This window comes from Paenibacillus silvae (assembly GCF_014639235.1).
GTDB classification, from domain to species: Bacteria; Bacillota; Bacilli; order Paenibacillales; family Paenibacillaceae; genus Paenibacillus; species Paenibacillus silvae.
This window is the reverse complement of the sequence record NZ_BMFU01000010.1, coordinates 115,344-156,440: the sequence shown is the minus strand read 5'-3', so window position 1 is coordinate 156,440 and position 41,097 is coordinate 115,344. Positions and strand designations below refer to the sequence as shown.

Annotated in this window: 40 protein-coding genes (1 of these 40 cut by a window edge); 32 read left to right on the top strand and 8 right to left on the bottom strand. The window is 48.0% G+C overall.

Annotated elements, in window-relative coordinates:
• Positions 1–258: 258 nt before the first annotated feature.
• From IEW26_RS24500 to IEW26_RS24490, 3 genes are all read left to right on the top strand, one after another.
• Positions 259–1,314, top strand: a complete 1,056-nt coding sequence (locus tag IEW26_RS24500) for a serine hydrolase domain-containing protein (protein ID WP_188594259.1) — start codon at positions 259–261, stop codon at positions 1,312–1,314.
• 296 nt (positions 1,315–1,610) lie between these two features.
• Positions 1,611–1,925 carry a hypothetical protein gene (locus IEW26_RS24495; protein ID WP_188594258.1) on the top strand — a complete coding sequence of 105 codons (315 nt, stop codon included), beginning with the start codon at positions 1,611–1,613 and terminating at the stop codon, positions 1,923–1,925.
• A gap of 196 nt (positions 1,926–2,121) precedes the next feature.
• Positions 2,122–2,625: an SMI1/KNR4 family protein gene (locus IEW26_RS24490; RefSeq protein WP_111273600.1), complete on the top strand. Its 504-nt coding sequence runs from the start codon at positions 2,122–2,124 to the stop codon at positions 2,623–2,625.
• A 288-nt stretch (positions 2,626–2,913) separates the two neighbouring features.
• On the opposite strand, the gene IEW26_RS24485 is transcribed toward IEW26_RS24490, so the two are convergent.
• From IEW26_RS24485 to IEW26_RS24470, 4 genes are all read right to left on the bottom strand, one after another.
• Complete coding sequence (locus IEW26_RS24485; RefSeq protein WP_188594257.1) at positions 2,914–3,591, bottom strand: succinylglutamate desuccinylase/aspartoacylase family protein; 678 nt, start codon at positions 3,589–3,591, stop codon at positions 2,914–2,916.
• A 102-nt stretch (positions 3,592–3,693) separates the two neighbouring features.
• Positions 3,694–4,662 (bottom strand): ABC transporter ATP-binding protein, encoded by a 969-nt coding sequence (locus IEW26_RS24480; protein WP_188594271.1) that lies wholly within the window; start codon positions 4,660–4,662, stop codon positions 3,694–3,696.
• A gap of 34 nt (positions 4,663–4,696) precedes the next feature.
• Positions 4,697–5,497: an ABC transporter permease gene (locus tag IEW26_RS24475; RefSeq protein WP_188594256.1), complete on the bottom strand. Its 801-nt coding sequence runs from the start codon at positions 5,495–5,497 to the stop codon at positions 4,697–4,699.
• Positions 5,494–6,270, bottom strand: a complete 777-nt coding sequence (locus tag IEW26_RS24470; protein WP_188594255.1) for an ABC transporter permease — start codon at positions 6,268–6,270, stop codon at positions 5,494–5,496. Before IEW26_RS24470 ends, IEW26_RS24475 begins: the two co-directional genes overlap by 4 nt.
• Positions 6,271–6,574: 304 nt before the next feature.
• Between IEW26_RS24470 and fakB the strand changes: the two genes are divergently transcribed.
• From fakB to IEW26_RS24420, 10 genes are all read left to right on the top strand, one after another.
• Positions 6,575–7,423 (top strand): DegV family protein, encoded by an 849-nt coding sequence (gene fakB / locus IEW26_RS24465; RefSeq protein ID WP_188594254.1) that lies wholly within the window; start codon positions 6,575–6,577, stop codon positions 7,421–7,423.
• A gap of 151 nt (positions 7,424–7,574) precedes the next feature.
• Positions 7,575–8,294, top strand: coding sequence for a response regulator transcription factor (locus IEW26_RS24460; RefSeq protein ID WP_308423567.1), 720 nt, complete (start codon positions 7,575–7,577; stop codon positions 8,292–8,294).
• Positions 8,294–9,229, top strand: coding sequence for a sensor histidine kinase (locus IEW26_RS24455; RefSeq protein ID WP_188594269.1), 936 nt, complete (start codon positions 8,294–8,296; stop codon positions 9,227–9,229). Before IEW26_RS24460 ends, IEW26_RS24455 begins: the two co-directional genes overlap by 1 nt.
• A gap of 116 nt (positions 9,230–9,345) precedes the next feature.
• Positions 9,346–10,269: an ABC transporter ATP-binding protein gene (locus tag IEW26_RS24450; protein ID WP_188594253.1), complete on the top strand. Its 924-nt coding sequence runs from the start codon at positions 9,346–9,348 to the stop codon at positions 10,267–10,269.
• Positions 10,262–10,960, top strand: a complete 699-nt coding sequence (locus tag IEW26_RS24445) for an ABC transporter permease (RefSeq protein WP_188594252.1) — start codon at positions 10,262–10,264, stop codon at positions 10,958–10,960. Before IEW26_RS24450 ends, IEW26_RS24445 begins: the two co-directional genes overlap by 8 nt.
• Before the next feature lie 129 nt (positions 10,961–11,089).
• On the top strand, positions 11,090–11,902 hold the full coding sequence (thiD, locus tag IEW26_RS24440; protein WP_111273400.1) for a bifunctional hydroxymethylpyrimidine kinase/phosphomethylpyrimidine kinase: 813 nt from the start codon (positions 11,090–11,092) through the stop codon (positions 11,900–11,902).
• Positions 11,903–12,143: 241 nt separating this feature from the next.
• Positions 12,144–12,824 (top strand): response regulator transcription factor, encoded by a 681-nt coding sequence (locus IEW26_RS24435; RefSeq protein ID WP_188594251.1) that lies wholly within the window; start codon positions 12,144–12,146, stop codon positions 12,822–12,824.
• Positions 12,821–14,584, top strand: a complete 1,764-nt coding sequence (locus IEW26_RS24430) for a sensor histidine kinase (RefSeq protein WP_188594250.1) — start codon at positions 12,821–12,823, stop codon at positions 14,582–14,584. The genes IEW26_RS24435 and IEW26_RS24430 overlap by 4 nt, the downstream gene beginning before the upstream one ends.
• Before the next feature lie 21 nt (positions 14,585–14,605).
• A complete protein-coding gene (pssA, locus tag IEW26_RS24425; protein ID WP_111273403.1) occupies positions 14,606–15,151 on the top strand; it encodes a CDP-diacylglycerol--serine O-phosphatidyltransferase in 546 nt (181 codons plus the stop codon).
• Between the two features lie 15 nt (positions 15,152–15,166).
• Entirely contained in the window at positions 15,167–15,652 is a 486-nt protein-coding gene (locus IEW26_RS24420; RefSeq protein WP_184183354.1) for a DedA family protein, read from the top strand.
• A gap of 1,582 nt (positions 15,653–17,234) precedes the next feature.
• Here IEW26_RS24420 and IEW26_RS24415 read toward each other — a convergent pair.
• Together IEW26_RS24415 and IEW26_RS24410 are read right to left on the bottom strand one after the other, a co-directional pair.
• On the bottom strand, positions 17,235–17,888 hold the full coding sequence (locus IEW26_RS24415; RefSeq protein WP_188594268.1) for a transcriptional regulator: 654 nt from the start codon (positions 17,886–17,888) through the stop codon (positions 17,235–17,237).
• A gap of 396 nt (positions 17,889–18,284) precedes the next feature.
• The gene (locus IEW26_RS24410) at positions 18,285–19,475 is read right to left on the bottom strand and encodes a cation:proton antiporter (protein ID WP_188594249.1); all 1,191 of its coding nucleotides are present in this window, start codon (positions 19,473–19,475) and stop codon (positions 18,285–18,287) included.
• A 411-nt stretch (positions 19,476–19,886) separates the two neighbouring features.
• Here IEW26_RS24410 and IEW26_RS24405 point away from each other — a divergent pair, with 411 nt between their 5' ends.
• From IEW26_RS24405 to IEW26_RS24380, 6 genes are all read left to right on the top strand, one after another.
• Positions 19,887–20,441: a DUF420 domain-containing protein gene (locus IEW26_RS24405; RefSeq protein WP_145406063.1), complete on the top strand. Its 555-nt coding sequence runs from the start codon at positions 19,887–19,889 to the stop codon at positions 20,439–20,441.
• A 75-nt stretch (positions 20,442–20,516) separates the two neighbouring features.
• Positions 20,517–21,260: a 2,3-diphosphoglycerate-dependent phosphoglycerate mutase gene (gene gpmA, locus IEW26_RS24400; protein ID WP_145405983.1), complete on the top strand. Its 744-nt coding sequence runs from the start codon at positions 20,517–20,519 to the stop codon at positions 21,258–21,260.
• Positions 21,261–21,490: 230 nt separating this feature from the next.
• On the top strand, positions 21,491–21,637 hold the full coding sequence (locus IEW26_RS24395) for a hypothetical protein (RefSeq protein ID WP_188594248.1): 147 nt from the start codon (positions 21,491–21,493) through the stop codon (positions 21,635–21,637).
• Positions 21,624–21,812 (top strand): hypothetical protein, encoded by a 189-nt coding sequence (locus tag IEW26_RS24390; protein WP_111273603.1) that lies wholly within the window; start codon positions 21,624–21,626, stop codon positions 21,810–21,812. Before IEW26_RS24395 ends, IEW26_RS24390 begins: the two co-directional genes overlap by 14 nt.
• Positions 21,813–21,990: 178 nt before the next feature.
• Positions 21,991–22,899 carry an aldo/keto reductase gene (locus IEW26_RS24385; RefSeq protein WP_145406064.1) on the top strand — a complete coding sequence of 303 codons (909 nt, stop codon included), beginning with the start codon at positions 21,991–21,993 and terminating at the stop codon, positions 22,897–22,899.
• 106 nt (positions 22,900–23,005) lie between these two features.
• Entirely contained in the window at positions 23,006–23,332 is a 327-nt protein-coding gene (locus tag IEW26_RS24380; protein ID WP_110899450.1) for a thioredoxin family protein, read from the top strand.
• 107 nt (positions 23,333–23,439) lie between these two features.
• Here the strand turns inward: IEW26_RS24380 and IEW26_RS24375 are convergent, their stop codons facing one another.
• Positions 23,440–24,330 carry a DMT family transporter gene (locus IEW26_RS24375; RefSeq protein WP_268237075.1) on the bottom strand — a complete coding sequence of 297 codons (891 nt, stop codon included), beginning with the start codon at positions 24,328–24,330 and terminating at the stop codon, positions 23,440–23,442.
• Positions 24,331–24,530: 200 nt separating this feature from the next.
• Here IEW26_RS24375 and IEW26_RS24370 point away from each other — a divergent pair, with 200 nt between their 5' ends.
• Positions 24,531–25,421 carry a LysR family transcriptional regulator gene (locus IEW26_RS24370; RefSeq protein ID WP_188594247.1) on the top strand — a complete coding sequence of 297 codons (891 nt, stop codon included), beginning with the start codon at positions 24,531–24,533 and terminating at the stop codon, positions 25,419–25,421.
• A 78-nt stretch (positions 25,422–25,499) separates the two neighbouring features.
• A complete protein-coding gene (locus tag IEW26_RS24365) occupies positions 25,500–25,682 on the top strand; it encodes a hypothetical protein (RefSeq protein ID WP_188594246.1) in 183 nt (60 codons plus the stop codon).
• A gap of 139 nt (positions 25,683–25,821) precedes the next feature.
• Here IEW26_RS24365 and bacA read toward each other — a convergent pair whose 3' ends face one another.
• The gene (bacA, locus tag IEW26_RS24360; protein ID WP_111268349.1) at positions 25,822–26,634 is read right to left on the bottom strand and encodes an undecaprenyl-diphosphate phosphatase; all 813 of its coding nucleotides are present in this window, start codon (positions 26,632–26,634) and stop codon (positions 25,822–25,824) included.
• Between the two features lie 221 nt (positions 26,635–26,855).
• Between bacA and IEW26_RS24355 the strand changes: the two genes are divergently transcribed.
• The 11 genes from IEW26_RS24355 to IEW26_RS24305 form a co-directional block, all read left to right on the top strand.
• The gene (locus IEW26_RS24355; RefSeq protein WP_188594245.1) at positions 26,856–27,488 is read left to right on the top strand and encodes a TetR/AcrR family transcriptional regulator; all 633 of its coding nucleotides are present in this window, start codon (positions 26,856–26,858) and stop codon (positions 27,486–27,488) included.
• Positions 27,489–27,628: 140 nt separating this feature from the next.
• On the top strand, positions 27,629–28,501 hold the full coding sequence (locus IEW26_RS24350) for a substrate-binding periplasmic protein (RefSeq protein ID WP_145405986.1): 873 nt from the start codon (positions 27,629–27,631) through the stop codon (positions 28,499–28,501).
• A gap of 31 nt (positions 28,502–28,532) precedes the next feature.
• Entirely contained in the window at positions 28,533–29,177 is a 645-nt protein-coding gene (locus IEW26_RS24345) for an amino acid ABC transporter permease (RefSeq protein WP_017692207.1), read from the top strand.
• A 15-nt stretch (positions 29,178–29,192) separates the two neighbouring features.
• Positions 29,193–29,939 (top strand): amino acid ABC transporter ATP-binding protein, encoded by a 747-nt coding sequence (locus IEW26_RS24340; protein ID WP_145405987.1) that lies wholly within the window; start codon positions 29,193–29,195, stop codon positions 29,937–29,939.
• A 202-nt stretch (positions 29,940–30,141) separates the two neighbouring features.
• Positions 30,142–30,564 carry an OsmC family protein gene (locus IEW26_RS24335; RefSeq protein ID WP_090924948.1) on the top strand — a complete coding sequence of 141 codons (423 nt, stop codon included), beginning with the start codon at positions 30,142–30,144 and terminating at the stop codon, positions 30,562–30,564.
• 230 nt (positions 30,565–30,794) lie between these two features.
• Entirely contained in the window at positions 30,795–32,585 is a 1,791-nt protein-coding gene (locus IEW26_RS24330) for a sensor histidine kinase (protein ID WP_188594244.1), read from the top strand.
• Positions 32,578–34,146, top strand: a complete 1,569-nt coding sequence (locus IEW26_RS24325) for a response regulator transcription factor (RefSeq protein WP_188594243.1) — start codon at positions 32,578–32,580, stop codon at positions 34,144–34,146. Before IEW26_RS24330 ends, IEW26_RS24325 begins: the two co-directional genes overlap by 8 nt.
• A gap of 160 nt (positions 34,147–34,306) precedes the next feature.
• Positions 34,307–37,285 (top strand): glycoside hydrolase family 2 protein, encoded by a 2,979-nt coding sequence (locus IEW26_RS24320; protein WP_188594242.1) that lies wholly within the window; start codon positions 34,307–34,309, stop codon positions 37,283–37,285.
• A 293-nt stretch (positions 37,286–37,578) separates the two neighbouring features.
• Positions 37,579–38,562 carry an ABC transporter permease gene (locus IEW26_RS24315; RefSeq protein ID WP_188594241.1) on the top strand — a complete coding sequence of 328 codons (984 nt, stop codon included), beginning with the start codon at positions 37,579–37,581 and terminating at the stop codon, positions 38,560–38,562.
• A 14-nt stretch (positions 38,563–38,576) separates the two neighbouring features.
• Complete coding sequence (locus IEW26_RS24310; protein WP_110898418.1) at positions 38,577–39,479, top strand: carbohydrate ABC transporter permease; 903 nt, start codon at positions 38,577–38,579, stop codon at positions 39,477–39,479.
• Between the two features lie 202 nt (positions 39,480–39,681).
• On the top strand, positions 39,682–41,097 hold the 5' portion of the coding sequence (locus tag IEW26_RS24305; protein ID WP_188594240.1) for an ABC transporter substrate-binding protein. 270 nt of this gene lie beyond the right edge of the window; only the first 1,416 of its 1,686 coding nucleotides appear in the window; it begins with the start codon at positions 39,682–39,684; its stop codon lies off the right edge, out of view.

Genomic DNA, 41,097 nt, shown 5'->3' with positions numbered 1-41,097 from the left:
TTGCATGCTCATGAATGACGAACATCGGAAAGCCGTATGAGGGAAAACCTCACGTACGGTTTGATGAGGAGGGGCTGGGTTTTGCCCAGCCTTTTACTCTAGAGAGCGGACAAGCCTTATGTAACGAGCAGGAAATGGTGAAGGAGAAACGAATATAACGAATATAACGAACATAGCGTTTCATTTTTCATCATAGGTTGGTTAGCGTGAACTTAATATGGAGTAATCGATGTACACCGGAGAGGAGCACTATAGTTCATGAGGGATATACAAGATTTTGTTTCTGATTACATCAAAGGAAAAAAACATCTTCATCTTGAGATTGGCATGGTTACTAAAGGAGATATCGAATATCATTCATTCGGCAATCCTCCTAAAGCAGGTGGAGCTGCTCCTGAGCACAGGTTGTTTGAAATCGGCTCTCTGACCAAATTATTCACAAGTATGCTTCTACTAGAATTGCAGCATCAACAACGACTTTCCATCGATGACACAGTCAGCAAGTACATACACCAGGGCAAGAACGATTATTTAAAGAAAATTACGCTCAAACATCTGGCTACGCACACCTCTGGATTACCCAGATTAGCACCAAACCTGTCCTCGAAAAAAAATAGATACAATCCGTATGTAGACTATACAGAGCAAGATTTGCTTGCCTTTTTAGCTGATGCGGACTACACAGATCAGATCGGTTCCTTTGAGTATTCAAATACAGGCATGGGCTTACTGGGCTACATTCTATGCAAAGTGACAGACAGTACATATGACGCTCTGCTGAAAAAATATATTACAAATCCATTAAACATGATGGAGACTGCAGCTGTACTGAATACAGAACAGAACAGCCGACTGGTAAACGGACATACGTCAACCGGTAAAGTCATGCCTCACTGGGATCTGGGTGGAGTACACGATGGAGCGGGAGCAATCAAGTCATCTGTTTACGATATGAGTTTATTTGTACAAGCCAATCTCAAAGAAGATCATCCTCTAGCCTCTGCCATGCAACAAAGTCATGTGCCTGTAAAGATCGGAGATTCAGACCTCTATCTTGGGTGGCAAGAAGATACGGCGTTAGATCAGGCTATTCTGTGGCATAACGGCGGCACTTTTGGTTTTACCAGCTATTTAGCTATAAACAAGGAGCAGGGCGTAGGTGTTGTATTATTATCCAATTACTGTTTTGGATCAGCCGCTCGTGTGGATGAGTACCTCGATGCAATTTACAAGTTTTTCACGAAAAAAGATCTGTATCCGCTCACGTTCCTGGAGCCTGTAGGCAAGAACATACTGGAATCCATGATGAAATAATAAAACCACCTTGCAAGTGAACCCCGATGTCGATTCTCGGATGTGCTCTTGTGGAGGTGGTTTTTCATTCGCGTCTCTAAAAATCATTAATATCCGGAGCCGTGGTTATATGTGGTGTAAGTCGTTGTTGTGCTTGTACCTGTAAAGGAGATAAGTGCAAAGCTACACATGACAGTTAATATAAGCATAATTTTTTTCATTATCGAATTGACGTTAACTACACACTCTTTAAAGGTATCCAGCGTGGAACCACAGGTACTAGTGTTGGAGGGTGCTCTACTATCATCCAAGGGGTATTGAACGTAAAAGAAGGAAAAACCGTTAATTGTAACAAAAAAATAAGTGGTACAGGCTATTATTTTGGTGAGGTTAAGATAAATATTAAAAATGCTCTAGGAGTTAGCATGGGCACAGACAGTTCTCAAACAAGACAAATTCTGACGAATAAGCATGCAACCGTTTATCCTTATCATTATGATCCATACTCCAACAAGGTCATGGCAGAACCTGCCAGACCGGACTGGGCAAGAACTACATCTGTGAAGTGGGATTCTAATGATAGATATGAATATATAAAGAAATACAGTGAATTATATCCGAACAATGGATAGAATTGGTCTGGAAATGTGACACATACTCATCATGTAAGACCTCGTAACCTTGGTGGCACTAATGCTTTTGACAATATCATACCAATTCCCGCAAGAGTTCATGAGTCTATTGTAAGTCCTTGGTTCGTGGGATATTAATGTGATAAGCTAGCCTTATATTACATTTGTAGAAGTTGACTAATAAGGGGTCGTATGAATGGAGTTATTCAAAGAGTTTAAAGATTGGTCCGATCAAAATGATGGACGGATTGTAATACTCACTTCTGCTGGGAAAATGACTGCCGTAAATAGGCTAAAGCCTGGGGCATCGCAGGAGAAAATGGACGTTCTTTCACATTTCTTTTCTGTCCCGTTACCTCCAGACTACATAGATTTTTTGCTGGTATGTAACGGAGCCTCATTGTTTGAACATCCTGAGTATGGGGGAGAAAACTTTTTATACTCTGTTGAAGACGTCTTTCACTATAACGAACCGACTGCTCGCAGAATTGTCGTTGCCAATATTCTTGATGACCGAATTATCATTGATCTGGAACGTTGGCAATCTGGCGACGAAGAATATTTATTGCTTTGTGAAAGCATGAATCCTGTGGAATGCTCAGGCCCTTTTAATTCAAATTTCAAAACATGGCTAGAACGATTCTTAATCTCTCAAGGGTCAAAATTCTGGTACTGGAAGACAGATCGGTATACTTTCTAAGAAAATTGCTGTATTTCACTGAGATAGCAGACATGATTATAATTGTTACCTCAGTGATGTCTTTTAATTTTACTTCTATCAAAGTTAAGATATATAAGTTGAACTATTTTTTACACATTAACGGAGAGGACAGAAAAGACCTGAAAAAGCGGAGCGGTCGCCTTTATCACCGGATTTTAACCTTTGTTAAAAGGAAATCAAAAAAATCTGGGGATAACAGCGATTGGAAGGTTATTCTGTCATCGGAGTGGACTGTGTAAAATCCTTAGTTCAACTTATATAGTTCATTCATGACATACCCGCTTCACGCAGAAAATGATGCACAATCTCCGTCTGATACCGGATGCGTACAGCGCGTTTCAGGCTCCAGCACGTTTCAACGGTGACAGACTTCGCAGACAGCAACCTTGCAGCGGCTGTACGGGCGGAACCCGGCAGCTCATGCCGCTTCAGATTAAAATGATGCTTGTGAACCGGGATGGATCGGTTCATACGTTCAATGATTTTTCGGCAAATCGCCACACTGGAGCTGCCCGGATTGGTGATCAGCGTTTGTCCAAGCACGCGTGGACTGAGCTGTGAGAGGCCGTTGGCTTCATGCAGATCAAGCCACCAGTCGGGCTGATGCGCACGCGCAAGCCGGAACACGGCGGCAGCCAGTGGATGCTTGGCTTTACCGGATTTACGGCGGGGAAACGTACGATTCAGGTCGGGCTTGCCTCTTATTTCTCTCGCATACGCCTGCTGGTTGACTCTGGGTACAATAATTAAAGTTCCGCGATGAATCACATAGCGCCCTGCTATACAATCATCAGCAAGCTTCTGCGCAGCGGCCATGCTCGCCGTTTCATTGCCATGAACCCCGGAAGTAATCATCATGACAGGTCCGGGGTTCGTTCCGCGTACGATGTAATAGGGCGCAGCATAGGGACTCGAAGCAGCAAGAACATGTCTGGTCACAAGCATGACCCTCACCTCCGTTACTACAGTACGTCATGTCCCTCTTTCCTGTAACGGCATTCGAACAGCCTGGTCACCCGTTTCATCTTAAAATAGGCCAATCCATATTCAATATACGTTGTGAATCACATCCTCAAAGTCTGGTTCCTTCATTTCGATATCGTCAATCTCTCCCCACTGCTCCAGCTCCTTCAGAATGTCCATCGTACGCCACTCCTTCCGATTCACCAGTGCAGTCAGCACCTGATCGTGCATGCTTGTAACCTGAATGGCAGAAGGCAGCGTGTTGGGCAGCTGAACCTGTCCACGGAAGGCAACACGAATCATGGTAGGCAGGCCGATGGTATCCCGCAGGGAGGAGATCGTACCGTCATAGGTCAGCTGCCCATGGTTGATGACCATAACGCGGCTGCATAACTGTTCGATATCATCCATATCGTGGGTGGTGAGCAGAATGGTTTTGCCAAACTCTTCATTTAATGTGCGCAGAAACTGGCGAATGTTCCGCTTGGCGTTTACATCCAGCCCAATCGTGGGTTCGTCAAGGAAAAGCAGCTCCGGATCATGCAGCATGGACGCTGCCAGATCCGCTCGCATACGCTGCCCAAGGGAGAGCTTGCGAACGGGGGTAGCCCAGAACGATTCGAGGTCCAGCAGTTCAGCGAACTGGGACAGCCGTTTTCTTTTGACCTCAGCACTTACGCCGTACATTTCTGCCAAAATATCATACGAATCCTTCACGGGTAAGTCCCACCAGAGCTGGCTGCGCTGTCCAAAAACGACCCCGAGCTTTCGCACTGTCCTGCGCCGTTCCTCATGTGGATTCATGCCGCCCAGCCGCACCTCACCCGCAGTGGGGTGAAGAATGCCTGTCAGCATTTTGATCGTGGTTGATTTACCAGCCCCATTCGGCCCGATGTAACCGACAAATTCACCTTGCCGGATATCAAAGCTGATATCTCGTACCGCTTCTTTGGTTACATACTGGCGTGAAAACAAGGTGCGCACCCCTGAGAAGCGTCCTTCCCGCACGACAGGGGTTTTGAACTCTTTTTGCAGATGGCGTGCCGTAATCATATTCATGTGTGTTTTGACTCCTTTATTAACTTCTCTAACTGCCTGTACTTTGATATTTGGTCATGCCGAAGGCCCAGAAACGTAAACTTGCGGCCAAACATAACAGGGCTATTGCAGCAATAAGAGCCAGTACCCACACGCCACCTTCACCGCGCAGCAGGTAGAGGGCCGGAACGTAGTTCACGAATCCCACGGGAATGACGGTCAGCAGCAGGCTTGACATCCATTTGGGATAAAGTGTGAGGGGGTATTGAGCCGCTGTACGGGCGGCGTCCTCTGTAATGACCTGCAGCTCCTCGATGCGTGTTGTCCAGAAACCGAGAGTTGCTGTAGCGAGTCCGATGGAAAAGAGAATGATCGCCCCGGTTACGATGACAAGCAGAGAGAGCGGAATGACCGTCCAGCCGATCTGCCCGCTGTTCATCATTCCTGACAGCGACCAGCAGAGAATAAATCCGCCCTGAAGCACTTCACCAACCATCAGGCGGAAATTTTGCGGCAGTAGTGCGAGCAGCACGGGCATGGGCCGTGTCAGCAATTGATCCAGTTCACCGCCAACCAGATATTTTTCCAGATGATGCACCTCGTTGCCGAATGTTCGGTACAGCGTTTTGGATAAAGTCATAATGGCGAAGAGATAACCGATCTCATATAACGACCAGCCCTTGATCGCACCGAATTTGTGCAGCACCAGTGCAACCATCAGAAACTCGGAAATTTGAATGAGTGCGGCAAGGATAGCTCCCAGCACAAAATTGAATTTGTACTGCATCCGGCTGCGGATGCTTGTGCGAATGAGTATTTTATATAAATGGAACCAGGATATTGGCTTCATCCGCCTTGCACCTCCACTTTACGACGTAACACTTGGGTGATGCCCAGGCAGAGCAGTGTCATAAACACACACCAAAGCAAGGTTCCCCAGAGTAAGGAGCCATCTTCAAAGCCCAGGTAAATTCGCGTAGGAACGTAGAGCAGAAACGGATAAGGAGACAGCCAGGCCAATTGCTCCAGCCACTTCGGCAGCCATTCCAGCGGGATGAAGAAACCGGCCATCAGGTTCATCAGGGCATGATTAGCCCAGTGTAACCAGGATGACTCCGTAGTCCACATGGATGTGACACCGATAATGTAATTCATACAGATGGACAAGTATGCTGCGCCGGCAAGGGCAAGTGCGGCATATGCGAATGTCCAGGTCTCCGAAGGCCATTTTAGGGAAAAAACGATGGAGTAGAGAAGGTAGATGGGAAGGCTTTTGTACACGAACTGGTAGGCGATCTGCCCCCATTCCCGTGCCATTAAATGGCTGAAAAGATGTACCGGACGCATGAGGTCCAGTGCAATCTGCCCCGTCCTGACACTGAGCGGAATACCTAGTCCGTTGGTCAGGAAGCCTGAGATCCAGAGTGACGATTGCGTGAACGCAATGTAGCTGATCATTCCCTGTACCCCGTATTCTCCGAGCTGATGGTCGGCCCCGATGCCGATCCAGAGACAAGCGTACATGTACCCAAACATGGCGCTTGCCAGGTTATGTACCATGTGTGCCCCGCGATATTGCAGGTTTCGGGCGTAGGCCTTGGAAGCCAACGTAAAATAAAGCATATAACACCTCCGATAAGTGGATTGAACGGCGGACCCGTTCACTTCAGTCAAGGCGAAAAAGAGAGAAGGACAACAGCATACCAATATATTCCTTCACATGCAATACATTTTTTTAGCGAATATTGGAATCAAAGGGATTGTTCATGAATGCGCCACAAGACAGAGCGGAAGGATTGGCTTTATAATGAAGAGGTATAGTCGCAAGCGTTTACAATTGCGTTTATTCAAATTTAAAATAACCGCCGGGCATGTGCCTGACGTGTAGAATACCAGCACGAACAATCCGGCAAGAGAGAAGGATGTCATGAAGAAAATTGCATGGGTCACCGACAGCACCAGTACACTGGATTCCGCGTTTGCGGAGCAAAATCATATCTACATCGTGCCGCTGCGCATCGTATTTGGCGAGGAATGTTACCGGGAAACCGAAGACATCTCGCCGGATACGTTCTATGAGAAACTGGAGGTTTCTTCGCGCGCGAGCAGCTCGCAGCCGCCAATTGGCGAGTTTATAGAACTGTATGAGTCGCTTAAAGGCCGATACGATGAGATCATTACGATTCATTGCTCCACTGCACTTAGCGGAACACTCCATACCTCGATGCAGGCTGCAGAAATGGCAGACGTGAAGGTGACCGCAATTGATTCAAGAGCAGGAGCCTATCCTCTTCGCGAGATGATTATGCAAGGGCTGGAATGGCAGAAGCAGGGCTGTTCAGCGGGCGAGATCAAATCCCGTATTGAACAGATGATTGATAACATGGCTTTTTATCTGATCCCTGCAAGTCTTCAAAATCTTCACCGCAGCGGGCGTGTGACCGGGACACAGCTGATCATAAGCCAACTGCTCAAGATTCATCTACTGCTTCGGTTCGAAGAGGGCAAAGTGGTTGTGAACGAGAAAATCCGCACGTTTAAACGCACGAAAGAGCGTATGATCGATATGCTGAAGAAGGACATGGAGAAGGTCAAACATGTGTGTATCATGCATGCAAACAACCATGAGGAAGCTCACACCATCAAACAGCAGATTACGGAGCTGCTCCCCCGCTTGAAGACGGAGATCATGCCGTTTATTCCCGTGGTGAGCATTCATGCCGGGGCCGGCACCATCGGGTTGTGCTGGATTCGCAGCGATAAAGCCCAGGCTTAGACAGATTCAAGGGTAGAGACGACAGCCTGATCGGGCATACTTGAACGTTCCTTCAAGTACCTGCCTGGTCAGGTTTTTTGGTCATCTGATTGCCAAGTTCATCAAATTGTGAGGTAATGAAGGAAATGTTAACTACCGGGAGGGAAGGTTCATGTCACGTCAACGCCTGCTGCTTGTAGAGGATGATCGTTCGATCAGTGAGATGGTTGGACCATATTTGGAAAAAGAGGGCTTCGACCTCACATATGCGTATGACGGTCTGGAGGCAGAGCGTCTGTTCACCGAGGCTGGGCCCGGGTTTGACCTGATTATACTTGATCTGATGCTGCCGCATCGCAGCGGGATGGATGTGCTGCAGACCATTCGGGCGAGAAGTCTGGTGCCAGTGCTCATTCTGTCTGCCAAGGACGGGGATGTAGATAAGGCGCTCGGCCTCGGCTTTGGCGCTGATGATTATCTGAGCAAACCGTTCTCGCTGATCGAGCTGACCGCCCGCATCAAAGCAGCGATTCGCCGTGCCAATTATATCAGTCATCCTGTGGAAAAAGAAGCGGTAGAAGACCACCGAATAAAGCTTGGCGGACTTGTGGTAGATATGGAAACGTACGAGGTTCAGCGTGATGGGGAAGCGGTGAAGTTAACGTCCAAAGAGTTCGGTATTTTAAAATTGTTTGTTACTCATCCCGGCAAAGTATTCACCAAAGCTCAGATTTACGCGTCAGTCTGGAACGATCATTATTATGGTGATGAAAATATCATTAATGTACATATGCGTCGTCTGCGGGAGAAGCTGGAAGTCGACCCTTCTGCGCCTCGTTATATCAAGACGTTATGGGGGATTGGATACAAGCTGGAGGCAGAGCCGGTATGATGCTGATCTGGCTGCTTTCAGTTACCCTGTTGGTGCTTGGAATTACCGCTGCTGTGCTCGGGGTGAGACTTCGTAAACGCAGTAAACATCTGAATTACATTCATGAAAAAGTATTGGATATTCTCGACCAAGGAACGTATGAGCGTCTGCTCGTATTTGATAGTGATGCAGAGATGAGTCGGCTGTTAAACGATATGAACCGGCTGCTTGAACATGCCCATCTGGCCAAGGCCAATTACGCGAACCAGGAGAAAGAGATGCGTAATATGCTCTCCAACATTTCGCATGATTTGAAGACTCCGCTTACCGTTGTACTCGGGTACAGTGAAACGCTGCTGCACAGCTCATCCCTGACGGATGCAGAACGGAGGGTGATGACAGAAAAGATACAGGACAAGGCGCAGGAGGTGCTGCGTTTGATGCATTCCTTTTTTGATCTCGCCAAGCTTGAATCGGGGGACCGTGAGTTGGAACTTAGGCGGGTGAACATTAGTGAATTATGCCGGGTGAAGATGCTGTCCTTTTACGAATTGCTTACGAAGCTGGGGGTGCATGTGGAGCTGGATATCCCGGAGCAGGATGTGTTCGGCAGGGCCAATGAAGAAGCACTGGATCGGGTGCTCGATAATCTGATTACCAATGCCATGAAATATGGAGCGGACGGCAAAGTGCTCGGAATATCTGTACTGAAACGTGAAGGAGAGTGCGTGACCATACAGGTATGGGACCGTGGGAAGGGCATTCCCGAGAAGGAGCACACCCGTGTCTTTGAACGGATGTATACGCTGGAGGATTCGCGCAATCGGATGTATCAGGGCAGCGGCCTGGGTCTGACCATTACGAAGCGTCTGGTGGAACGTATGGGTGGGCGTATTGATGTACACAGCGTGCCCTATGAGCGAACTGTATTTTCCTTTACTTTGGAGGCGCTGTAGACATATAGAGAGCGAACTTAAGGTTTTTGTAAGATTTGATTAATAAAAAAGCAGACTTTTTTCTTTACAATACAGATATAAGCACCCCAGCAGGGGATGTAAAGGAGAATGACCAGATGAGTTATATTGCACGGACCATAGATTTAACCAAGGTTTATGAAGGAACAGAGGCGGTATCCAGTGTTAATCTGAATATCAGGCAAGGCGAGATTTACGGCTTCCTGGGGCCGAACGGGGCTGGCAAAACGACAGTGATGAAGATGTTAACCAACCTGGTTAAACCTACAGCGGGTGAGATCGAGCTTTTCGGGGAAAAGCTTAATCCGAACTCGTACGAGGTGCTGAAACGAATGGGCAGCATTATCGAATATCCCTTTTTCTATGACAAGTTGTCTGCTTGGGAGAATCTCGACCTGCACTGTGAGTATATGGGGTTTCCGAACAAACAGATGATTGGTAAACATATGGAGATGGTCGGTCTGAAGGATGCAGGTAAAAAGCCTGTAAAAGACTTCTCTCTCGGTATGAAGCAGCGCCTTGGGCTGGCAAGGGCGCTGATCACAACGCCTGAACTTTTAATTCTGGATGAACCGATTAACGGGCTTGACCCCGTGGGCATCAAGGAGATGCGTGATCTGTTCAAACGACTAAGCACCGAATATCGAATGACTCTGTTAATCTCCAGCCACATTCTTGGCGAGGTGGAGCAGATTGCAGACACCATTGGAGTCATTCGCAACGGCAGACTAATTGAAGAAGTGTCCATGGAGAGCATCCGGGGCGGTCATACGGATTATATTGAAATCCAAGCCACAGATATTCGCAAGGCCGCTTACGTTGTGGAGCATTTTCTGCAGATAAAAAATTACAAGCTCTCAGACGAGCAGACGCTGCGTGTTTATGATTCTGGCATTATGCCGTCCGATCTCAACAGTAAGCTGATGCAGCACGGTGTTGCCGTAGAGTCGATATCCAAACGCTCGCACTCCTTGGAAGAACACTTTATGAGTCTGGTGAAGGAGGGTGAGCACATTGCTTAAACTGATTCGATTGGAATGGCGCAAGCATCGCTTTGCCCGGAATTTGACAGGTTCAGGTATCGCAATGCTCAGCATTCTTCTATTTCTCATTATGATTGGTGTGACCGACCTGGGGGCTGAAGATTATGCTTTTGCCAGTTATGAGGATTCGTTTATTCTGATTGATACGTTTGCCCGTGCAGTCTTTATCATATTTTCAGGAGCTCTGATATCCAAACTGATTATTAGCGAGTATCGGGACAAAACGATGAATGTGATGTTCACGTATCCGATCAAACGGCATAAAATCATCGCTGCGAAGCTGATGCTGATTTTTCTGTTTACTTTTGCGATGATCATGTTGACGGATGCGGTGATGGGTGTGCTTTTGCTGACGGCCAATCACTTGTACGACTTCATTACTGAACCTCTGAGTACAGCTGTATTATGGAAAATGATTGTTAAATATATAATCAGCGCGTTCTCTGCTTCTGCGATGGCTCTGATTCCTCTATTCTTCGGCATGCGCAAGCATTCAGTAACTGCTACAATGGTTGCATCCATTTTACTTGTGTTTGTTGTGTGCTCCGGTTTCAATGGCCCTACATTTTCGGTGAATAGTATTATTGTGATTCCATTGACCTTGGGAGCCATTGGATTATGGATCGCTGCACTTTCGATGATACGGCTGGAGACAAAAGACATGAGCTGAGACCCGGTTCAAGGGATTCGTTATTCTCCGCAGAAAACCATGCGGGGTATGGCTTGACATGCCATTGACATACGCTCGTACAAGGGATAGGATAGTGTCAACTGAAACACGAAGGAGATTAGAACGACCATGACTATTCCTAAAACGTTGACCATCGCGGGTTCAGATACGAGCGGCGGTGCAGGTATTCAAGCGGATTTGAAGACTTTCCAGGAGCTGGGAGTATACGGTATGACCGTGTTAACTACAGTTGTTGCGATGGAGCCTGAAACATGGGACCACCAGGTTTTTCCTGTAGAATTGAATGTAGTCGAGGCTCAGCTTCGTACCGTTCTGGACGGAATTGGTTTTGATGCAATGAAGACAGGCATGCTTGGTTCTGTTGATATTATTGAGCTTGTCGCCAAGCATATTCGCCGCAGTGGCCTGCCGCAGATCGTTATTGATCCGGTTATGGTCTGCAAAGGTACAGATGAGGTGCTGCAGCCGGAGAACACGGAAGCGATGATTGAATTTTTGCTGCCAGGTGCGGACCTTGTTACACCAAATCTGTTCGAAGCTTCTCAACTGGCGAAGAGTGGACCTATTCGCTCCAAAGAGCAGATGGAGGCTGCAGCAGCAACTATTCATGCACATGGTGCGAAGCATGTTCTGATCAAAGACCGTGGTGTGATTAACCCGGGTAAGGCGATGGACTTGCTCTATGACGGGACCAGCTACGAGTGGTTTGAAGCAGATGTTGTTGGCTCCGGGTACACTCACGGCGCAGGCTGCACTACCTCTGCTGCGATTACGGCAGGTCTGGCCCGTGGCTTATCTGTAAAAGAGGCTGTACGTGAAGGTAAAGCCTTTATAACCAAAGCAATCGCCGGCGGATTCCCGTTGAACCGCTTCGTTGGCCCTACGCTGCATGCTGCACATCGTCTGGAGCATCAACGTTAATTATCACGATAAAACCAATTCAAATCTCATCTAAGGAGCGGTCAACAAACAGTTTATTGCCTGTTGGCTGCTTCTTTTTTTATGCTCATTTTGATAAAAAATAGTAACTTTTGGTATATATTAATCGTATATATGGTGAAGCTGAACGCTGTATAACTGGATGGATATGGCCACTTCTGGACACATGAACGACACATGAAGCAGGTATGTTAAGGTAAGAAATTGAGAAGGAGAGTCGGTCATGGTCAGAACCGTGCTTCTGGTAGAAGACGAAAGCCGCATTCGAGAGATTGTGGCCGATTATTTTATAAAAGAAAAATGGAATGTCATTGAAGCTGAAGATGGGGTGCAGGCACTGGAACAGCTGACCCAGCATCAAGTTGATCTGGTCATACTGGATGTATTGATGCCAGAAATGGACGGATGGACATTATGCGGTCATATTCGTGCCACTTCCACCGTACCTATTATCATGCTGACTGCAAGATCAGAGGATGATGATAAAATCCATGGATTCCAGTTAGGTGTTGACGATTACGTTACCAAACCGTTCAGTCCCCGTGTTCTGGTAGCGCGGGCAGAAACGCTGATGAAACGGGTCGAAGGTGCCATCGGGAGAGAGCAGGGCGTAATTCGTTTTGGCGAGGTTACCCTTGATCCCTGGGCCAGACGTTTGGAGGTCGGCGGGGTTGAGGTGGAGCTTGCACCTAAAGAGTATGATCTGCTTCTGTATCTTGCCCGAAATGCCGGCATCGTTCTATCCCGCGAGGCGATATTGAATCGGGTGTGGGGATTTGACTTTGAAGGTGATTCCCGTGTCGTGGACACTCACATCAAGAAGCTGCGCAGCAAACTGGGCGATGAAGCGAAGTGTATTCGTACCGTCATTGGTACAGGGTACCGTTTTGAGGCAGAGGCATGAGGAAAAACGGCGTAACGATGAAGCTGTTTCTGGTCATGGCCGGATTTCTGCTTTTATTATATGGAACAACGGTGCTTGCTCAATTGATCTGGTTCCCTGATTTTTACCAGCATCAGAAGATTAGCAGTATGAAAAAAAAGCTTTCCAGGTTTGAACAGCAGTATTCGGCCAGCCGCTGGAGTGATCTGCAGCTCGCCAAAGAAACGGGCAAATTCATGCGTCAAAATCAGTCCCACCTTGTCATTCTGACAAGCACAGGTAAGCTGGTGAATGACCCTTTTCATATTACACTGCTGCAGGAAGACGGCAAACGTGTGAAGGTATCGCTGTCTCTGTTTATTAATAGCGAGAATGCGGGCTGGATCAGATCCCATCTGAAATTTGGGCAAAAGCTGATTGTGAAGGGACCTTCCAGTGACCAGAATGACCCAGAGCCTATGGTATATCCTTTCAAAATTCAGGATGGGGCTTCTGCCGCATGGGGAACCGAAAGCTTTCAGGAATCACTACTGCCTGTACAGGAGTGGACCGGGGTATTAACGGAGGTTGTACTCCCGGATCTCGCCACCTGGAGTCAGAGACAAGGCCTGCTCGTGCAGGCGCTCGAGAGCCGATTTCCATTGTCTCCAGACGATCAGAAGGTGTTGTCCAGTGGAAAGATGCTCAATGAAGAATGGATGGACAGTTGGAGCGGTGTTCGCAACGTGATCACCATTGCTCCGGTACAGCGTGCAGGAGCAGAGCAGCAGCTGATTTTCTCCCTGACCTCGCTGCAGGAGATGCGGGAGGCGAATGAAGCGACCAGGTTATTTTACGGATATTTCGGTATCGGAGCATTTGTCCTGATTTTATTGCTGGCACTGCTTTTGTCACGCTTCATAACGAAGCCGCTGTTAGCTTTGAACCATGTAGCCAAAAAGATGTCCACGCTGGACTTCACAGTGAAATCACCTATCCGGCGTAAGGATGAGATTGGCAGTCTTTCCGACAGTCTGAACGCCTTGTCAAGTACACTTGGCCAGACGCTGGAGGAACTGAAGCAGGCCAATGATCAGATGCGTACCGATATGGAACTGAAGCAGCAGATTGAACAGCGTCAACGTAAGTTTTTTGCCGATGCTTCTCATGAGCTCAAGACGCCGATCAGTATCATTAAAGGTTACTCGGAAGGTCTGAAAGACGGGGTAAGTGAGGGCAAGCGAGAGCACTATATAGAGATTATTGCTGACGAAGCCATCAAAATGGAAAAGATGGTGGAAGAGATGCTTGATCTGGTAAGGCTTGAATCCGCCGCGATTCAGCTGAACACGGAAGCGATTGCTCTGGATGATATGATCGAAGACATTGCGGGGCGTCTTGGGCCTCAGCTGAAGGATAAAGGGCTCGAGGTGGTGCTGGTGTCCACGACAGAGCAGAGTATTGAAGGCGATCGAAGCAAGCTGGAGCAAGTATTCTACAATATCTTAATGAACGCTATACGTCACGCGATTCCACATACCGATATAATGATTGAGATTAGCAGGCATGAGGGCTGTGTACACGTGACGATTGAAAATAAAGGTGAACACATTGCGGAAGAGGAACGGCAATATATATGGGAGAGGTTCTACCGGGTAGAGCGCTCACGCAACCGTAAAATGGGGGGGACGGGACTGGGTCTGGCGATTTCGAAGCAGATTCTGGATCTGCACGGATGCGGGTATGGCGTGGAGAATACACCGGATGGCGTACGTTTTTATATTACATTTCCTAAAGCCTAGTATGAAAGGAAGTTAAATCTTATGAAGTCTTTACCATCCATTTTAACCTTGGGTAACTTAAGTTCAGGAATGCTGGCGGTTATTATGGCCATTCATGGCGAGTTTGCCTTGGCTGTGACAATGATATGGGTAGCGATGTTCTTTGATCTGTTCGATGGATATGCAGCGCGCAAGCTGCATTGTGAAGGGGAGTTTGGCAAAGCGCTGGATTCACTGGCTGATGTCGTTTCATTCGGAACGGCTCCTGTGCTCATTCTGTACCTTAATTCAATGACTGAAGTAGGTATGCTGGGCATGGCATTAACGGCATTGTTCCCGGTGTGCGGTGCGCTTCGCCTTGCTCGTTACAACTGCCAAAAAACACCGATTAGCGGTTTTGTAGGAATGCCGATTACTTTTGCAGGAGGGCTGATGTCCTTCTTCGCACTCTGGAGTCCTTATTTTACAACGGGCGTGGCGTATCTTGTTATTGTTGTGCTGTCTGGTCTCATGGTTAGCCAAATCCGTTTCCCTTCTTTGAAGCAAATACTGCCCTCACATGAGAAGGATATTGTGGAACCGAAATAAGGAGCGAGTCAACGTATGGAATTTGCTAAAGAAATTATTGGTCAGTACGGATATTTTGCAATTTATGGCTTACTCGCTCTTGGCGTCATTGGGATGCCGATTCCGGATGAGGTGCTGATGACCTTTGTGGGTTATCTCGCCTCCATCTCGGTTCTGGATTATTCGGTATCCATTGCTGTCTGCTTTGGAGGAGCGTTTACAGGCGGGCTGCTTAGTTATACGATTGGCAGAAAAGCGGGCAGGCCTCTGTTTCACAAATATGGGAAATGGATCGGAGTTAATGCCAAGCGGTTCAACAGGGTGGAAACGTGGTTTCTCAAATATGGGTCCTGGTCTGTGATTCTCGGTTACTTTATCCCGGGTGTACGTAATCTGATGTGCTGCTTCTCCGGCATGAGCCGTATGGCGATGAGCAGATACGTTCTTGTATCCGGCATTGGGGCGTTTGTCTGGTGTGTAGTGTTTATCTCCATTGGCTTCTATGTAGGCGTATTAACCTAGATTGGACAAACTCTTTGCCGCTTGGTGAACGTGCTGAACTATGGACAATTCAAGTATGAATCCCTAAACTATTTCACTGTTGCCAGTGAAGGTTCGGGATGTGGCCGCTTTAGTAGCAATCCTGGTAGCAGTATGCAGTCAAATACACCCTGGAACTAGAATGAAGACCTCTTGTGTGCAAGGTGGTCTTTTTTTATTGAGTTTTATGGATGGACGATTGCATCAGCAGCAACTAATGAGCAACACTTGCTGGCACAACAGCAAACATAAGGCATACAAGTACCCGCAGTAGCACTTGAGTAGCACCATAGAGCACATCAGTAGCACTGTAGAGCCCAAGGAGCACATTAGTAACATTATAGAGCATTGGGTAGGACCAAGAAGCACATCAGTAACATTATAGAGCATTGGGTAGGACCAAGGAGCACATCAGTAGCATTGTAGAGCATTCGGTAGGACCAAGGAGCACATTAGTAACATTGTAGGGCATCGGGTAGCATCAAGGAGCACATCAGTAGCATTGTAGAGCATTCGGTAGGACCAAGGAGCACATTAGTAACATTGTAGAGCATCGGGTAGCATCAAGGAGCACATCAGTAGCATTGTAGAGCATTCGGTAGCGCCAAGGAGCACATCAGTAACATTATAGAGTATTCGGTAGCGCCAAGGAGCACTTTAGTAACATTATAGAGTATTGAGTAGGACCAAGGAGCACATTAGTAGCATTGTAGAGCATTGGGTAGGCCCAAGGAGCACATTAGTAGCATTATAGAGCGTTCGGTAGCGCCAAGGAGCACTCATTAACATTATAGAGCATTGGGTAGGGCCAAGGAGCACATCAGTAACATTATAGAGCATTCGGTAGGGCCAAGGAGCACATCAGTAACATTATAGAGCATTCGGTAGGGCCAAGGAGCACATTAGTAACATTGTAGAGCATTCGGTAGCGCCAAAGAGCACTCAGTAACACCCGTACACCACTACAGCAGCATACCTGAGCAAGTCAAAGTGCGACTGAGGAAGAGGAAGCTTAGCGAGATCGAGCGCGGGATAGCTAATGTGTGGCAATGCCCTCCAAATTTCTAACGATCTCAGATGACCTTATTTGGGTGATTTTAAGCTTTTTGAAATTCTAACGAATCACAGAAAGCTTATTTTGCTCAAAATCGAAGAAAATGGCCGACTTTCATAGCTAATGAATGAAATAGCGTCTCCTGAAATCGTTAGAATTTTCAAAGGTGTGATTTACCCCAAATAGCGTTTCTGGGAATCGTTAAAAGGTAAGGTGATTATCACAATTACTGCAAAGCTCCATTTGATGCCTATGATTGCTCAATATTTTCTGGTTTTTACCAATTAGAAATCGCACTACCCCTACGTAACTGCGTAACTCACGACCACCAGCACTCTCCCCCACGTAACCGTATTACTCAGTGCCCCCAGCTCTGCTCCCACATACCACACTACTCACGACCAGCAGCACTGCCCCCAAGTAACTACATTACTCACATTACCAGCACTCTCTCCCACGTAACCGCTTCACCCCACTATCAACAGTGTCACCTCAAGAGTATCTGCCAGCTTACATTCGCAATGCATATGTCCGATATCGCTGGGTGCCACTTGCAACATATACGATGTGCTGGTCCAGCAAACTGCGAAGGACCTTTCTGGCGTGTGTATCCGAGATTCGCAGATGTGCTGCGAGCTCTGAAGGTGCAAAAGGGCGGACGATACGTCTTGCATATCGGACAGTCTCTGCATCCAGCCAATTCAGGGATGCAGGCACATCCGCAGCCATAAATTTGCCCATAAACGCCAGCACCAGCTGCTGACATTGTTTCGGTTCATCTTTGATGGAGAGATAGGCAATCGGCAGGAAAATCCAGTCATCCAGCGTCAGCAGACAATGGCGCCAGCACAGGTCCTTGAAACGTCTCACATCCAGATCACGGGCATGCGGCCCGTAACCTTGAATTTCAATGCCGCCTTTTACACCGTTGCCCGGTAAATACGCCAAGTCCAGATAACGGTAACCGTTGTGAAAATCCCGTACCTCCCATTCCGGGTGCAAATGATTGAAATTTTTCATCACCGGGAACCAGACTAAACGCAGAAACTCCATTGTCGCATGCTCAAGCCCTTGTTCAATTCGGGAACGCACACGAGGATTGGTTTCCCGTTCCAGTAGTATGTTCATCCACTCTTCGTATGCCTCGTTAAACTCAAGATTCATTGTACTCAAGACCTGTTTCCTCCTTAATCACAATTGATTAGTGTAAAAAAACAAAAAAACCGCTCTGCCATTTCCCAGCCTTCACAACGGAAGGGGAGAAGAAAAGGACAAAGCGGCGTGTGCTTCACGACCGGCAATCATATTTCATTTTGTAGTATTACACAGTTCTCTTCATAACGATTATAACTTACACCATGTACAGATGCTACTCCCAGCGCACACCGTGAGGAGGCAACATCAATTATTTTGTAATCATCGTCTTACACGTAAACGATTCACACGAAAGCAGTAATTACGTTCCTCATCCTCATCCTCACCCTCACGATAACCGTGATTCCGGCCCTATAACAAACACCCTAACACCCCGCACATCTACGCGCCATCATCAAGTCTGCCTCATCCGTTAAGATGAGATTCTTCAATTCCGCGTTCGACACGTTGTTCTCCTTTTTTGCGGGCAAACGTGATTTTGAGCAGGGGTGGGGTGACCAGTGTGGTGATAATGACCATGATCACAACGCTGGTAAAATACTCAGCATCGAGCAAGCCTGAGGCAAGCCCAGTGGAGGCAATAATCAGTGCAACTTCACCTCTGGAGATCATGCCTGCACCAATCGCGATTGAAGAAGACCGGTCAAATCCGGTCAAACGCGCACCGGCACCGCCGCCAAGCAGCTTGGTTATAATAGCCACGAAGCTAATAACAATGATCAGCCAAATTTGAGAGCCAACACCTTCGAAGGTCACGTTAAGTCCGATGCTAACAAAGAATACAGGAACAAAAATACTGTAGGCAATCGGCTCTACTTTTTGCTCGACTTCATGTTTGAAGCCGGTTTGAGAAATAGCAATGCCTGCTGCAAATGCTCCGATAATGCCTGCAACACCCATCCACTCGGCGAAGTAAGAGAAGCCAAAACAGATAATCAAACCCGCGGTAATGACCGTTTCTGTTACCCGCAACGGGGCCATCCATTTCATAATACGCGGAACAACGAGCCAGCTGGCTGCAATGATGATCACGAAGAACAGCAGCTTTTTGCCAATGAGCAAGCCGATGGAAACATCTCCGCCGCCGGTTCCGAGCAGACTCATCATAACCGCAAGCAGCACAACGACAAGCACATCATCGACAACGGCGGCCCCCAGAATGGTCGTGCCTTCGCGTGAGCCGAGCTGATCCATATCCTTCAATGTTTGGACGGAAATGCTGACTGAGGTGGCGCAGAACAACAATCCGAAAAATAGTGCATGAGTCTGCGACATGCCGAAAGCAATAGCCGATCCATACCCCCCGATAAAAGGTAAAATAACTCCACCTACCGCCACAGCGAATGCAGCCTTCCAGTTTTTCTTCAATTGGTCCAGATCGGTCTCCAGACCTGCAATAAACATCAGCAGCAGTACCCCGATTTCGGCCATGTAATGAACAAAATCAGTTTTTTCAACCCAGCCCAGCAGGGCGGGTCCAAGCACAACACCTACAATAAGTTTTCCCAGCACCGACGGCTGACCTAATCGGACCGACAGATCACCCGCAAGTTTGGTAAAGATCAGGATAAGGGCAAGAACAAATATAAATTCCACAGACGGTTTCTCCTCTCTGTTCGCAGCATACTTAGAATAACCCTTCCAAGGTAAAATAACCCCGTCTAACCCTTTAACAAAACAAAAAGGCATAGAACAACGATAACCCTTTACCGTCCCATGCCTAAAAAAGACAAAGAGGGGCCCTTGGTGACAGGCTCCTCCGTATCCGTGCGTATGTGATTAAGTACATTAATTATAACACATTTGGAGCTCTAGGTAAAATAGTGCTTGGGCCAAGTGGGATGAAAATCGCCTTAAACGGGCAATTCTACGTAAGGACAGCCTTTTTTGTTCAGAGTGTTGTCACTTAACAGCCCTGAATCGCCGCGATATAATGATATAGAACATAGAAAGTTAGGATATGAGGAGGATTTTGCATTGGCTAAAAAGGAAAGAGGGGATCTGAACATGCCATCCAATCAGACGGCCCCGACCAGTAATAAAAATTTTGCAGGCATCATTATTACCATCTCCATTCTTGCTAACGTTATTATCCTGTTATTGTTTTTCGCACCATCCATCGGTTACAAAGGCGAGCTCGCCTTTGACATTACCGTGCTTCCGCGCTTTAATGCCGTATTTAACAGCTTTACCTTTATCTTTTTGCTGGCTGCGCTGATCGCGATTATCAAGCGTAATGTCAAGCTGCACAAACGTTTTATTCTGGCAGCCTTTACAACCACGCTGCTGTTTCTGGTGACGTATCTGACCTTCCACTATCTGTCCCCGGAAACGTCCAAGTTTGGCGGCGAAGGCATCGTTCGCAGCATCTATTTCTTCATTTTGATTACACACAGCATACTGGCTGCGCTGATCGTACCATTGGCACTGTTCACGCTGGTATGGGGCTGGACCAACCAACTGCAGAAGCATCGCAAAATCGCACGCTGGACCATGCCGATCTGGCTGTATGTAAGCTCCACAGGTGTTGTGGTTTATCTGATGATGGCACCCTATTATTAATTGCTATCATGTCATAAATAATTATTGTGATGAATTATGTTTCGAAAGTTCCGCACAGGAAAGGGGATTCACGTGATGTACAGAATCGTGTTGATTCGTCATGGACAGAGCATGTGGAACGTGGAAAATCGCTTTACCGGATGGACGGATGTGGATCTGACCGAGGATGGATATGGAGAAGCGCGCAAGGCGGGCAAAATCCTGAGGGAGCAGGGGTTTGATTTTGACTGCGCCTACGCCTCGGTATTGAAACGTTCGATTCGGACCTTGAATATTGCACTCGATGAGATGGACCTGATGTGGATTCCGATTACGAAGACGTGGAAGCTGAATGAACGTCACTATGGAGCGCTGCAGGGTCTGAACAAACAGGAAACAGCCACGAAATACGGGGAAGAGCAGGTTCACGAATGGAGACGTTCCATTCACGTATCTCCACCGGCTTTGGAAGAAAGCGACGAGCGATATGTCCGGGATCTGGACAAGTACGAGCGCCTGGGCTGCACCATTCCGCGAACAGAGAACCTGATGGATACGTCCAAGCGAGTGCTGGAATATTGGAATGCAGAGATTAAACCGATGGTATCTTCGGGAAAAAGGGTGCTGATCTCCGCGCATGGCAATACGCTCCGTTCACTTGTCATGCATCTGGACCAATTGTCCGAAGCAGACGTGATGGCGCTCAACATCCCGACTGGCATTCCGCTGGTCTATGAGTTGAACGAAGAGCTGCACCCGACAGGTCATTTTTACCTGACGGCCGATGGCTCCACCTATCAGCATGATGAGATGAAGCATGTAGCCACGCCGTCAGATTAAGGGAGAGCATCGCTCCTTATGCTTCGTTATGTAGGTATAATCTTCATGAAGCGATGCGATATAACGTGTTACTTTTGAACATAATAAAAAAACGCGTTTCCAGAAGATGATTACCGAAGTTATTGGGTAATCATCTTTTTTGACTCTATATAAGTTGAACGATATATTTGCACGTGAACGGAGTGGATTGTGTAAAATCTTTATTTCAACTTATAGAGATACGCCTGAGCATGATGCAATGCAGAGAAGGGACGATTTTATTTTCAAAGGCAGCCTGGTTTATCGTTTCGTTTGCTCCAGAGCGGGTAAAACTCAAACAAGACACGATGTACATGAATCCGAATGGTCAAGGAGGAGAGCAGCATGTCAAAACGTAAATTGCTTATGACGGCGATCGGAGCTGGCGTAACGTATCTGATGAGAAATAAACAGGCCCGGGATAAAGTAATCAGTACCGTATCCAATATGGTCAAAAAGAATGGGTCATCCTCGGCCCGCAGTGCCAGACCTCGGGTTGAGGTTAACAATCAGCACCGGGAGTGGAGAGAGTAAGGCAGGGACAAGAAATGGAGCAAACAGAAGCAGAACCCGGGACAACTTGTTTCGGGTTTTTCTTTATATGCTGTGGCATACTGTGCTTATATGCGATTTTTGCCAGGAAGAATGATACAATGAATACTTGCAGAACGTATGGGGAGGAGAGACGCTTATGAAAAAAGAGAGCACATCCATGAAACAAAATCGCTTGGGCACATCCGACTTGATGGTGGGTGAGATCGGACTGGGCTGTATGTCGCTTGGAACGGAAGTGAAACCGGCGGTAGAGCTGATTCATGAAGCGCTGGATCGTGGGGTCAATCTTCTGGATACAGCGGATTTATATGATGCAGGCCGTAACGAGGAAATTGTGGGACAAGCGATCAAAGGCCGACGCGATCAGGTGATTCTGGCTACCAAGGTTGGCAATCGCCGTATTCCTGGCAAGGAAGGCTGGTCATGGGACCCATCCAAGGCTTATATCAAGCAGGCTGTTCACGAAAGTCTAAAGCGGCTGCAAACCGATTATATTGATCTGTATCAGCTGCATGGAGGCACGCTGGACGATGCGATTGATGAGACGATTGAAGCGTTTGAGGAATTGAAGCAGGAGGGGCTTATCCGATATTACGGCATCTCTTCCATCCGTCCGAATGTTATTCGTGAATATGTAGGGAAATCATCCATTGTGAGTGTGATGAATCAGTACAGCGTGGCGGATCGCAGAGCAGAAGAGGAAGTATTACCTTTACTGGAGCAAAATCAAATCAGTGTCATCGCTCGTGGCCCGGTAGCCAGTGGTGTACTGGCTGACTCGGGAGCGGCGAAGGTGGACAAGGGTTACCTGGACTATACGCCAGAGCAGCTGCAGCATATTCGCCAAGGACTCGCTAGGCTGGTCACAGATAACCGAAGCATGGCACAGACGGCCATTCGTTATGCGCTCTCGCATCCGGCTGTGGCAGCTGTTGTTCCGGGTGCCAGCTCCAGAGAGCAGCTGCTGCACAACATTGCGGCTTCTGCTTCGGCACCGCTTACCGCAGCAGAGATCCAGATGATTCGTGAGCATCACCCTGCTAATCGGTACACGCAGCATCGCTGAAGAACGGAGACCTATTTTCAAATGTAACTAATCGAGGTACAATAGAGCCAGGCAGCAGCTTGAGTGAGCCTGAACAAATAATATTTACCCTAAGGAGAGAACCCTAATGGAAAGAATACAAAGCGAACAGCAATATCGTGATCTGATCAACTCCGACGGTTTGACTGTCATCAAATTTGATACAACCTGGTGCCCGGACTGCAAAAACCTTGACCGATTTATCGGAGATGTCATTGACCAACACACGGATAAATCCTTCTACGCACTGGATGCAGAACAATTCCAGCCGTTTGCTGACGAAAATGGTGTGCGCGGCATCCCAAGTTTGCTCGTGTTCCAGAACGGCAAAAAGCTGGCACATCTGCACAGCAAATGGGCCAAAACGCCTGCTCAAATCTCCGAGTACCTGGAGACACTTGAGTCCAAAGTATAAAAAATCGTCATGCATATCCAAAACCCCTGCCTGTCTTGTGACAGAGCAGGGGTTTTAAAATTCAACTGTTTAACTGACACCGTAAAACTAACACTGCTTAACTGCTGTTACAGCTTAACTACTTTACTTCCTTTGGACTTGAGATTGACGAGCAGAATACTCGCAATAATCATGATCAGTCCGACAATCAGGTTGACGGTGATTGACTCTCCAAGAAACAGCACACTGCACAGCAGAGCAATCAGCGGAATCAGAAATGTGAAGGAGCCCACCTTGCTGGCTTCCCCGGAACTGACAAGTTTGAAGAACGCAAGCCAGCCGAGAGCAATGACAAACACAGAGATGAACAGCATATCCAGCACAAAAGGCAGTACCCATTGTATCGCATTCCAGCTCTCTGTTGCCGTGCCCGTTAACGTCAGAATCACCCCGCCAATAAGAATCGGAATGGCTGTCATCCAGATTCCGTCCACCTTGGCTGAAGTTTTCTTCATATAGATGGTGCCTGCAGTCCAGCTGATGGCACTGAACAAGCCCAGCATGACACCTTCGGGGGATACTTTGCCAGTCATGCCCCCAATGCTGATCGTTGCTACACCTGTAAAGCCCAGCACTAATCCGATGATTTTCATGGCATACATTGTCTCACCCAGCCACAGCCACGCTCCAATGCCGAGCAGGACAGGCTGCAAGAATACGATGGAAGAAAACAGTCCTGCCGGCACTTCCGTCAGACCGAGCGTCTGAAAGCCATAGAAGAAAATAATATTAAGTACTGCAGAGATGGCATAAATGTACCATGTTTTCCGAATCTGAAGCGTTTTGTATCGCGGAAATGCATAAATGCCAAGGACCAGCCCGGCAATCAGCAGCCGCATGCCTGCAAAGAGGAGGGGCGGTGTATAGTTTAAAGCATATTTGGTCAGAGGCCAGTTGATTCCCCACATGAGAACCAGAAAAGCCAAGATCCAGCCTGCTTTTGCACGTGATAAAGTCACAAATAATCTCTCCTTCAAGTGATATGGAAAAGCCTGTGTGCCCCGCAAGAGCGGCACAGCTCTTAACCTGTATCTATCCGATTCGGATGTTTCTTCGGCCCTGTATCTGCCAGTCGTTGATCGTCCGTGTTCTCCATGATACAATAACAAACGTAATAATTGAAATGCATGTTATTTATAAGGAGCATACCAAATCTGTTATGAATAATTCACAATTGCAGCTGTTTGTTAAAATAGCCGAGACGGGAAGTTTCACACGAGCTGGCCAGGAGATGAATATGACACAGCCTGCGGTCAGCCGTGCTATCTCCGCTCTGGAGAATGAACTGGACGTATCGCTGATCATTCGTGATCGGCGTAACGGTATTGTGCTGACTGACGTGGGGCAGCGAATACTGGTCATTTTCCGCAGGATTTTACAGCAGTATGATAAGGTGCAGCAGGTTGTTGCCGCTGAGAAGGGACTGGAGATCGGAACGATTCGCATTGGTTCTTTTCCGATGTCCTCAGCCCATCTGCTGCCCAAAATTATCCGATCTATTCGAGATCGTTACCCGCAGATCGAGTTTGAGCTGCATGAAGGCAACATTATGGAGATTCAGCAGTGGCTGAGCTCGCGTGTTATTGATGTTGCTTTAATCATTGCAACGGAGCAGGAGGCGGCAGAGCTAAACTATGAAACGATGCCGCTGTATCACGAAGAAATGCTTGCTGTATTTCGTGAGAATGAGACGTTTGCAGATCAGGACATCCTGCATGTGAAAAAGCTGAGCGGGCAGTCGATGATTATCTGCAACGGCGGTTATGAGATGCCCATTGTAGATCTGTTTGCACGTGCAGAAGCAGAACTGAGCATCGGCTTCGTCGTGCATAACGTCAATACATGTCTTAATATGATTGAACAGGGACTGGGAACAGCTATATTACCTGCTATCTCGTTATCCTGGCTTCCACCTGGTGTCAGAGCTCTGCCAACGGAGCCCAAAGCCTATCGCCCCGTTGAGCTTGCTGTACCTTCCTTTTCGGAGGCCTCCCCGGCTTCACGTTTGTTTGTGGAAACGGCATTACAATTGTTTGCACGACCGGAATAAGCGTCTTGTTTAGAATTTGTTCAGTATCGTTCTGTATACTTATAGAACAAACTGAATATTGGAGTGAACAAGAACGTCATGAGCAGAGAGATTTTAGAGGAAATGCATCAATTAAGCCACAATGATGAACGCAGATACCGTTTGCTAATGATTGGTGTCAAACAATTGTTACACGAACAGAAACAGAACAGATATCGCTGGATGGGCAGATTGAAGGAGCGTAAAAAGCTAAGAAGTGTTCAGGCTGATCCATGGGAATAACGGGTCGAACATCCTGAACATGGCATGATCTATCAGGTTAATCTACATATGGCATCATATCAAAATGGCGGCTCTGCCTTCCTGTGAGGAAGGCAGAGCCGCCATTTTGGTTAAAACATCTGATCTGATTGATATCAAATTACATCATCAGGATTACGAAGAATACCGCTGCCAGTACAAAGCGATAGATAGCGAAGACCGTCAGACTCAATCTTTTCAAAATAGAGAGGAACGTCTTGATCGCCAGCATAGCCACAATAAACGCAGCAATAAAACCGATGGCAAAGATAACAAAGTCATCGCTGTTCAGATGATTGATGCTTTTGTACAGGTCATATCCTGTAGCACCAATCATAATTGGCACGGACACAAGGAAGGTGAACTCTGCCGCAGCTACCCGGCTGATGCCGGCAAACAAACCACCTGATATCGTGGAGCCGGACCGGGAGAAGCCTGGCCACAACGCCAAAATCTGAAACATACCTACGGCAAATGCTTGCTTGTAGGTAATATCGTCAACGTCATGGGTTGTGATGCGTGAGCTTTTACGGCTCCAGCGTTCAGCAACGATCATCAATATACCACCAATCACAAGGCTGTACAGTACGGTTTCCGGACCAAACAGGTGCGCCTTGATCCAGTCCCGCAGCACAAGTCCGATGACGACAGCAGGAACCATCGCCAGAATGATATGTCCCAGATTGAGGCGGCGGGAATACGGCCTTTTGCCCCCGGTGAAGCGAAACATATCAATGAATTTGTTCCAGTACAGTACAACAACAGCCAGCACAGCACCAAGCTGTACAACCACCTCGAACGTTTTGACTGACTCGTTGTCCTCTGATAGACCCAGCAGATGAGCTGTCAGAATCATGTGTCCGGTTGAGGACACGGGCAAAAACTCAGTCAAACCTTCGATGATGCCCATAATAATGGATGATATAAAGTCCAATGTTCTTCCTCCTTGAATTGCAGATGACAGCCGCTATGGCCTGTCCTGCTATGACGATGTCTGTCCTTTCGAACAAGACTATCCTCTATTATGCTCAGATTTGTCCTTTACTTCAACTCTATGCGTGTAACCCGCTTTTTAAAACGATCTTGACAAAACCCTAGTTATCCCATAGGATATACATTAACTGACTGACTAATCAATCGGGAGGACATTCAGGTATGACGAAAATCAACGGTTTGGAGCCCGGAGAAGAGCGTCGGGACCAGATTATACGCATAGCAATGGAACGGTTCGCAACGCAAGGGTATCATCAGACGAAAATTTCCGATATCGTTCGTGAAGCCGGAGTCGCTCAAGGAACGTTTTACTGGCATTTCAAGAGCAAGGAAGCAATTGCCTCTGAGATATTGGTAACAGGCAAGGAGGAATTGCTTGAGTCGATCGGACAAGGGTATCGCAAGGATGCCGGATCGGTTGAGGATATGGTGAAGGCGTCGGAGAGGCTGTTCACTGACCTGTTCACCTTTGCTGCGGAGAATCGGTACTTTATGGAGCTGCTGCTCAAGGGAATCGTGACCGAAAGCTCCGTACAGAAGCTGGTTGAAGAAACACGCAATGCGGTGGAAACAGCGTTCCGCCACAACATGGAGCGAGCGATTGAACTAGGCATGCTGCCGGCAGACATGAATGTTCCGCTGCGAGCAGCGCTGCTGGTAAGCATGATCGAAGGTATGATCTCGCGCTGGTTATTCGGCTCGGCGGAGCTGCACAGCCGATTCCCGGAGATGGACGCTCGTGCTCTGGCGGCAGAGGCGGCAAGCTTTGAATTTTACGGCCTGCTGGGTACATAGATGTCGGTAAGGCCGGTGGTTTATTTTTCACGCAAAAAGGTAAAAGGTGCACATTCACACTTCTTCACATGATTAAGCCAGTCACAGGGAATAATGGAATCACCAAGAGAACATAAGATGAATGAGAGGAAGTTAACGTCATGAATAACACATACGGATCGAAAATTCGCAAAGGGTGGTCCCTCACCGCTATTCTGCTCATGGTTGTGCTTGTACTTAGCGCATGCGGCAGCAAGGCTGCGGATAATGGGAATACGAACGCTGGCAATACAAACAATGCAGCCCAGTCTGGCGGCAACGAGCTGGAGCAGATTAAATCTGCAGGTGTCATCAAAGTCGGCATGATGGGAACGTATCGTCCATACAACTTCCTGAATGACAAGAAGGAAATGGACGGCTTTGATGCCGATATCGCGCGTGAAGTAGCGAAGCGTCTCGGAGTTAAGGTTGAATTTGTATCCCAGGAGTTCTCGGGTCTGACACCAAGTCTGCAAGCGAAAAAGCTGGATGCCATCATCAGCCAGATGACGATTACCGATGACCGTAAAAAAGTGCTGGATTTCAGTGATCCGTACATCACCAATCAGGTGAAAATCATTGTCAAAGAAGACAATAACGATATTACAAAGCTCGAAGACTTCAAAGGTAAAACGATTGGTGTAGGCTTGGGCACAAACGATGAAACATACCTGCGTAACGAAGTGCTGCCAAAAGTCGGAGATTTTACAATCAAAACGTACGATGATGTCATCTCATCCCTGAAAGACCTGAATGCAGGCCGGATTGATGCAACAATTAACAACCTGTATGCTTTGAAACCTATCGTTGATGCGAATGGATTCAAAATCAAAGCTGTAGGCGAAGCCATCAAGAGTGACCAGGCAGGGATCGCGGTGCGCAAGGACAACCCTGAGCTTGTAGCTGCACTGAACGATGCGTTGAAAGGCATGAAGGATGACGGTACGTACAATACGATTTTCAAAAAATGGTTTGGTGAAGAGCCTGCGCAATAATGAACCGGCAAGGCGAAGGGAAGTTTGATCCATGGAACTGGTATTTGAAAACATCCCCTTCTTTCTGAAGGGGGCTTATTATACGCTTTATGTTACGGTGATCTCCATGTTTTTTGCCTTTATCATCGGGGTGCTGGTTGCCATTGCCCGTCTTAAAGGGCCGATGTGGTTAAGGCTGATCGCCAGATTTTATGTATCCATCATGCGGGGCACCCCGCTGCTGGTGCAATTATTCGTTATTTATTACGGGCTTGTCGACTATGGTGTAACGCTTGGTTCGCTTACGGCCGCTTGTCTGGGGCTTAGCTTGAATGCCGGAGCGTTTCTGTCCGAGACGTTCCGCGGGGCGATTCAGGCGGTGCCGAAAGGGCAGACAGAAGCGGCATATGCAACCGGCATGACGCCGGCACAGGCGATGAGACGGATTATTTTCCCGCAGGCGGTGCGCATTGCCATTCCACCGATGGGCAATACCTTTATCGGCATGCTGAAGGAAACATCGCTGGTGGCGGCGATTGGTGTTACGGAGCTGCTGCGTTCTGCACAGCTTCTGGTATCCCAGTATGCGCTGAACATGCCATTTTATCTGGCGATCGGAGTCATTTACTGGATCATGAGCATCGGCTTCTCGGCCATTCTGGAGCAAGTGGAGCGCCGGCTGGCCCGGGCTTACTAGAGGGGGAGAGAAGCGATGATTACAACAACCGGATTGACCAAACGTTTTCAAAATCATGAAGTGCTGACCAATATCGATATGCATGTGGATGCCAAAGATATTGTTGTACTGCTGGGTCCGAGCGGCTCAGGCAAAAGCACACTGCTTCGCTGTCTCAATGGACTCGAACAGTTGTCCGGCGGACAGATCGAAGTGAACGGCATTGTGGTAAACAGCGCGGATCCGCTGCGTGTTCAACGTGCCCGCGTGCTGGAGATTCGCCGCCAGACCGGCATGGTGTTCCAGCAGTTTAACCTGTATCCGCATAAGACGGTGCTTGGAAATGTGATGGAAGGTCTTGTGACGGTGAAAAAAATCAAACGGGACGAAGCCGCCGAGCGCGGACGGCTTTTGCTGGATCGTGTAGGTCTGTCGGATAAGCAGGACGCTTATCCTTCCCGTTTATCCGGTGGACAACAGCAGCGCGTAGCCATTGCACGGGCACTGGCGATGGAACCGGAAGTGATGCTGTTTGACGAACCCACCTCGGCCCTCGACCCCGAACTGGTTGGAGAGGTGCTGTCGGTGATGAAAGAGCTGGCACAGGAAGGCATGACCATGCTGGTCGTGACACATGAGCTGAAATTCGCTCGGAATGTGGCGAACAAAATTGTTTTCATGGCGGATGGCTCCATTGTGGAGACAGCAAGCCCGGAAGCTTTTTTCGAACACCCGGAGCAAGAGCGCACACGCCAATTCCTGCGGCAGATCACGGAATTTTAAGTTGCCTCTAAAATCATTCTTTAATACTTTTTACACGTTAACGGAGAGGACAGAAAAAACCTGAAAAAGCGGAGCGGTCACATTTATCACCGGATTTTCCCATTAAAAGGGAAACAAAAAAATCTGGGGATAAGGGTGAGTGGAAGGTTGTTCTGTCATCGGAGTGTATGTGTAAACTAATTATAGAAAGAAGGAAAACATCATGAATGTAACAACAGTATGGAAGGGAAAACGCGCGTTTACCTCCGAAGGACCCTCAGGGTATGCTGTAGGCATGGATGCTACGGCAGCTTATGGTGGAGATAGCCAGGGGGCAACACCGATGGAGCTGCTGCTGGCTGGACTCGGCGGCTGCATGGGGATCGACATTACGATGATTCTGGATGCTTTTCTGGACAAAATTGACTCAATCGAAATCGAAGCACAAGGTACTCGCAGTGAGGACATGCCCAAAGGCTTCACGTCCATTGATCTGATCTTTAAAGTAGACGGCGATATCCCGGATTACCGGATCTGGAAAGCCATTCAGATGGCAGAAGAGAAATACTGCGCCGTTTCGGCATCGCTCAGCGCAGATATTCATCCGAAGCTGATTCTTAACGGTGTAAGCACACCTCGCCCTTAACCGACACGTATAACTGCGCATAGTTCTGTTCTGTTCAATTACAGAATGCTTAAAGGCACTTCCAACCACGGGAGTGCCTTTTTTGCATTCACAACGCAAACCTGTATGACCTTATTTATGTCAGATTGAATGCTGCTGTTATGTGGTATGATGGATGCGCAGGTACGAAGAAGCCTGTTGCTGTTGATTCAGAGTTGTAAGCGCTTATACAGATGACGGAAGGTGCAGATATGTTAAAACGGCTGATTCGAATTACAAACGACCTCAAATTAAAGCATAAATTGCTTATTTCCTACGTGCTTGTTGTCATGATACCCGTGCTCATTATCGGTCTCGCTGTCACAAGTTACTTCCGTCAGCAGGCACTGGATAATGCGATTGGGCAGACCATCATCAATGTGGACAAAATCAAAAGCCAGACAGCCACGATGCTGCGTGTGCCTACCGATATCTCCAATATGCTTATGTTTAATACCGATCTCAAGGAGATCGTGAATCGGCGGTACAAGAGTGTGGTGGAGCTGACCTCGGCATATCTCGCCTATAAGGATTTTCAGGAATATCGGCGGTTGTACCGTGAAGTTGCCGGCATCCGATTTTACTCGACGAATTCGACTTTGATTAACAATCTTGAATTTATCCCGGTCAATGAGCGCACCAAGGAGAGTTACTGGTACAAGGAGGCGCTAAAAACAACGAGCATTGGCTGGTTTTATATTCCTGGCAACGAAGAAAATCCGGTTCACCGGCTTAGTCTGGTGCGCAAGGTTCCTTTTGCCGAGTATAAGACCGAAGGTGTGCTGATGATTGTAATCAATCAGGAGGAGCTTAACGGTTTACTGCGTCAGGAGCAGTTCGAGACGTTGATCACGGATGAGCAGGGATACGTTGTGGCAGCCAAAAATACCGAACTGGTCGGTAAAACGCTGGATGAGCTTGATTTTGGCGTCGACCTTCAGAGTCAGCCCAAGGGCACCATTGAAGCTGATTTTCAAGGGGAACCGTCCAACATCGTCATTGATGAACTGGGTCCGGGATCAAGCTTTAACAAGCTGAAGGTCATCTCCGTATTTGCGACCAAAAACATCGTCAAGGATGCAAATCAGATTAGTCAGATCGGCATGATTTTTATTACGCTTGTGCTGGTGATCGCGCTGCTGCTGGTGTACATTATTTCTTTTCTGACCTCAAACCGACTGCTTCGGCTCAGTAAACATCTGAACAAGCTGGCCCTTGGGGATCTGAACGTTACTTCCCGCATTGACGGAAATGATGAGATCGGGCAATTGTCACGCCAGTTTAATTATATGGTGAAGAGTATTAACGAACTGATGACTCAGGTGGTCGAAACGACCGAGCAGAACAACCGATTGGAAATCGCGCAGAAAGAGATTAAACTGAAAATGATGGCCAGCCAGATTAATCCTCATTTTTTATTTAATGCTCTGGAATCGATTCGCATGAAGGCTCATATCAAGGGAGAAGCGGAGATTGCAAATATCGTCAGGCTGCTTGGCAAACTGATGCGCAAGAGTCTGGAGATTGGCAGCGGCAAAACAACGTTCCGGGCGGAGCTGGAAATGGTGCGTTCCTATCTGGAGATTCAGAAATTCCGGTATGGAGACAGACTGGCGTTTGAGATACACCTCGACCCCATGGTGGAGAAGATGTATATCCCGCCGTTGATCATTCAGCCGATTGTAGAGAACGCCATTGTGCATGGACTGGAGAACAAAGAAGGACAGGTACAAGTGCATATTCACATCTGTATGAAGGATGGTATGGTTCGAGTGAAGGTGAAGGATGATGGAGCGGGGATCACGCCGGAACGGCTTGCAGAGGTCATGCGGTTTGTCAGCGGCCCTGAGGAAGAGGAAAAAAGCCGGATCGGGATGCGCAATGTGCATCAGCGTTTGACTTTGACGTACGGGGACAACTCCGGGTTACAGATTAACAGCATGTACGGGGAAGGAACAGAGGTTTCTTTCACCTTGCCAGCAGGGGGGAACCAGCATGTATAAAGTATTGTTGGTCGATGATGAACCGAGCATTCGCGAGGGACTGACCACGATTATCGATTGGGAAAAATACAGCTTTCAGGTTATGGCTACTGCCGGAAGCGGGCGGGAGGCCATCGCCTATTTCAATGAGATGTTGCCTGACCTGACCATTATTGATATACGGATGCCAGGCATGACGGGCCTGGAGGTCATCGAGGAGCTCCGCGTGCAGCATCCGGATGCGCATTTTCTGATTCTGAGCGGATACGCTGACTTTGACTATGCCAAAAAAGCAATCAGTTTCGGCGTGGACGGATACTTGCTGAAGCCGGTGGATGAAGACGAGATTATTGCGGAGCTTGAGCGTATTGCTGTGCAGCTTAACCAGGAACGGGAGGCGCTGGCTCGCTATGCGGGAGAAGATACAGCGTACAGGGAGCATCAGATTGAAGCGCTGCTGTATGACTCTCTTCAGGGTGAAGGCGGCGTTGAGACGGATAGTCTTGGCCTGCACTGGCCGCAGTATCAAGTCATCTTATTGGAGATTCATGCAGCGCCGGACCTGCAGCGGAGCAATGAAATAAAACGCAAGCTGGTGGAGGCCTTTGATCAGAAGCAGCGGGGCATCGTATTTTCCTTCCATTCGGGACTGGGTCTGTTAACACAGGAGATAGTTGATCAGAATTCCACATCACAGAGCCTTTACGATGAATTGCAAACCTTGCTGGCCGAATGGGATGTGAAGATGTATGCGGCTGCCGGGAAGCCTGTGCAGTCTACCGCGGAGATTGCGAGGTCGTATACACAAGCGAGCAGCCTGCTTGCCCAACGTTTCCTGTTCACAGAACAGCGGATCAAACGCTGGGAAGAAGGCCGAATCTCTCCGCGGGGTGAGCATAAAGACCATTCGGCTGCGGAGGCAGATGGTTTACAGGAGCCTGACGAGGTAGAACTGGCGGACAAGCTGTATTATGCGCTGGATATTCGCAGCAGTGAATCTGTCATGCGTGTGCTTGGGGAGATGCAGGAGCGTCTGGTGACGCACCACTGGACAGAGCAAGCGATCAAGACTGCATTTTCGCAAGTGTTCTCACTTGCCTTCAACAAGCTTGCTGCTGCCAATCAGCAGATGCAGTCCATTATGCAGGAACACTCGGTGCTGATTAACGAGGTATACCATCAGTTGACGATAGCTGATCTTATAGCGATGTCGGCAGAACATTTGAACCGTCTGATTCAGCGCATGGGCGGCGGCAGCAAGGACACCGTGATGAAACAGATGATTGAATTCATTCAGCGTAACCCCGGTGAGAATCTGAAGCTTGAGGTTCTGGCCGAGGTGTTTAATTACAACAGCAGTTATTTGGGAAAATTGTTCAAAAACCATACCGGCGAGTACTTTAACGCCTTTCTGGACAAGGTGCGCATCGAAAAAGCCAAAACGCTGCTTGACGAAGGGTTAAAGGTTCATCAGGTCGCTGCAAGAGTGGGATATGCGAACGTGGACTATTTTCACAGTAAATTCAAGAAGTATGTAGGAGAGTCCCCTTCAGCGTATAAACAATCCAGATCGCAGTCTTGACTTGGCCTAAAGGGTTAAGGGCAGCACCAGATGAATAATACGAAGGCTTCATAATATAGTCCATGTACTTCCCGCAATAAGCAATGGTCTAAGCAGGATTATACACCGTAGACTGATTGTACAGTGTACAAGAGTCCAGATGAAGGGATGGCTGCGATATATGAATCGACCGGATGTAGCTGCTGCACGTTACACGATAAACTTGAACGGAACCTGGCAGTTCCAGTTGGCTGGGCAGGCTGAAGTAGTGAGGGAAAAGCGAGGCACACAGCATTACAGCCCCCCGAACCGGCAGGATACCGTATGGAATACCATTCAGATTCCTGGTTCATGGGAGGAGCAGGGATACGGGGAAGAGCCGGAATATGCAAGGATGGACACGTGGACCAAAGTTCGTGAATATGAGGGCTCGGCCTGGTACGCTCAGGATGTCCATATCCCGGCTGATGAAACCGGCGGCCACTATGTATTCAGGCTTCAAGGCGTGCGATGGACTTCCAGGCTGTGGTTCAACGGCGTTGACGCTGGAGAACGGGATAGTCTGTTGACGGAACATACGTGGGAAGTAACGCCTTGGGTCAAGCCTGGAGAGATCAACCGGATCGAGATTTGGGTGGATAATACGATGAAGCTTGCTCTGGCCGGCAGTCATATTCACTCTTTGCATACGGCTACGGCTTGGGGTGGTATTACAGGTGGAGCATTTTTGGAAAGGCTTCCACTATGCCGGGTGCATACGGTTCGAATTGAGCCTGACCTGGATAGCGGAACAATAGAGGTGCATGGTGTATTAAGTGTACCTGATCCGTCCGCAGCTGCATCCCTCAAGCTTCGGTTGGATATACAGCATCCGAACGGCACATGGCTCAAGTGTGAGCATCTGGCATTAAAGCACGAACAACGTACATCAGGTGCAGTCCAGCGTGATTATGGGAGTGACAACGATACAGGGCCGGATACGGTGTTGCTGCCATTTTCACAACAGATTGCACTGGATGCCGAGTATCCCATCGCAGATTGGACGGATGAGCATCCTGCCTTGTACCGGGCCGTTATTCGGCTGCAAGAGGTTGATCAGGAGCTCGACCAAGTAGAGCAGCGGTTTGGCATGCGTTCGTTTACGGCGAGAGGTAAACAGCTGGTGCTGAACGGAACGCCCGTTTTTCTGCGCGGCTACGTAGACTGCTGCATCTTTCCGCTGACAGGTTATCCCGTGTGGGAGGTTGCCCACTATGTCCGGCAGTTTCGCATAGCCAAGTCTTACGGGTTCAACCATGTACGATTACACGGGTGGAGTGCGCCTGAACCGTTCTGGGAGGCAGCCGATGAGGTGGGTATGCTGGTGCAGGCCGAGCTTCCTCATTGGTCACGCTTTTTTGAGCAGCGAGATGTTCCTGCTCCTCCTGAAATACAGACCTATCTGATCCAGGAGCTGGATCGGCTGCTTGAGACACTCCATGGGCACCCTTCCTTTGTGCTGTTCTCCCTTGGCAATGAGCTCATTGGGGCAAACGGACATCCTGAGCTGAATGCAATGCTCGACAGAGCAAGACAGAAGGACCCTTCCCGACTGTACACAGACAATACAGGCTTTGGACAGCTTCCGGCACGGGGACGAGAGGCCGACTATTATATTCAATCCTTCAACTGGCATCCGCCGCTGGAATCCGTGCTCTCCGCTATGCCGGATACTACGCTGGATTATCATTCAGTTACAAGGCTTGCTTCACAGCCGATTATCGGGCATGAGCATGCGCAGTTTACGATGTATGTTCGTCCTCAGGAGAGGCGAAAGTATACAGGAGTTTTTCGGCCTACGTGGTTAGAGCCTGTTGAAGAATCGCTCTCTCGCAAAGGCATGATGAGCAAGCTGGGGCAGTATCAGCAGGCAACGGGCACACATCTGATGCGCTCGCTGAAAGAAGCCATGGAGCGCGTAAGAAGAACATCGGATGCTGCGGGCATTCAGCTGCTGGATATTCGTGATTTTCCAGGGCAGGGCCATGCTACAACCGGTTTTCTGGATGTGTTCTGGGATAGTAAAGGAATTACCACACCGGATGAAGTTAAACAATTCAATGCCGATGTAGTGATACTTCTAGGTTCCAGGGAGCGGACATACTACGCCGGAGAAGCGATTGAAATCGATGTGAGCATATCCCATTATGGCAAAAGGGTGTTAAAGAACGCCGCTGTCCATTGGAGGGTTGTTACAGATGCGGGTGCAGATGAAGATGGAGTGACACTTGCTGAAGGAATGTGGAGGTACGGGGATATCTCTTGCGGCTCGGTCATCTCTCTGGGGAGCATTCACGCAAACGCGCCGGGCACGGGTGCAGCTGCATTTCGAGTAGAAGCGGAGCTGCGATACGATAATGTTTCGGATGCCCATACTCTGGTGGCTCGGAATGATTGGCATGGCTGGTCGTTTCCGATGATGATACTGGATAGAGAACGTCATGGAGAGATGAGAAGGGTCTGGAACACGGTGAAGGAGCTGCAGCCTCTGCTGGTTGAATCATATGCTGATCGTGTGGACCATGTGGATGGTTACCGTTTATTAAAACAAGGCCAGCATGACCTGGTGATTGTGAAGTCGCTGACTTCAAATGTACTGGATTATCTCTTGAATGGCGGCAGGGTTTGGCTTATGCCAGCTGCCGAGGATCTGTATGATCCGGTGGAAACGAAATACCTCCCGGTGTTCTGGAATTATCTCATGTTTGCCACGCAGCCTGGAGCTACGATGGGGATGTATATCGAGCAAGAAACGCCGATGCTTGGTGCTTTTCCGCAGGATGGGGCTTCAGACTGGCACTGGTATCATCTGGTGAACGGAACGCCTGCACTATGCCTCGACACCATGCAGGACGTTACACCGCTGATTGAAGTGGTGGATCATTTTCACCGGGCCAAACGGTTGGCCTATGCATTCGAGGCCAGAGCGGGGAAGGGCCGGTTGCTGGTATCCTCTTTTTCTTTTACAGACACAGCCTTGATGAAACGACCGGAAGCGGCGTTCCTGTTTCAAGAAATGTTGACTTATGTGCGCGGAGAGCAGTTCAAGCCGGAACATTCGATCACATCCGCTCAGTTACTAGGTATGTTCAAGCTTCAACCCATTCAATTTACCTTATAAAAAAGGGAGCATGTTAAGGGACCTGAGAAGGTCTCTTTTTGATATGCCCTGAAACAAAGGTAAACGATTTCTAAAAAACGTTTTCGGTTTATAGTAATTAATAATCATATCTTCCTTTATATGTATTCGTGTGCGTTGGTTAGTTCAAATTATCACTAATTTTAACGGTCTAATGTCTTGTTTTAAAGGGGAATATCTAATTTCTATATGATTTTCTCTAAAATCCAGATGGTATTTTGGAAACGCTCTATCGATTATGATTATTTTATAAAAACAGAGGAGGGGGAACGGAGATGGAAACGCTAACAAATAAATCCGCTTCCGCGAAAAGAAGCAGTGACCCCAAACCGCCATTGAAGCAGCGGCGAAACGGAGTTTGGGACAGAATCAAACAACAGAAGTATCTTTATTTGATGTCATTGCCATTCGTAGCTTGGGTTTTCGTATTTAACTATCTGCCACTGTGGGGATGGACGATGGCTTTCCAAAACTATAAACCGGCCAGGTCTTTCGGAGATCAGCAGTGGGTCGGGTTTAAACATTTTGCAGAATTGTTCAGTGATGACCGATTCTATCTGGTGCTTCGTAATACACTGGCGATGAGCTTGATGGGACTGATCGTCGGTTTTGTCGTGCCGATTGTTTTTGCCATCCTGCTGAATGAAATGAGAGGTATGTTCTTCAAACGGGCTGTACAGACCGTATCTTACCTTCCTCACTTTGTATCCTGGGTTGTTGTGGCGGGCATTATCACCAAAATGTTGTCCACGGATGGCGGGATTGTCAATGATCTTTTGATTGGTCTGAATATTATTGATCAGCCGATCCAGTTCATGGCAAAGGGGAATTTGTTCTGGTACATTGTGACCGCTTCAGATATGTGGAAGGAAACCGGCTGGAATGCGATCATCTATCTGGCAGCCATTACGGGGATTGACCAGGAGCTGTATGAGGCTTCCCGTGTGGACGGTGCGAACCGTTTCAGACAGATGTGGCATATTACATTACCAGGTATTCGGACAACTATCTCGGTATTGTTCATCATGTCCATCGGACATCTGATCAGCATCGGCTTCGAGAAACAGTTCCTGCTCCAGAACAGTCTGGTACTCGATTACTCAGAGGTGCTTGATCTATATGCGCTCAATTACGGTTTGAATATGGGGCGTTTCTCGTATGGCACAGCAATTGGTATATTCAACTCCGTTGTCAGCATCATCCTTCTGTTTACGGCAAACGGCTTGTTCAAAAAATTCACCAAAGAAAGCATCATGTAGGGAGGGGAGACATTATGGCGAACAAAGCATTCAATGCCACACGGGGCGACAAAGTGTTCGATATATTCAATATCCTCGCGATGACCATGGTGCTGGTTGTAACACTGTATCCATTTCTTAACGTACTGGCGATCTCGCTGAATAACTCGGCCGATACTGTACGTGGTGGAATCTATCTGTGGCCGCGCGAATTTACGCTGCAGAACTATCAGACGATTTTTCAATATGACGGCTTGCTGCAAGGTTTGAAAATCTCTATTATGCGTACCCTTGTGGGTACACTACTCGGTCTGATCAGCTCATCCATGATCGCTTTTACACTGAGCAGACCTGATTTCGGTCTTCGAAAATTTGTTTCCACCACGTTGGCGCTGACAATGTATTTCTCCGGGGGTCTGATCCCGGTATACATTCTGATGCGTGACCTGAATCTGATCGGTACCTTCTGGGTATACGTACTGCCTGGTATGATCAGCGCCTGGAACGTATTTATTATCCGTTCATTCATTGACGGTTTGCCTTATGCCTTGCAGGAATCAGCCAAGCTGGACGGTGCCAATGATTTTACAATCTATTACCGCATTATTCTTCCATTGTGCAAACCGGTACTTGCCACAATCGCTTTGTTCCTGGCTGTAGGTCAGTGGAATGCCTGGTTCGATACGTATCTGTATAATGGCTCGAAGGCACATCTGACTACGCTGCAATACGAGCTGATGAAGGTGCTGCAAAGTACACAGCAAGGCTCGGGAGCCGGACGGAATGCCAATGATATGGCGCAGCAGATGGCACAAATCTCACCGGAATCCATCAAAATGGCGATTACCATCGTTGTAACGGTTCCTATTCTGATCGTGTATCCATTCCTGCAAAAATACTTTGTCGGTGGTATGACACTTGGGGCGGTAAAAGCATAGACCTTGATGCAGATGTAAAGACTGGCCTAATAATGGATTGTAAACCTATAATAGAGTACTTATATAGAGAAGCTCAGGATATCCCGGCTGCTGCCATACGCTAAAACTTTCAGGTGTGGCGGCAGGGATAATACAGGAAGCTAAGAGAGGAACAGAACAGTTCCGTATAAGACAGACGTATGAAATAGGGAGGATTACCATTATGTCCAGTTCTAAAATGAAGGTCGCACTGGGGCCGCTTCTAGCTTTACTTTTGATTACATCCTGTGATGGAGGCGTCGGCGGTAAAACGTCACTTACGAATACTAGCGGAGTACCGTCTCCACTTGCGTTCGATTTTTTCAGTGTAGATCCGAGTCCGAACTGGAATGGCATGAACGATGATGTTGGCAAGGTTATTACAGCCAAAACAGGGGTAACCCTGAACGGAGAGTTTGATGTGAGCGGGGGACAGGACAAAATATCCCTGATGGCAGCTAGCGGAGACTTCCCCGATATCGTGTCACCCAAAGGGGAGCTAAGCAAGCTGGTGGAGGCTGGGGCAATGTTGGATCTGACGGACCTCATTGAACAATACGCTCCCAATCTGAAAAAGCTATATGGTAATTACATGAATCGGCTGAAATACAGTAATGAAGATCAGGCAATCTATGTGCTGCCGACGTATTATGCGGTGGACCAGACCTATTTTGATGCAGGCGGGGGATTTGGTATTCAGCATCGAGTACTGAAAGAGCTTGGTTACCCTCCAGTCCGCACCCTTCAGGATTATGAAAATGTATTGCGAGCTTACAGTGAGAAGCATCCTGTGACGGACGGTCAGCCCACCATTCCGTTAACGCTGGATGCAGAGGGCTGGAGAATTATGATCACAGTCACCAACCCGGCATTTCTCGCAACAGGTGCACCGGATGATGGTGAATACTATATCCATCCTGAAACCTATGAAGCGATGTTGCATTATAAACGCCCGGAGGAAAAGGAGTACTTCCGCTGGTTGAATCATATGTACAACGAAGGTTTGCTTGACCAGGAGAGCTTTGTCCAGAAATCGGACCAGTATAAATCCAAAATTGCCAGTGGACGTGTACTGGGAGTTATTGATCAGGATTGGGGATACGCTGATGCGGAGAACGAACTGAAATCAGAGGGCAAAGCAGAATCGGCCTATTCCCATTTCCCGGTCACTCTGTCCGAAGAGATGAGAGATCATTCCTTCCAGAATCCCGGTTTTGTATCGGGCTGGGGAGTAGGCATCACTACAGCAAATCCTGATCCGGTGAGAACGATCAAGTTTTTTGATTATCTGGCTTCGGAGGAAGGTCAAGTTCTGATGAACTGGGGCATTGAGGGCAAGCATTATGAGATCAAGGAAGGCAAGCGGGTAATTCCTGCGGCTGTTCAGGATCAGAAAACGAATCATGCGTCCAAGTTCCAGAAAGAGTCTGGAATTGGATTATATAAAAATATGTCCGGACGGTATGGAGACGGTGTGAAAGACTCCACGGACAATTATTACACGACCAACTTTCCTGAACAGATTGAAGCGGGATACACCGAAGCAGAGAAGGAAACGCTGCAAGCCTACGGTGCATCGACATGGAAGGATCTGTTCCCT

Bases quoted from the DNA above. Each gene is read 5' to 3' on its own strand.
- IEW26_RS24370 (WP_188594247.1), top strand. From the start codon at position 24,531: ATGAATAATTCACAATTGCAGCTGTTTGTTAAAATAGCCGAGACGGGA.
- IEW26_RS24355 (WP_188594245.1), top strand. From the start codon at position 26,856: ATGACGAAAATCAACGGTTTGGAGCCCGGAGAAGAGCGTCGGGACCAG.
- IEW26_RS24475 (WP_188594256.1), bottom strand. From the start codon at position 5,497: ATGAAGCCAATATCCTGGTTCCATTTATATAAAATACTCATTCGCACA.
- IEW26_RS24345 (WP_017692207.1), top strand. From the start codon at position 28,533: ATGGAACTGGTATTTGAAAACATCCCCTTCTTTCTGAAGGGGGCTTAT.
- IEW26_RS24455 (WP_188594269.1), top strand. From the start codon at position 8,294: ATGCTGATCTGGCTGCTTTCAGTTACCCTGTTGGTGCTTGGAATTACC.
- IEW26_RS24365 (WP_188594246.1), top strand. From the start codon at position 25,500: ATGAGCAGAGAGATTTTAGAGGAAATGCATCAATTAAGCCACAATGAT.
- thiD (WP_111273400.1), top strand. From the start codon at position 11,090: ATGACTATTCCTAAAACGTTGACCATCGCGGGTTCAGATACGAGCGGC.
- IEW26_RS24340 (WP_145405987.1), top strand. From the start codon at position 29,193: ATGATTACAACAACCGGATTGACCAAACGTTTTCAAAATCATGAAGTG.
- IEW26_RS24490 (WP_111273600.1), top strand. From the start codon at position 2,122: ATGGAGTTATTCAAAGAGTTTAAAGATTGGTCCGATCAAAATGATGGA.
- IEW26_RS24500 (WP_188594259.1), top strand. From the start codon at position 259: ATGAGGGATATACAAGATTTTGTTTCTGATTACATCAAAGGAAAAAAA.
- IEW26_RS24460 (WP_308423567.1), top strand. From the start codon at position 7,575: ATGTCACGTCAACGCCTGCTGCTTGTAGAGGATGATCGTTCGATCAGT.
- IEW26_RS24470 (WP_188594255.1), bottom strand. From the start codon at position 6,270: ATGCTTTATTTTACGTTGGCTTCCAAGGCCTACGCCCGAAACCTGCAA.
- IEW26_RS24335 (WP_090924948.1), top strand. From the start codon at position 30,142: ATGAATGTAACAACAGTATGGAAGGGAAAACGCGCGTTTACCTCCGAA.
- IEW26_RS24380 (WP_110899450.1), top strand. From the start codon at position 23,006: ATGGAAAGAATACAAAGCGAACAGCAATATCGTGATCTGATCAACTCC.
- IEW26_RS24310 (WP_110898418.1), top strand. From the start codon at position 38,577: ATGGCGAACAAAGCATTCAATGCCACACGGGGCGACAAAGTGTTCGAT.
- IEW26_RS24325 (WP_188594243.1), top strand. From the start codon at position 32,578: ATGTATAAAGTATTGTTGGTCGATGATGAACCGAGCATTCGCGAGGGA.
- IEW26_RS24430 (WP_188594250.1), top strand. From the start codon at position 12,821: ATGAGGAAAAACGGCGTAACGATGAAGCTGTTTCTGGTCATGGCCGGA.
- IEW26_RS24415 (WP_188594268.1), bottom strand. From the start codon at position 17,888: ATGAATCTTGAGTTTAACGAGGCATACGAAGAGTGGATGAACATACTA.
- IEW26_RS24480 (WP_188594271.1), bottom strand. From the start codon at position 4,662: ATGATTACGGCACGCCATCTGCAAAAAGAGTTCAAAACCCCTGTCGTG.
- IEW26_RS24405 (WP_145406063.1), top strand. From the start codon at position 19,887: ATGCCATCCAATCAGACGGCCCCGACCAGTAATAAAAATTTTGCAGGC.
- IEW26_RS24450 (WP_188594253.1), top strand. From the start codon at position 9,346: ATGAGTTATATTGCACGGACCATAGATTTAACCAAGGTTTATGAAGGA.
- IEW26_RS24385 (WP_145406064.1), top strand. From the start codon at position 21,991: ATGAAACAAAATCGCTTGGGCACATCCGACTTGATGGTGGGTGAGATC.
- IEW26_RS24485 (WP_188594257.1), bottom strand. From the start codon at position 3,591: ATGCTTGTGACCAGACATGTTCTTGCTGCTTCGAGTCCCTATGCTGCG.
- gpmA (WP_145405983.1), top strand. From the start codon at position 20,517: ATGTACAGAATCGTGTTGATTCGTCATGGACAGAGCATGTGGAACGTG.
- IEW26_RS24330 (WP_188594244.1), top strand. From the start codon at position 30,795: ATGTTAAAACGGCTGATTCGAATTACAAACGACCTCAAATTAAAGCAT.
- IEW26_RS24320 (WP_188594242.1), top strand. From the start codon at position 34,307: ATGAATCGACCGGATGTAGCTGCTGCACGTTACACGATAAACTTGAAC.
- pssA (WP_111273403.1), top strand. From the start codon at position 14,606: ATGAAGTCTTTACCATCCATTTTAACCTTGGGTAACTTAAGTTCAGGA.
- IEW26_RS24350 (WP_145405986.1), top strand. From the start codon at position 27,629: ATGAATAACACATACGGATCGAAAATTCGCAAAGGGTGGTCCCTCACC.
- fakB (WP_188594254.1), top strand. From the start codon at position 6,575: ATGAAGAAAATTGCATGGGTCACCGACAGCACCAGTACACTGGATTCC.
- IEW26_RS24315 (WP_188594241.1), top strand. From the start codon at position 37,579: ATGGAAACGCTAACAAATAAATCCGCTTCCGCGAAAAGAAGCAGTGAC.
- IEW26_RS24395 (WP_188594248.1), top strand. From the start codon at position 21,491: ATGATGCAATGCAGAGAAGGGACGATTTTATTTTCAAAGGCAGCCTGG.
- IEW26_RS24435 (WP_188594251.1), top strand. From the start codon at position 12,144: ATGGTCAGAACCGTGCTTCTGGTAGAAGACGAAAGCCGCATTCGAGAG.
- IEW26_RS24420 (WP_184183354.1), top strand. From the start codon at position 15,167: ATGGAATTTGCTAAAGAAATTATTGGTCAGTACGGATATTTTGCAATT.
- IEW26_RS24390 (WP_111273603.1), top strand. From the start codon at position 21,624: ATGTCAAAACGTAAATTGCTTATGACGGCGATCGGAGCTGGCGTAACG.